This window comes from Leucobacter chromiireducens, assembly GCF_003917135.1.
Lineage (GTDB): Bacteria > Actinomycetota > Actinomycetes > Actinomycetales > Microbacteriaceae > Leucobacter > Leucobacter chromiireducens_A.
Map to the genome: position 1 here is coordinate 1 of NZ_RPDI01000018.1, position 57,671 is coordinate 57,671.

48 protein-coding genes (1 of these 48 running past the window's edge) are annotated in these 57,671 nt (G+C 71.7%); 32 read left to right on the forward strand and 16 right to left on the reverse strand.

The features are described 5' to 3' along the window. The 9 genes from EGM46_RS09590 to EGM46_RS09630 form a co-directional block, all read left to right on the forward strand. On the forward strand, positions 1 to 1,558 hold a 1,558-nt coding region (locus tag EGM46_RS09590), incomplete at its 5' end, for an HtaA domain-containing protein (RefSeq protein ID WP_206427547.1). Then, positions 1,555 to 3,132: a hypothetical protein gene (locus EGM46_RS09595; protein ID WP_125099935.1), complete on the forward strand. Its 1,578-nt coding sequence runs from the start codon at positions 1,555 to 1,557 to the stop codon at positions 3,130 to 3,132. The genes EGM46_RS09590 and EGM46_RS09595, both read left to right, overlap by 4 nt. A gap of 114 nt (positions 3,133 to 3,246) precedes the next feature. Further along, the gene (locus tag EGM46_RS09600; protein WP_241156274.1) at positions 3,247 to 7,788 is read left to right on the forward strand and encodes an Ig-like domain repeat protein; all 4,542 of its coding nucleotides are present in this window, start codon (positions 3,247 to 3,249) and stop codon (positions 7,786 to 7,788) included. Between the two features lie 84 nt (positions 7,789 to 7,872). After that, positions 7,873 to 8,595 carry a heme oxygenase (biliverdin-producing) gene (locus EGM46_RS09605; protein WP_125099937.1) on the forward strand — a complete coding sequence of 241 codons (723 nt, stop codon included), beginning with the start codon at positions 7,873 to 7,875 and terminating at the stop codon, positions 8,593 to 8,595. Continuing rightward, a complete protein-coding gene (locus EGM46_RS09610; protein ID WP_125099938.1) occupies positions 8,592 to 9,059 on the forward strand; it encodes a hypothetical protein in 468 nt (155 codons plus the stop codon). The genes EGM46_RS09605 and EGM46_RS09610 overlap by 4 nt, the downstream gene beginning before the upstream one ends. Beyond that, entirely contained in the window at positions 9,056 to 10,618 is a 1,563-nt protein-coding gene (locus EGM46_RS09615) for a hypothetical protein (RefSeq protein ID WP_125099939.1), read from the forward strand. The genes EGM46_RS09610 and EGM46_RS09615 overlap by 4 nt, the downstream gene beginning before the upstream one ends. Then, positions 10,611 to 11,552 carry a hypothetical protein gene (locus tag EGM46_RS09620; RefSeq protein ID WP_125099940.1) on the forward strand — a complete coding sequence of 314 codons (942 nt, stop codon included), beginning with the start codon at positions 10,611 to 10,613 and terminating at the stop codon, positions 11,550 to 11,552. The genes EGM46_RS09615 and EGM46_RS09620 overlap by 8 nt, the downstream gene beginning before the upstream one ends. A 113-nt stretch (positions 11,553 to 11,665) precedes the next feature. Then, positions 11,666 to 12,100, forward strand: coding sequence for a thioredoxin family protein (locus EGM46_RS09625; protein WP_125099941.1), 435 nt, complete (start codon positions 11,666 to 11,668; stop codon positions 12,098 to 12,100). After that, positions 12,097 to 12,648: a DUF4395 domain-containing protein gene (locus EGM46_RS09630; RefSeq protein ID WP_125099942.1), complete on the forward strand. Its 552-nt coding sequence runs from the start codon at positions 12,097 to 12,099 to the stop codon at positions 12,646 to 12,648. The genes EGM46_RS09625 and EGM46_RS09630 overlap by 4 nt, the downstream gene beginning before the upstream one ends. Before the next feature lie 181 nt (positions 12,649 to 12,829). Here the strand turns inward: EGM46_RS09630 and EGM46_RS09635 are convergent, their stop codons facing one another. The 5 genes from EGM46_RS09635 to EGM46_RS09655 all read right to left on the reverse strand — a co-directional run bounded on the left by EGM46_RS09635 (position 12,830) and on the right by EGM46_RS09655 (position 19,599). Further along, positions 12,830 to 14,251 carry an amidase gene (locus EGM46_RS09635; protein WP_125099943.1) on the reverse strand — a complete coding sequence of 474 codons (1,422 nt, stop codon included), beginning with the start codon at positions 14,249 to 14,251 and terminating at the stop codon, positions 12,830 to 12,832. A 61-nt stretch (positions 14,252 to 14,312) separates the two neighbouring features. Further along, positions 14,313 to 16,139 (reverse strand): ABC transporter ATP-binding protein, encoded by a 1,827-nt coding sequence (locus EGM46_RS09640; protein WP_125099944.1) that lies wholly within the window; start codon positions 16,137 to 16,139, stop codon positions 14,313 to 14,315. After that, a complete protein-coding gene (locus tag EGM46_RS09645; protein ID WP_125099945.1) occupies positions 16,139 to 17,041 on the reverse strand; it encodes an ABC transporter permease in 903 nt (300 codons plus the stop codon). The genes EGM46_RS09640 and EGM46_RS09645 overlap by 1 nt, the downstream gene beginning before the upstream one ends. A 2-nt stretch (positions 17,042 to 17,043) precedes the next feature. Beyond that, the gene (locus tag EGM46_RS09650) at positions 17,044 to 17,991 is read right to left on the reverse strand and encodes an ABC transporter permease (protein ID WP_125099946.1); all 948 of its coding nucleotides are present in this window, start codon (positions 17,989 to 17,991) and stop codon (positions 17,044 to 17,046) included. Between the two features lie 87 nt (positions 17,992 to 18,078). After that, positions 18,079 to 19,599 (reverse strand): ABC transporter substrate-binding protein, encoded by a 1,521-nt coding sequence (locus EGM46_RS09655; RefSeq protein ID WP_125099947.1) that lies wholly within the window; start codon positions 19,597 to 19,599, stop codon positions 18,079 to 18,081. 316 nt (positions 19,600 to 19,915) lie between these two features. Here EGM46_RS09655 and EGM46_RS09660 point away from each other — a divergent pair, with 316 nt between their 5' ends. Continuing rightward, the gene (locus EGM46_RS09660; protein ID WP_241156275.1) at positions 19,916 to 20,641 is read left to right on the forward strand and encodes a FadR/GntR family transcriptional regulator; all 726 of its coding nucleotides are present in this window, start codon (positions 19,916 to 19,918) and stop codon (positions 20,639 to 20,641) included. 319 nt (positions 20,642 to 20,960) lie between these two features. On the opposite strand, the gene EGM46_RS09665 is transcribed toward EGM46_RS09660, so the two are convergent. Continuing rightward, entirely contained in the window at positions 20,961 to 22,244 is a 1,284-nt protein-coding gene (locus EGM46_RS09665; RefSeq protein WP_125099949.1) for an MFS transporter, read from the reverse strand. A 209-nt stretch (positions 22,245 to 22,453) separates the two neighbouring features. Between EGM46_RS09665 and EGM46_RS09670 the strand changes: the two genes are divergently transcribed. Then, positions 22,454 to 22,918, forward strand: a complete 465-nt coding sequence (locus tag EGM46_RS09670; RefSeq protein ID WP_125099950.1) for an Lrp/AsnC family transcriptional regulator — start codon at positions 22,454 to 22,456, stop codon at positions 22,916 to 22,918. A gap of 4 nt (positions 22,919 to 22,922) precedes the next feature. Here the strand turns inward: EGM46_RS09670 and EGM46_RS09675 are convergent, their stop codons facing one another. After that, positions 22,923 to 23,975, reverse strand: a complete 1,053-nt coding sequence (locus tag EGM46_RS09675; protein ID WP_125099951.1) for a glycosyltransferase family 2 protein — start codon at positions 23,973 to 23,975, stop codon at positions 22,923 to 22,925. 92 nt (positions 23,976 to 24,067) lie between these two features. Here EGM46_RS09675 and EGM46_RS09680 point away from each other — a divergent pair, with 92 nt between their 5' ends. Beyond that, entirely contained in the window at positions 24,068 to 25,300 is a 1,233-nt protein-coding gene (locus tag EGM46_RS09680; protein WP_125099952.1) for a CDP-glycerol glycerophosphotransferase family protein, read from the forward strand. A 66-nt stretch (positions 25,301 to 25,366) separates the two neighbouring features. On the opposite strand, the gene EGM46_RS09685 is transcribed toward EGM46_RS09680, so the two are convergent. Together EGM46_RS09685 and EGM46_RS09690 are read right to left on the reverse strand one after the other, a co-directional pair. Next, positions 25,367 to 26,095 (reverse strand): ABC transporter ATP-binding protein, encoded by a 729-nt coding sequence (locus EGM46_RS09685; protein WP_125099981.1) that lies wholly within the window; start codon positions 26,093 to 26,095, stop codon positions 25,367 to 25,369. 46 nt (positions 26,096 to 26,141) lie between these two features. Beyond that, on the reverse strand, positions 26,142 to 26,963 hold the full coding sequence (locus EGM46_RS09690) for an ABC transporter permease (RefSeq protein WP_125099953.1): 822 nt from the start codon (positions 26,961 to 26,963) through the stop codon (positions 26,142 to 26,144). A 36-nt stretch (positions 26,964 to 26,999) separates the two neighbouring features. Between EGM46_RS09690 and EGM46_RS09695 the strand changes: the two genes are divergently transcribed. The 3 genes from EGM46_RS09695 to EGM46_RS09705 are packed head-to-tail and all read left to right on the forward strand — an operon-like array spanning position 27,000 to position 29,976. After that, positions 27,000 to 28,115 (forward strand): ABC transporter ATP-binding protein, encoded by a 1,116-nt coding sequence (locus EGM46_RS09695; protein ID WP_241156277.1) that lies wholly within the window; start codon positions 27,000 to 27,002, stop codon positions 28,113 to 28,115. Beyond that, the gene (locus EGM46_RS09700) at positions 28,085 to 29,650 is read left to right on the forward strand and encodes a hypothetical protein (protein WP_125099954.1); all 1,566 of its coding nucleotides are present in this window, start codon (positions 28,085 to 28,087) and stop codon (positions 29,648 to 29,650) included. The genes EGM46_RS09695 and EGM46_RS09700 overlap by 31 nt, the downstream gene beginning before the upstream one ends. Before the next feature lie 41 nt (positions 29,651 to 29,691). Further along, positions 29,692 to 29,976, forward strand: a complete 285-nt coding sequence (locus tag EGM46_RS09705) for a DUF3039 domain-containing protein (RefSeq protein WP_125099955.1) — start codon at positions 29,692 to 29,694, stop codon at positions 29,974 to 29,976. Between the two features lie 254 nt (positions 29,977 to 30,230). Here the strand turns inward: EGM46_RS09705 and EGM46_RS09710 are convergent, their stop codons facing one another. From EGM46_RS09710 to EGM46_RS09725, 4 genes are read right to left on the reverse strand one after another with little or no spacing between them, the layout of a single operon-like run. Then, positions 30,231 to 31,547, reverse strand: coding sequence for a nicotinate phosphoribosyltransferase (locus EGM46_RS09710; RefSeq protein ID WP_125099956.1), 1,317 nt, complete (start codon positions 31,545 to 31,547; stop codon positions 30,231 to 30,233). A gap of 39 nt (positions 31,548 to 31,586) precedes the next feature. Further along, positions 31,587 to 35,138, reverse strand: a complete 3,552-nt coding sequence (locus EGM46_RS09715; protein ID WP_125099957.1) for an error-prone DNA polymerase — start codon at positions 35,136 to 35,138, stop codon at positions 31,587 to 31,589. 45 nt (positions 35,139 to 35,183) lie between these two features. After that, positions 35,184 to 36,851, reverse strand: coding sequence for a DNA polymerase Y family protein (locus EGM46_RS09720; protein WP_125099958.1), 1,668 nt, complete (start codon positions 36,849 to 36,851; stop codon positions 35,184 to 35,186). Further along, positions 36,838 to 37,581: a hypothetical protein gene (locus tag EGM46_RS09725; RefSeq protein WP_206427549.1), complete on the reverse strand. Its 744-nt coding sequence runs from the start codon at positions 37,579 to 37,581 to the stop codon at positions 36,838 to 36,840. The genes EGM46_RS09720 and EGM46_RS09725 overlap by 14 nt, the downstream gene beginning before the upstream one ends. Before the next feature lie 111 nt (positions 37,582 to 37,692). Here EGM46_RS09725 and EGM46_RS09730 point away from each other — a divergent pair, with 111 nt between their 5' ends. The 5 genes from EGM46_RS09730 to EGM46_RS09750 all read left to right on the forward strand — a co-directional run bounded on the left by EGM46_RS09730 (position 37,693) and on the right by EGM46_RS09750 (position 42,366). Next, complete coding sequence (locus EGM46_RS09730; protein WP_125099959.1) at positions 37,693 to 38,016, forward strand: DUF2469 domain-containing protein; 324 nt, start codon at positions 37,693 to 37,695, stop codon at positions 38,014 to 38,016. A gap of 166 nt (positions 38,017 to 38,182) precedes the next feature. Further along, a complete protein-coding gene (locus EGM46_RS09735; protein WP_125099960.1) occupies positions 38,183 to 38,590 on the forward strand; it encodes a YraN family protein in 408 nt (135 codons plus the stop codon). After that, a complete protein-coding gene (locus EGM46_RS09740) occupies positions 38,587 to 40,137 on the forward strand; it encodes a YifB family Mg chelatase-like AAA ATPase (protein WP_125099961.1) in 1,551 nt (516 codons plus the stop codon). Before EGM46_RS09735 ends, EGM46_RS09740 begins: the two co-directional genes overlap by 4 nt. After that, the gene (gene dprA / locus EGM46_RS09745; protein WP_241156278.1) at positions 40,134 to 41,444 is read left to right on the forward strand and encodes a DNA-processing protein DprA; all 1,311 of its coding nucleotides are present in this window, start codon (positions 40,134 to 40,136) and stop codon (positions 41,442 to 41,444) included. The genes EGM46_RS09740 and dprA overlap by 4 nt, the downstream gene beginning before the upstream one ends. Before the next feature lie 4 nt (positions 41,445 to 41,448). Next, a complete protein-coding gene (locus EGM46_RS09750) occupies positions 41,449 to 42,366 on the forward strand; it encodes a tyrosine recombinase XerC (protein WP_125099962.1) in 918 nt (305 codons plus the stop codon). 164 nt (positions 42,367 to 42,530) lie between these two features. Here the strand turns inward: EGM46_RS09750 and EGM46_RS09755 are convergent, their stop codons facing one another. Next, complete coding sequence (locus EGM46_RS09755) at positions 42,531 to 43,124, reverse strand: M23 family metallopeptidase (RefSeq protein WP_125099963.1); 594 nt, start codon at positions 43,122 to 43,124, stop codon at positions 42,531 to 42,533. A 381-nt stretch (positions 43,125 to 43,505) separates the two neighbouring features. On the opposite strand from EGM46_RS09755, the gene rpsB reads away from it, so the two are divergent. The 8 genes from rpsB (at position 43,506) to EGM46_RS09795 (ending at position 49,242) form a co-directional block, all read left to right on the forward strand. After that, on the forward strand, positions 43,506 to 44,360 hold the full coding sequence (gene rpsB / locus EGM46_RS09760) for a 30S ribosomal protein S2 (RefSeq protein ID WP_125099964.1): 855 nt from the start codon (positions 43,506 to 43,508) through the stop codon (positions 44,358 to 44,360). Positions 44,361 to 44,405: 45 nt separating this feature from the next. After that, positions 44,406 to 45,236: a translation elongation factor Ts gene (gene tsf / locus EGM46_RS09765; RefSeq protein ID WP_125099965.1), complete on the forward strand. Its 831-nt coding sequence runs from the start codon at positions 44,406 to 44,408 to the stop codon at positions 45,234 to 45,236. Positions 45,237 to 45,359: 123 nt separating this feature from the next. Then, positions 45,360 to 46,079 (forward strand): UMP kinase, encoded by a 720-nt coding sequence (gene pyrH / locus EGM46_RS09770; protein ID WP_125099966.1) that lies wholly within the window; start codon positions 45,360 to 45,362, stop codon positions 46,077 to 46,079. 36 nt (positions 46,080 to 46,115) lie between these two features. Continuing rightward, on the forward strand, positions 46,116 to 46,670 hold the full coding sequence (gene frr / locus EGM46_RS09775) for a ribosome recycling factor (RefSeq protein ID WP_125099967.1): 555 nt from the start codon (positions 46,116 to 46,118) through the stop codon (positions 46,668 to 46,670). Between the two features lie 5 nt (positions 46,671 to 46,675). Continuing rightward, a complete protein-coding gene (locus EGM46_RS09780; RefSeq protein ID WP_125099968.1) occupies positions 46,676 to 47,593 on the forward strand; it encodes a phosphatidate cytidylyltransferase in 918 nt (305 codons plus the stop codon). 50 nt (positions 47,594 to 47,643) lie between these two features. Next, complete coding sequence (locus EGM46_RS09785) at positions 47,644 to 48,195, forward strand: DivIVA domain-containing protein (protein WP_241156279.1); 552 nt, start codon at positions 47,644 to 47,646, stop codon at positions 48,193 to 48,195. 78 nt (positions 48,196 to 48,273) lie between these two features. Continuing rightward, positions 48,274 to 48,948, forward strand: a complete 675-nt coding sequence (locus EGM46_RS09790; protein ID WP_241156280.1) for a transglycosylase SLT domain-containing protein — start codon at positions 48,274 to 48,276, stop codon at positions 48,946 to 48,948. A gap of 12 nt (positions 48,949 to 48,960) precedes the next feature. Beyond that, a complete protein-coding gene (locus tag EGM46_RS09795) occupies positions 48,961 to 49,242 on the forward strand; it encodes an ATP/GTP-binding protein (RefSeq protein WP_125099970.1) in 282 nt (93 codons plus the stop codon). A gap of 20 nt (positions 49,243 to 49,262) precedes the next feature. Here EGM46_RS09795 and EGM46_RS09800 read toward each other — a convergent pair whose 3' ends face one another. After that, positions 49,263 to 49,793: a ribonuclease H family protein gene (locus EGM46_RS09800; protein ID WP_125099971.1), complete on the reverse strand. Its 531-nt coding sequence runs from the start codon at positions 49,791 to 49,793 to the stop codon at positions 49,263 to 49,265. Positions 49,794 to 49,829: 36 nt separating this feature from the next. Continuing rightward, positions 49,830 to 52,682 carry a hypothetical protein gene (locus EGM46_RS09805; RefSeq protein ID WP_125099972.1) on the reverse strand — a complete coding sequence of 951 codons (2,853 nt, stop codon included), beginning with the start codon at positions 52,680 to 52,682 and terminating at the stop codon, positions 49,830 to 49,832. Between the two features lie 275 nt (positions 52,683 to 52,957). Here EGM46_RS09805 and EGM46_RS09810 point away from each other — a divergent pair, with 275 nt between their 5' ends. The 4 genes in view from EGM46_RS09810 to mnmA are tightly spaced (at most 16 nt apart) and all read left to right on the forward strand, a layout consistent with a single transcriptional unit that may run on beyond the window. Continuing rightward, entirely contained in the window at positions 52,958 to 54,943 is a 1,986-nt protein-coding gene (locus EGM46_RS09810) for a glycosyltransferase (RefSeq protein ID WP_125099973.1), read from the forward strand. A gap of 2 nt (positions 54,944 to 54,945) precedes the next feature. Then, positions 54,946 to 55,932, forward strand: a complete 987-nt coding sequence (locus EGM46_RS09815; protein WP_125099974.1) for a tetratricopeptide repeat protein — start codon at positions 54,946 to 54,948, stop codon at positions 55,930 to 55,932. Positions 55,933 to 55,948: 16 nt separating this feature from the next. Continuing rightward, positions 55,949 to 57,130 carry a cysteine desulfurase family protein gene (locus tag EGM46_RS09820; RefSeq protein WP_125099975.1) on the forward strand — a complete coding sequence of 394 codons (1,182 nt, stop codon included), beginning with the start codon at positions 55,949 to 55,951 and terminating at the stop codon, positions 57,128 to 57,130. A 9-nt stretch (positions 57,131 to 57,139) separates the two neighbouring features. Then, positions 57,140 to 57,671, forward strand: partial view of a tRNA 2-thiouridine(34) synthase MnmA gene (mnmA, locus tag EGM46_RS09825; protein WP_241156281.1) — the 5' portion only. The gene runs 653 nt beyond the window's last position; only the first 532 of its 1,185 coding nucleotides appear in the window; the start codon lies at positions 57,140 to 57,142; the stop codon falls past the right edge of the window.

The window sequence follows — 57,671 nt, forward strand, 5'->3', positions numbered from 1 at the left end:
CGCGCTCGGCATCGCGGCGGCCCTCCTCGCCCCGCTGGCGATCTTCGCGCCCGCGAGCGCGGCCTCGGCGCTCGACACCCCGGCCGCCCCGCAGGAGCGCGCGGCGACCGACGCCCAGGCCCAGAGCATCCCGGCCGGAGCGACCGCGGTCACGGGCGGCGAACTCGAGTGGGGCGTGCGCACCTCGATCCGCAACTACCTCGAGAACTTCGGTCACACCGAGGGCTACGTCGCGGCCTACGACGGCGCGCGCTACCGGAAGGGGCAGCCGGCCGCCGCGTTCCCCGTGGCCTCCGGGTGGGTCGATGCGGCGAAGGACACGGCGAGCCTGAGCTTCTCCGGGCGGCTCCACATGCACGGCTTCTCCCAGGCCTGGCTGCACTTCGAGGCGCTCCGCCTCGACATCGCCTCGGGCGTGGCGACGCTCACCGTCGATATGCGCGAGAGCTTCGGCACGCCGGGCCGCACCGACGGCCTCGTGCTCGCCACGTTCCCGCTCGAGGGCAGCGACCCCGTGCGCGTGGTCGACGGCGCGGCGGAGATCATGAGCGGCGAGGGCGCCTTCCCCGAGGAGATCGGCGCCAACCACCTGCCCCGGATGGACGGCCAGGCGACCTACGGCGGCGAGAACGCCTACACGGACCCCTTCGCGCTCGCCCTCACCGTGGCGCAGCCAGGCACCCCAGACCCCGAGCCGGGAACCCCCCAGCCGGGCACCGAACCAGGCACCGATCCCGGCACCTCCCCGAAGCCCACCCCGGTCGACCCCGGTGCCGGCGGCACGGGCGCCCCGCACGGGGCCAGCTCCGCGCGGAACGCGTTCGGTGCCGAGCTCACCGTGAGCCCCGCCTACGGGCTGGGCGACCGGGATCAGCGGGTCACGCTCCGCGGCACCGGGTTCCCCACCCGCGGCGCCGACGGCACGAACTTCGGCGGCCTCTACGTGCTCTTCGGCTGGGTCGACCCCGCCGCGGGCGCCAACTGGGGCCCGGGGAGCGGCGGCGTGTCGGGGCGCACCTTCACCTACTCGCAGGACATCGAGCCGCAGGGCACCTACCAGAGCATGGTGAGCTACCCGGGCAACACGACCGTCCCCGGGTTCCCCACCCTCGCTGCGGATGGCTCCTTCGAGATGGAGCTGCCGATCCTTGCGTCGCGCTTCGAGAGCCAGCAGGGCATGGACGTCGACTGCTACACGATGCAGTGCGGCGTGCTCCTCATCGGCGCGCACGGGAAGACGAACGCGCAGGGCGAGATCTTCGTCCCCGTGTACTTCACGGATACCGCCGAGGAGACGGGCGGCGCGAAGCCCGAGCTCCCCGTTGCCGCACCCGTGAGCGCGAACCCGAACGCGGTTCCCGCGGCCGGCAGCGCGGGCGGCGGTCTCGGCGTGAACGGCGGGCTGCTCGCAGCGGGGGAACCCGGTCTCGCGCGGCTCGCCCTCTTCGGCGGCGCGCTCCTGCTCAGCGCGGGCGCGCTCGGCGGCGCACTCATCTTCCGCACTTCCCGCCGCGTGGCCGCGCGGCCCGCACCCGCTCAGAACGGAGCCTCCGCATGACGACGCCACTCCTCACTCCGCCCCGGCCCGGATCCCGCACCGCGCTCCGGGTCGCCGCCGGGATCGTGCTCGCGGGGATCCTGACCGCCGGCGGCGCCGGGATCGCCTCGGCCGCGCCGGTCGCGCCGAGCGGCTCCTCCTCCGGGCTCGGGGTGAACCAGAAGGCCGGGCAGCCCCAGCCCCGGCTCACGGTGACCCCCGCGGTCGACCTCGATCCCGACGCCCCGAGCACCGTGAGCCTCAGGGGCGAGCACTACGCGACGACCTCCGGCTCCGGCGGGACGGTGGGCGGCGCCTACACGCTCTTCGGCGCGATCACGCTGAAGGATCCGGGCGATCCCGGCAGCTGGGCGCCGACGAAGCGCGGCGTGAGCGGCACGCACTACGACTACGCCGGCGAGGCCGGGCTCTACCAGCTGATGGTGAACTACCCGGGCAATACCACCGAGCCCGGCATGCCCTACATGGACGCCGCGGGGAACTGGACGCTCCCGGAGCACGCGATCCCGGGCGCGAGGTTCACCTCGCAGGCGGGGCACCCGATCGACTGCCTCGCCGAGGGCACGCAGTGCGGCTTCATGACGATCGGCGCGCACGGCCAGCGCTCGGGCGGCGTCGAGGTGTTCACCCCCGTGTACTTCGCCGGTCAGACTCCCGACCCCGGAACCGATCCGGGCACCGAACCGGGGACGGATCCCGGCACCGAGCCCGGGACGGACCCCGGGACCGAACCGGGAACGGACCCCGGCACGGGGCCGGGAACGGGAGATCCCTGCCTCGTCACCGAGGTGCCCGCCGGCGCGGAGCGCACCGTGACGGGCACCGCGCTCTCCGGCACCTCCGCCGTGCTGACCGTCTCGCCAGGGCGGTACCTGCCCTGCGCCGACGCGAGCGAGATCGTCATCTCGGGCACGGGGTACGATCCGGCGAAGCCGATCTACGTCGGGGTCGGGGCGCTCGCCAACCACGGCGCCCCCGAGGAGTGGCGACGCAGCGCGGGCGGCCAGAGCGGGCCGGACGCCGACTACGACTACGGCGTGCCGCGCCTCGTTGTGGCGAACGGCTCCGCCGACGCGGACGTCGCCGACGCGGAGATCGGCGCCGACGGCACCTGGCGGCTGACCGTCACGATCCCAGGCAAGGACATCACGAGCTTCTTCGGCGGGACGATCGACTGCGCGACGGCGTACTGCGGCATCTTCTCGTTCGGAGCCCACGGCAAGGTCGCGGCGGCGAACGAGGCGTACGTGCCGATCTTCTTCGGCGGGCAGGACGCCGCTGGCACCCCGCCCACCGGCCCAGGCACTCCGGGCACGAGCGGACCGGGCACCACCCCGCCCGTCGTCCCCGGAACGGCCACGCCGACCACGCCCAGTGCGACCGGCACCCCGGCCCCCGCGGCGAACGCGCAGCGCGCCGCCGGGCTCGGCGTGAACGGTGGCCTCGCGGCGACCGGCGCGGACGACACGGCACGGACGGCGCTGATCGGCGGCGTACTGCTGCTGAGCGTCGGCCTGTTCGGCGGCGCGCTGCTCCTGCGCACCCGCCGCGGCGACGGACCGTCGCCCATCTAGCTCGGTCCCGGAGCCCCGGGACCGCCTCCGGGCCGGGAACGCACCCCGACCCCTCATCCGGCGCCACGCGCCACCACCCACGGAGAGGAACACCACACCATGAGAGACACGCGGATGAGAGCCCCTGGCTCTCGGCGCGCCGGCGCCACGGGAGTCGTGCTCGGCGCGACCGCCGCACTGGTGCTGTCGAGCTTCGGCGTGACGCCGGCGCTCGCAGCGCCAGGCGAGCCCGTCACCGGCACCCCGTACTCGGACACCACGGCATACATGACCGTGACGCCCGGCACCGAGCTCGACCCGAGCGGTGCGAGCACCCTGACGGTGCGCGGCTTCAACTACGACCCCACAAAGCCGATCTACGTCGGCCTGGGGGAGAACCTCTCGCCCGAGACGCCTGAACAGTGGCGCCGGAGCCAGGGCGGGTTCAGCGGACACGACGGGGACTACGTCTACGGCGTCCCCCGCCTGGTCGTCGCGAACGGCTCAGCCGACGGCGAGGTCGCCGACTCCGAGATGGACGCGCAGGGCAACTGGACGATAACGGTCTCCGTGCCGGGCAGCCAGTTCCCGAGCTTCTTCGGCGGCACCGTCGACTGCCTCGCCGGCAACGGCTGCGGCTTCTTCTCGTTTGGCGCGCACGGTCGCGTACACGCGGGCAGCGAAGCATACGTCGGGATCGGCTTCGCCGAGCCCGTCGCGACCGTCGCCCCCGCCATCACGGCGCAGCCAGCGGACGTCGCGGTCACGGCCGGCGCGGAGGCCAGCTTCACGGTCACCGCGAGCGGCACGCCCGCACCGACCGTGCAGTGGCAGCGCGCCGCCGCGGGATCCGACGCCTTCGCCGACATCGCCGACGCGACCGACGCGACCCTCGTCGTCGCGGAGACCGCGGTCGCGGACTCGGGCGCGCGCTTCCGTGCCGTCGTGACGAACTCCGCGGGGGAGGCGATCTCCTCCACGGCCGTGCTCACGGTCACGGCGGACGCCGGCGGGGAGAACCCAGGCACCCCCGGCACGCCAGGCGCGACGACCGGCTACGGCGTCAACCAGGCCGCCGGGCAGCCGCAGCCGAGCCTCACGGTGACCCCGGGCGAGGGCCTCGCGGCCGATGGCTCGCAGACGGTCACCCTCACGGGCACGAACTACGCGACCACCTCGGACGCCGGCGCGAGCTTCGGCGGCGCGTACACGCTCTTCGGCGCGATCACGCTGAAGGACGCGGCGGACCCGGGCAGCTGGGCGCCGACGAAGCGCGGCGTGAGCGGCGTGAACTACGACTACGCCGGCGAAGCCGGGGTGTACCAGCTGATGGTGAACTACCCGGGCAGCACGACCGAGCCAGGCATGCCGTTCATGGACGCCGACGGCAACTGGACGCTGACGGAGCACGCGATCCCCGGGGCGAAGTTCACCTCGCAGGCGGGGCGCACGATCGACTGCCTCGCCGAGGGCACGCAGTGTGGCTTCATGACGATCGGCGCGCACGGCCAGCGCTCGGGCGGCGTCGAGGTGTTCACCCCGGTGCAGTTCGCCGAGCAGACCGCGGGCATCGCGCCCGTGTTCGCCGGGCAGCCGGAGAGCGTGACGGTCGACGAGGGCGCCGAGGCGCGTTTCACGGCCACGGTCTCGGGGACCCCCGAGCCCGAGCTCCAGTGGCAGCGCGCCGCGGCGGGCAGCGAGGACTTCGCCGACATCGCAGGTGCGACCTCCGCGACCCTCACGATCGCCGACGCCGAGGCCGCCCAGAGCGGCGACCGCTTCCGGCTCGTCGCGACGAACACCGCGGGCACCGCGACCTCCGCGGTTGCCACGCTCACGGTGACCGTCGCCGCGGCGACCACGACCGTGACGGCCGTCGACGCGCAGCCCGCGGCCGACTACCCGCGCCACTTCGCCGGTGAGGACGTCGCGCTGCGCGCGACCGTCGTTCCCGCGGCGGCTGGAACGATCGAGTTCTTCGCCGATGGCGCCTCGCTCGGTTCCGCCACGGTCGCCGACGGCGCCGCGGAGCTCGTGACGCAGGCCCTCGCGGGTGGCGCGCGCAGCATCACCGCGGGCTTCACGCCAGCGGACGCCGCCGAGTTCGCACCGTCCACCTCGGGCGCCCGCGTCTTCCGGATCGTGGACCTCGCCCCAGCGGTGAGCGAGATCGCGGTGGGCGACACGGCCCGCGAGATCTCCGATGCCGAGCTGCGCTGGTCGGTCGCGAACTACGTGAGCTTCGGCTCCGGTCCCGGCAAGGAGGTGCTCGAGGGTGACGTCGAGCTCGCCCCCGTCGACGATGCGGCCACGGCCGTCGAGCGCGCCAAGCGCGCGTTCGTCTTCTCGAACGGCACGGGCCGTGAGGACGCCGCGGGCAACCGCGTCATCGACTTCGACGGTGCGGTGCGCCTCACCTCGGGCACGCTGCCGCAGTGGAACTTCCGCGATCCCCAGCTCGTGATGAACGCCGCGGGCAACGGATACCTCACGGCGACGGTCGACGGCATGTGGTTCGGCAGCGCCTTCGATGGCGAGGACGAGCCATACGGCCCCGAGCGCATCGTCGTGCAGACGTTCGTCGGCGCCGAGCCCGCCGAGAGCGACGGGGTGACCGGTTTCTCGGTCGCGCCGATCTTCGAGGGCCAGGTCGCCGCTGGGACCTGGAACGGCGCATACACGGGCACCACGCTCACGAACCAGTTCCTGCGCTTCGTGAACACGAACGTGCGCTCCTACTTCGTGCAGTCGGGCAGCTCGTCCGACAGCACGAAGGCGGGCGCGCCGATCGGCGTGAGCTACGTCTCGGCCGCGATCCCCGCGACCGAGACCGCGATCGCGGTTGACGCCCAGCCGACGGGGTCCCTCCCCGTGCACTTCGCGGGTGAGGGTGTCGCGCTCCGCGCTGCGGTGACCCCCGCGGCCGCGGGCACGGTCGAGTTCTTCGCCGACGGCGCCTCCCTCGGGACCGCGGCCGTTGCCGACGGTGCGGCCGAGCTCACCACCCGCGCGCTCGCGGGCGGCGCGCGCAGCATCACGGCGAGCTTCACACCAGCTGACGACGCCGCGTTCACGCCCTCGACCTCGGCGGCGCGGACCTTCCGCATCGTCGACCTCGCTCCCGCCGTCGGCGAGATCGCGGTGGGCGAGACCGCCCGCACGGTCGCCGGCGCCGAGCTGCGCTGGTCGGTCGCGAACTACGTGAGCTTCGGATCCGGCCCGGGCAAGGAGGTGCTCGAAGGTGATGTCGAGCTCGCTCCGCTGCCCGAGCAGCCGAGCGTGACCGATCGCGCGAACCGCGCGTTCGTGTTCTCGAACGGTTCGGGTCGTGAGGATGCCGCGGGCAACCGCGTCATCGACTTCGACGGTGCGGTGCGCCTCACCTCGGGGACGCTGCCGCAGTGGAACTTCCGCGATCCCCAGCTCGTGATGAACGCTGCGGGCGACGGATACCTCACGGCGACCGTCGACGGCATGTGGTTCGGCAGCGCCTTCGACGGCGAGGACGAGCCATACGGCCCGGAGCGGGTGGTCGTGCAGACCTTCCGCGGCGCGCAGCCGAGCACCTCGGGGGCCGCGACGGAGTTCACCGTCGCGCCGCTCTTTGAGGGCCAGGTTGCCGCGGGCACCTGGAACGGCGCGTACACGGGCGCGACGCTCACGAACCAGTTCCTGCGTTTCGTGAACAGTAACGTCCGCGCGTACTTCCTGCAGTCGGGCAGCTCGTCCGATGGCACGAAGGCGGGCGCCCCGATCGGCGTCAGCTTCGTCTCGGGCCTCGCACCCACCGTCGAGGTGGGCGCCGGATCCCGGGTGCTCGAGGGCGAGGACGTCGTGCTGAACGCCGCCGTCGGCGGCGATCCCGCGCCCGCGCTCCAGTGGCAGCGGCTCGTCGACGGCGAGTGGACCGCGATCCCCGGCCAGACCGGTGCGACGCTCACCATTCCCGCAGCGCACCCCGCCGCCTCCGGCAGCTACCGCGCCGTCGCCACGAACGAGCTCGGCTCAACCGAGTCCGAGCCGGTCGAGGTCGAGGTGCGCGAGAAGCGCGCCGCGCAGGTCGATGCGGCGCCGACCGCGCAGCGCGTGGTCGAGGGCGCGGACGCGACCTTCAGCGTCACCGCGAGCGGTACGCCCGAGCCCACCTTCCAGTGGCAGACGCGCCAGCCCGTCGCGGCCGTGCCGGAGCAGGACGGTGCCGCGCAGGACGGTGCCGCGCAGCGCGCTGCGTTGCTCGCGGCTCCCGCCGCTGCCGCCGACGGCTGGGTCGACGTGCCGGGCGCGACCGGCGCGAGCTTCGTGCTCGCGCAGGTCTCGCTCGCGCAGAGCGGCACCGAGGTGCGCGTCGTCGTCTCGAACGGCGTGGGCGATCCCGTCGTCACTGAGCCGGTCGCGCTCACGGTGACCGAGCGCACCCCGACGGAGCCAGGCACCGAGCCGGGAACCGAGCCAGGCACGGAGCCAGGCACCGAGCCAGGCACGGGCGGCCCAGGCACGACGCCGGGAACGGGGACGGAGCCCGCCGGCGGCTCCGCACAGCCCGGCGCGAAGCCCGCGAACGGGCTCGCCACCACCGGTGCGGCGCTGCCCTTCGCGGCGACCGCCGGCGCCGCGCTGCTGATTGCTGCGGGGGCGACGCTCCTCGTCCGCCACCGTCGATCCGCGCACGCCGAGTAACACCCCAGGGGTGGGGCGCCGCTACCGGCGCCCCACCCCGCACGGACCACACGCCCCGCTCGGGGCCCGAAGAGAAGAGCACCCATGACCCAACTCGTGGACAGCCCCGTCGACGCCGTGATCTCCGAGACGGAGGGGCAGCCCCTCTCCGTCCGACTCCGCGCGCTCTCCCGCATCGGCCACATCGAGGGCGAGAGCGAGCCGCGCTTCGCGATCGCGTTCCTCCGCGGCGGGCTGAGCCGCGACGGCATCGCCGCCCAAGCCGCCCAGCACTACCTCATGTACGAGGCGCTCGAGCGGGCTGCGGCCGCGCAGCGCGCACGCCTCGGCGACGACTTCGCGTTCTGGCTGCCCGAGCTCCACCGCCTGCCCTCCCTCGCCGCGGACCTTGAGCACTGGCTCGGCGCCGACTGGCAGAACCAGGTGTACGACCGCTTCGCGACCACCGGCATCATGAGCTACGCCGCTCGCATCGCCGAGGTCGCGGGAGACTCCCTCCCGCACTTCGTCGCGCACCACTACACGCGCTACCTCGCCGATCTGTCCGGCGGGCAGATGATCGCGCGCATGTTCCGCGACAGCTACGACACGGACGGCGACCTCGGCTCGACGTTCTACTCCTTCGCGGAGATCCCGGATCCCGCGGCGTACAAGGAGGGGTACCGCGCGCTCGTCGACGGCGCAGGCTTCTCGGCCGACGAGGAGCGCGTCGTGCTGCGCGAAGTGGCCTCCGCGTACTGGCTGAACGGCGTCGCCGGGCAGGATCTCGAAGACCGCTTCGCCGAGTACTCCGAGGCCGCGGCGTGAGCGCCGCAGCGAGCGGGGTGGGCCGCGCCCGCGTGCAGCGCGTCGCGCGCGGCGGTGCATTCGCCGCAGTGATCCTCACGATCTGCCTCGGGGCGAGCGGCTGCGCGGGCTCCGGCTCGGACGCCCCAGGCTCGGCGCATGGCGCCGCGTCGGGCAGCGCCGAGGTGATCGCCACGGTCCCCGTCAGCGAGCTCTCGGGGGTCGACGGCGCGCTCGAGCCGGGCGAGGAGATCCGCGTGCTCATCGACACCCCCGGCGTCGACTGGGAGGTCGTGAGCGCCGCCGAGGAGGTCGCCCGCGTCGTCGAGGACGACCCCGAGGCGAACCCCAGGATCGTGCGCGTGGTCGCCGAGCAGGCGGGCTCGGCACTCATCTCGTTCACGCCGCAGGCCGGATCCGACGCAGACGCGCCGAGCGATCCCGAGCAGCTCGCGGTCACCGTGGGTGCGGAGCCCGCAGCGTGAGCCCCCGGCTCACGGCGGCCCCTTCCGCGGCGCTCGTCTGCGCGCTCGGCGCTGGCCTGCTCCTCGCGCCGAGCCCGGCGTTCGCGGCCCCGGAGGGGACGCCGATGGCACCCGCGGTGCCCTCCGCCCCCACCGCCTCCGCCGTCTCCGCGGCGGAGTCGCTCGCCCCGACCGTGGTGACTGTCGCGGTCCCCGAGGTCTCCGAACGCGCGCGCTACATCCTCGGACAGCCCGGCCCGATCAGCGCGACCGTTCGGCTCGCCGAGGCGGACTCCGCCGAGCTACGCGGCTCCGCCGAGCTGCGCGGCTCCGTCGAGCTGCGCGGCTCCGTCGCGTTCTTCGACGGAGACGTGCTCCTCGGTTCGGCGCCCGTTGCCGCGGACGCCGCTGCCGAGTCCGTCACGGTGCGGATCGACACCGACCGCTGGCCCGCGGGCGGAGCGCGCGAGGTCGTCGCGGTCTTCACTCCCGAGGAGGGGACGGGCAGCGCTCCTGCGCGCAGCGCCCCGCGCACGTACCGCGTGGTGGACACCCGCCGCACCGTGCCCGACATCGCGCTCTCCGGAGCCACCGCCGCCGTGATCGATGGCGCTGAGCTCGAGTGGACGATCGGCAACATCTGGTTCAGCAACTTTCGGGTCGGCTTCGAACGCACGGTGATCGCGGGCGACGTGACGCTCCCCGAGATTCCGAACCCGGGGCAGGGGGCGAGCGATGCGGCCCTGCAGGCGCACTACTTCCGGCCGTTCACGTTCGGCGGCGGCACGGGCTCCCGCGACGCCGCTGGCAACCGCGTGATCGACTTCACGGGAACCGCCCGCCTGAGCTCGGGCAGCGGCAATCAGTGGGACTTCGCCGCGCCCCGGCTGCACATCGGCGCGGACGGCGCCGGGTACCTCACCGCCGAGTTCTCGGGCTTCTACGCGGCGGGGGCAAGCCGCCAGGACTACCCGGCGACCCGCGTCACGATCGCGACGTTCACCGGCGCGGAGCTGTCCGAGCAGGATCCAAACGGGCACGTGTCCGCCACGATCCCGCTCGGCTGGGCCGGGCAGGCCGCAGGCGCCGGGACGTGGTTCTACGACTACGAGGACTCCTTCCCGAACGAGTTCGTGTCGCTGCTGAACCCGCTCGTCGCGCCGTTCTTCGCGCGCAGCGCGGTCGCCACCGACGACTCCAAACGCCCGCACCCGATCGTGATCCGGTTCGCGGAGCACGAGCCCGACACCGGCACGGAGCCGGGGACGGAGCCGGGCACGGAACCGGGGGCCGAGCCGGGGACGGAGCCGGGAACCACGCCGGATCCCGATCTGGGGAGCGGCCCCGATCCGACGCCAGGGACCGTGCCCGGCGAGAGCTCGGGCGGCGGGCGGCCCAGTGCGTCAGGCGCGGGATCCACCCCGGCCGCGGACCGCGCCCGGCCGGTAGCCGGACCGCAGCTCCTCGCGCACACCGGCGCCGCGGACCGGGCTGCCTGGTTCGCCTCCGCCGCTCTCGCTCTCGCGGCCGGCGGGCTGGCGCTTGCTGGTGGGCGACGCGCGCGGCGGCGGCGTGGCTGATCCCGCGCACCGCGAGGGCACCCTGGCTTGGCTGCTCAGGGAGCTGGAGGAGACCGAGGGGCGCGCAGCGTACGATACTGGGGTGCCCCATTCCTCGCGCCTCGACTCAGGGGCGCCAGACGTCCCGCGGCGCGGCCGGCGCGGTGTCGTCGCGGTGGGACTCGGCGCGATCGCGCTCGCCGGCATCGGCGTCGTTGGACTCGGCGCCGCTGTCGTCACGGGGCAGCTCAGCTCGGCCGCGGCGCCAGCGGATCGCGCAGAAGTCGCGGCGCACGGCGCTGCACCCGCGACGGCCGGCGCGGCACCCGACGGCGGAGCCGGCGTCCCTGGGCCCGCCGCCGATGCCGCGGAGCCCGGGCCGGACGGCGCACCGCGTCCCACGGTGGATCCCGCGTGGCTCGCCGAGACCGCAGCGGCCGCGGAGATCCCCGAGCCGGCGCTTCGCGCATACGCGAACGCTGCGCTGACACTCGGACGCGAGCAGCCCGGCTGCGGGATTGGCTGGAACACCCTCGCCGCGATCGGGCAGGTGGAGACCCACCACGGCACGATCGGCGCCGCGGAGCTGCTGCCCGACGGCCGCGCCGTGCCGCGCATCGTCGGGGTCGCGCTCGACGGAATCGAGTTCGCGGCGATCCCCGACACCGACGGCGGGAGCGTCGACGGGGATACGCGCTGGGATCGCGCGGTCGGACCGATGCAGTTCATCCCGCAGACGTGGGCGGAGTACGGTCGAAGCGCCGCGGGGAGCGGGAGTCCGAACATCGACCTGGTGGACGACGCGGCCCTGTCCGCTGCCGACATGCTCTGCACGATCGGCGGCGATCTGCGTGTCGCCGAGAACTGGATCGCCGCGGTCAACGCCTATAACCCGAGCGTCGCATACAACAACGACGTGGCTGATGCCGCCGACCGCTACGCTGCGTTCGGCTGACCGGCCCCGGAGGTCGGTGGGACGCGCGTCGATGCTGGTTTGGTAATGGGAGGTATTGCGAAATGTGACGATTGGGGTGTGATCAGGCGCGCACGCCGCATACGATTCCTCGCATGACCCTCACTCTCGCGCTCGCGGTGATCGCCGCGCTCCTGCTCGGCGGCGTGGCGCTCGGCCTGCTGTCGTGCCGCACGGCGACGCGGGTGCGCGCAGCGCGCAGCACCGATCCCGCCGTCGATCTCGCGGCGCTCGGGCTCCCGGATTCCGCTCAGCGCACGGGCACCGTTGTGCAGTTCAGCACGGCATTCTGCGCGCGCTGCCCCGGCACGCGCAGAATCATCGAGGAGCTCACAACCGAGCGCCAGCTCACCGCCCTGCACGTCGACGTGACCGAGCGGCAGGACCTGGCCGAGGCGTTCCGTCTAACGCAGACGCCGACGGTGCTCATTCTCGACGCGGCTGGCCAGTTGCGCACCCGGCTCTCGGGGACACTCTCGCGGGGCACACTCGCCCGCGAGATCGACGCAGCGATGGGGGTCACCGCATGAGTTCCGCACCGGAGGCACGTGCGTCGCACACGCCACAGTCGCCAGCCCACCCGCGAGGCGTGGTCGACCCTCGCGCGCCGCGCGTTGCTGCGGCGCTCACCGCCGCGCTGCTGCTGATCGGGGTGTTCGTCGCGCTCCTCGGACCGTCGGCCTCGCCGAGCGCGTTCGCGGCCGGCGGGTTTGCGGCACGCGTCGGAGACCCGGGGTTCTGGATCCTCGCGGCGGTCGCCCTCCTGTTCGCGTGGTCGCTCGTTTCGCCGCGCAGTCACCCGTTCGCGACGCTCTACCGCGTGCTGCTCGCGCCGCGCCTCGCGCCGCCGGCTGAGTGGGAGGACGCGCGGCCCCCGCGATTCGCGCAGGGCGTCGGCCTCGCGGTTGTGGGCGCTGGGCTCGCGCTGCACCTGCTCGGCGTGCCGTTTGCCTTGGTGGTGGGCGGCGCGGCGGCGTTTCTCGCGGCGTTCCTGAACGCGGCGTTCGGGTTCTGCCTCGGCTGTGAGCTGTACCTCCTGCTCGTGCGCGCGGGCGTGCTGCAGCGCGGCCGCGCCTGACCCCGCCCGGTGCCCCGCCCACGTCGCCCTGCCGCGATCGGGGTCACTTGGGCAGGGTGTCGTGTCCGCGAGCCGGGCAACACCCTGCCCAAGTGACCCCGATCCGGGTGGGCCGGGTGGGCCGGTGGGGTCGTGCGGGGCAGTGGGGTGGGGTGGGCCGGCGGGGCAGGGGCGCGCCGCGCTACGCCAGCCGCGCCCAGTCCACCTCGGCGGCCGCGCCGCGCACCGCCTCGAACCAGGCCGCGACGCGCAGCAGGCGGTCATCGCTCCCGATGGGGCCAGCGATCTGCAGGCCGACCGTGCGGCCGTCCGCCAGCACCCCCGCGCCGATCGACAGCGCCGGCTGCCCCGACATGTTGTAGGGCACGGTGAACGAGATGTGCCCCATCGTCACACGCGGATCGGTGATCGGCATCGGATCCTCCGCCGCGAACGCCGCAACAGGGGACACGGGCGACAGTACGAGGTCGAACGGCTCGGTGGCGGCGCGGGTGAGGCGCGCCATCTCGTCGATCTGGTTGCGGTTGCGCACCGTCTGCGCCGCCGAGATGTCGGCGCCCGCCGCGCACCACTCGGCGATGAACGGCAGCACCGCAGCCCGCTCCGCCTCGGAGAGTAGCTCGTAGTCGGCGTAGGAGCGGCTGCGCCAGAAGTCGACGAGCCCGTCGAGCACCTCAGGGCCGACGAACGGCGCGAGCTCCACGACCTCGGCCCCCGCCGCGGCGAAGCGCTCGGCTGCCGCCTCGATCACGGCTCGCGTCTCCGGTTCGACGGGCAGCCCCGATCCGGCATCGAGCTGCAGCGCGACCCGCATGCCGGCGGGGTCGAGCGGCTCGGTCGACCACGCCATCTCGGGGTAGGCCCTGGTCAGGTAGTCGCGCGCGTCCGGCCGCGCGACGATCGACATCAGCCGCACGCTGTCGGCGACGGTCCGGGTGAGCGGGCCCGCCGCGCGCCCGTCGTACGGCACGTCGAGCGGGATGAGCCCCTCGCTCGGCTTCAGCGCGGTGAGGCCCTGCCAGGTGCCGGGCAGCCGGATCGAGCCGCCGATGTCGGTGCCGATGTGGAACGGACCGTACCCGGCAGCGGCCGCGGTGCCGGCACCGGCGGAGGAGCCCCCGGAGGTGAGCCGCGGATCCAGCCCGTTGCGGGTGATCCCGTGCAGGCTCGAGACGCCGGAGGAGAGCATGCCCCAGTCGGGCATCGTGGTCGAGCCGACGATCACGACGCCGGCCTCGACGAGCCGGTCCGTCGTCGGCGCGTTGGCTGCGGCGATCGGCGGGTTCGGGATCGCGGTGCCCGACGGCTTCGGCTGCCCGGCGCGCGCGATGTTCTCCTTCACCGTCGCCGGCACGCCGTCGAACGCGCTGAGCGGCGCGCCAGCGGCCCAGCGCGCGGTCGAGGCCGCGGCGTCGGCGCGCACCTGCTCGGGATCGTGGAGGTAGAGCGCGTTCAGCTCGGGTTCGCGCGCGGCGATGCGCTCCAGCACGTCCTCGGCGACCGCGCTCGGGGTGAGCGTCCCCGCGGCGAACGCCGCGGCGAGCGCGCCGGCGTCGAGGTCGGCGAGTCGGGGGGAGACTGGGGCGGTGCCGGAGGCGGTCACTGGGGTGTCCTTTCGAGCGGAGACGGGGGAGCGGCCGCCCGGCGCGGCGGCCGCTCGGGGATCAGAACGCGTGCTGCAGTTCCTGGCGCAGCGTCAGCGACGAGTCGATGAGGCGCTGCGTGTACGGGTGTTGCGGGGCACGGTACACCGTTTCGGTGGGCCCGGCCTCCACGATCTCGCCCGACTGCATCACGATCACGGAGTCGCAGAGGTGCCGCACCACGTTCAGGTCGTGCGACACGAACACGAGCGTGAGCCCGTACTCGTCGACGAGGTCGGCGAGCAGGTTGAGCACCTGCGCGCGCACGGACACGTCGAGCGCGCTCACCGGCTCGTCGGCGACGACGACCTGCGGGCGGCAGATGAGCGCGCGCGCGATCGAGATGCGCTGGCGCTGCCCGCCCGAGAACTGGTGCGGGTAGCGCTCGGCCGCCGACGCCGGCAGGCCAACCGCCTCGAGCATCTCGGCCACCATGCGCGTGCGCTCGGCCGCCGTCTCGTTCCTGCCGCGCACGAGGAGCGGCTCGGAGATGATCTGCTCGACCGTCATGCGCGGATCAAGCGAGCCCATCGGATCCTGGAACACGATCTGCAGCTGCTGGCGGAGCTCGCGCAGCTGCGCCTCCTTCGCGCCGGCGACCTCGTTGCCCGCGACGACCGCGCTGCCCGAGGTGGGCTGGTCGAGGCCGGCGAGGATGCGCAGGAGGGTGGACTTGCCCGAGCCGGACTCGCCGACGACACCGAGCCTGCCGCCGCGCGGCACCTCGAATGAGATGCCCTTCAGCGCGCGCACCTCGGGTGCCGGCTTGAAGAGGCTCGTCTTGCCGCGCGTGTAGGTGCGAACGAGGTCGGTGACGCGCATCACGGGCTCGGCACTCGCGGGCGCCGAATCGCCGGCAGTCGCAGCCGCAGATCCGGCACGGCCAGGATCCCGATCTGGATCCTGCGTGCCCGCGGCCGCAGCCGCAGCCGCAGCCTCAGCGGCGAGCTCCTCGCGCGTTGGCGGCACGTACTCCTTCGCGCTCGCGACGGTGAAGAGCCGGCCCTCCGCGTCGGTCGCGTCGAGGTCGCTCGCGGCGAGCAGGCCGCGCGTGTACGCGTGCTGCGGCCGGAGGAACACGTCCTCGGTGCTGCCCTCCTCGACGACCACGCCCTGGTTCATGACGAGCACGCGCGTGCACATGTTCGCCACGACGGCGAGATCGTGCGTGATGAAGAGGAGGCCGGTGCCCCGCTTCTTGACGAGCTCGAGGATGAGATCGAGCACCTGGCGCTGCACCGTGACATCGAGCGCCGTCGTTGGCTCGTCGCAGAGGAGCAGCGCGGGATCGTTGGCGAGCGCCATGGCCAGCATGACGCGCTGCCGCTGGCCGCCCGAGAGCTGGTGCGGGTACGCGCGAGCCGCCTGCGCGGGATCGGGCAGGTGCACCGCGTCGAGCATCTCGACGGCGCGGCGGTTCGCCTCCGCCTTTGTCGGTGCGAGCTTGTGGAGCAGCATGATCTCGGCGACCTGCGCGCCGACGCGCATGAGCGGGTTGAGCGCCGTGAGCGGCTCCTGGAACACCATGGCCATGTCGCGGCCGCGGATCTGCATGAGCTCCGACTCGGGGGCCTCGAGCAGGTTGCGCTCGGCGCTGCCCGGGCGCTCGGCGACGTCGAGCCGCACGGAGCCGTCGGCCGTGACCCCAGCGGGGAGGAGGCCGAGCAGCGCGGTCGTGGTCATCGACTTGCCCGATCCGGACTCGCCGATCAGGCCGATGCGCTCGCCGTGCGCCATGTGCAGCGAGAAGTCGTGCACGAGGGTGCGGTGCGGGGTGCGGACGTTCAGCCCGTCGACGGCGAGCAGCGGCGTCGCGCCGGCCTGCGGTTCGGAGGAAGAGGTGGTCATCAGCCGCGGCTCCCGTTCAGCTTCGGATCGAATCGGTCACGGAGCCCATCGCCCAGCAGGTTGAAGCCCATCACGGCGATCGCGATCGCGACGCCGGGGATGATGGCGAGCAGGGGGTGGGTGCCGAGGAACTGCTGCGACTCCTGCAGCATGCGCCCCCACGATGGCGTGGGCGGCGGGGTGCCGAGGCCGAGGAAGCTGAGGCCAGCCTCCGCGAGCACGGCGAGCGCGAACGATACCGAGCACTGCACGACGACGATCCCGATGATGTTGGGCAGCACGTGGCGGAGCGCGATGCGGAACCGCGACTGGCTCGCCGCGCGCGCGGCGAGCACGTACTCCGTGCTCATCACCTGCAGGGTGCCGGAGCGTGCGACGCGCGCGAAGCCCGGGATCGTTGCGATGCCGATCGCGATCATCGCGGTGAGCGTCGACGCGCCGAACACGGCGCTGAACATGATCGCGAGCAGCAGCGCGGGGAAGGCGAGCGCGATGTCGGAGGTGCGCATGATGACCTCCTCGATCCAGCCGCCGCGGATGCCGGCGAGGATCCCGAGCGGGGTGCCGATGAGCAGCGCGATGCCGACGGAGATGATGCCGACGAAGAGGGTGATCCGCGCGCCGTACAGCATGGCGGAGAACACGTCGCGCCCGTACTTGTCGGTGCCGAACCAGTGCGAGCCGCTCGGGCCCTGCAGCCGGTCGGCGGCGATCGCCTGCACCGGGTCGTACGGGGTCCACACGAAGGAGACGAGCGCCGCGACCGTCACGATGGCGACGAGCACGAGGCCGACGAGGAGCGTGGGGGAGAGCCCTGCGCGCTTCTTCGGCGGGCGCGGGGCGGCGATCGCCGAGGTGCGCGGGGCTTGCACCGGGGGCGTGGGGAGATTCTGCGTCGTCATGGTTATGCGCTCTTTCGCATCCGGGGGTCGACGATCGTGTACAGCACGTCGACGACGAGGTTCAGGACGAGCGTGATCGCGACGAGCACCATCACGACCGACTGCACGGTGAGGAGATCACGGTTGCCGACGGCGTCGAGCAGCATCGATCCGAGGCCGGGGATCACGAACACGCGCTCGATGACCACCGCGCCGATGATGAGGGCCGCGATCTGCACGCCCGTGACGGTGATGACTGGGATCGCCGCGTTGCGGAGCCCGTGCTTCACGAGTGCGCCCATCTTGCTGAGGCCCTTCGCGCGCGCGGTGCGGAGGTAGTCCTCGCTCATGATCTCGAGCACGGCCGAGCGCACGTAGCGGGTGAGGATCGCGCCCTGCACCGAGGCGAGCGCGAGCACGGGGAGAATGAGGCGGCGGAGGAAGTCGCCGAAGTCTTCGCCTGGCGGCGTCCACCCGCTCGCGGGGAGCCAGCCGAGGCCCACCGCGAACACGAGCACGAGCAGGATGGCCGCGAGGAAGCCAGGCACCGCGACGCCGAGCTGCGATCCCGCGCCGATGAGCACGCCGGACAGGTTGCGGTGCTTCACCGCGGCCCAGGTGCCGAGCGGGATCGCGACCGCGAGCGCGACGATCATCGCCGCGATGACGAGGATCAGGCTGACCTGGAGGCGGTCGTTCACGAGCGGGCTGATGTCGGTGCGGGTGACGTAGGAGACCCCGAAGTCGCCGCGGAGGAGGCCGCCGGCCCAGTCGAAGTACTGGACGATGAGCGGGCGGTCAGTGCCGAACTCCTTGCGGGTCTGTTCGAGCAGCTCGGGGGTGGCGTTCACGCCGAGCGCGATCTGCGCGGGATCCCCCGGGATCAGCCGCATGAACAGGAACACGACGACCGTCGCGACGAGGTAGGTCACCGCAAATCGGGCGAGGTTGATCAGAATCCGTATGGCCATGCGCGGTCCTCGGGTGAAGGGGGTGGTGAGTGCGGGCGCGGGCCGTTGTGCGGCCCGCGCCCGCTGGGGTGCGGAGCTTCGGCTCCGTTACTTCCAGCTGAGGTCGGTCAGATCGAGCGCCTCGATGATGGCGTTCTCGGGCAGACCCTGCAGCTCGGCCTTCGCGACCGTGATGTTCGGGAAGAGGAACAGTACGCCGGATGCTGCGTCGTCGACGATCTGCTCGGCGACCTGCTTCATGCCGGAGACGTAGCCGGCCTCGTCAGCCTCGTCGGCCTTCGCGGCGATCGGGGCGATCTTCGTGTTGTCGTAGCCGATGTAGTAGTTCGGGTCGTTGAACACGGTGAGCAGATCCCGCGCCTCCGTGGCGAGCACGGTGGTCATCTGGTAGTCGTGCTTCGTGAAGACCTCGTCGAGCCACACCGCGGGGAACTCGGAGCTCTCGATCGTCGCGGTGATGCCCACGTCCTTGAGCTGGGAGACCACGATCTCGGACACGGCCTGCGCGTAGGGGCGCGTCGGCACGGTGTACGTGATGCTGAGGTTCTCCTGGCCGGCCTCCTTCAGGAGCTCCTTGGCCTTCTCGGGATCGTACGGGTAGCGATCGTTCAGATCCTCGTAGTAGGGATCGGTGGGCGTCGCGTAGGTGGCGACGAGCGAGCCGTAGCCGTTCCACGCGGTGTCGATGATGGCCTGCTTGTCCAGTGCGTAGAGCACCGCCTGGCGCACGCGCACATCATCGAACGGGGCCGCCTTGTTGTTCAGCGAGAGCGAGATCTCGCCGCTCGAGGTGCCCGTGGTGACCGTGTACTTGTCGTCGCTCTCGAAGGTGTCGAGCAGCTCGGGAGCCTGGAGGTTGACGATCGCGTCGATGTCGCCCGTGCGGAGCGCGTTCGTGGTCGCGGTCGCGTCCGCGAAGTACTTCAGGGTGACCGACTCGACCGCGGGTGCGTCGCCCCAGTAGTCGTCGCGGGTGTCGAGCACGATCTTGTCGTTCGCCGTGAACGTCTCGACGGCGTAGGGGCCGGTGCCGACGGGCGCGTTCGCGAGATCCGCGACGCCGTCCGAGGAGAAGATGGCGCCGACGGGGGTGGCGAGGCTGAAGAGCCACGCGTTCGACGGCTTCGAGAGGTGGACGGCCACCTCGGTGTCGGAGATGACCTCGACGCTCTCGACGACGTCCATCTTCGCCTTGAGGCTCGAGACCCAGTCGGTCTTCACACGATCGAAGCTGAACTTCACGTCGTCGGCGGTGAACGCGTCGCCGTTCGAGAACGTGACGCCCTCCTCCAGCGTGAAGGTGTAGGTCTTGCGGTCGTCGCTGATCTCCCACGACGTCGCGAGCAGGGGCTGGATCTCACCGGCCTGGTCGAGCTGCACGAGCCCCTCGTACACGTTCGACATCATCGCCTGCGGGATCGCGGATCCCGCAGTGGTCGTGAAGTCGAGGTTCACCGGTGCGCCGGTGAGCGCGATCGTCGCGGTGGTCGGGGCGTCGCCCGATCCGGATCCGCCGCTGCCGGCGGAGCCAGCCGAGCACCCGGCGAGCGCGAGCGCGCCTGCGGTGATCAGCGTCGCGGTGAGGGTCAGGGAGTTCCTGCGTCGCATCGTTGCTTCCTATCGAGAAGAGGGGTGAGCTGTGGCGCGGTGGCCGCTGCTCGTTTCTTGTGTGTGACGTGCGGGGGTGTGCGCGTCGTCGTGGCCGGGGCGGTGCGGTGGCACCTGTGTTCACTCACAATCATCCTTGATTTCCGGGTACTGGCCACGGGGTTCGAACCAGGATACATGGTAAGGCCACTGCGCGGGGGCTAGACTGGGGCAAAATTTCGAAACAGCGCACATCGACCAAGCGCAGCGCGGCGCGAGCGCGATCCCCAGCCACAGGAGAGACACGCAGTTGACGACCCACAGCTTTTCTCCGGCGGTGCCTGTGCACACGTACCAGCGCATCGTCGAACAGATCGAGGAGGCCATCCTCTCCGGCGAGATCCCCATCGGATCGCAGCTGGCCAGCGAGCGCGACCTCATGGTGCAGTTCAGTGTGAGCCGCCCCACCGTGCGCGAGGCGTTGCGCGTGCTGCAGTCGATGGGGCTGATTGAGTCGAAGCCGGGCACGCGCGGCGGGCCGCAGGTGCTCGCGCCGTCCTCACAGACCCTTGGTCGCTCGTTTCGCACCATGATCGGCACCGACGCGCTGAGCGTGTCCGAGCTCGTGCAGTTCCGCGTGATCCTCGAGGGATCGGCGTCGAAGCTCGCGGCGCAGCGCCACACGCCGGCGCAGCTCGAGCGCATGCGGGCCGCGGTGGTGCGCATGCAGGAGGCCGCCGACACGAACGCCGCGGACTTCGCCTCGGCCGACCTCGAGTTCCATGAGGCCGTGTGGGCCGCGAGCGGCAACCAGATTCTTGAGATGAGCGGGCAGGCGGTGTCCGGCGTGCTGCGCGGCATGATGGCGCGCGACGCCGAGGGGGAGCACCACGACAACCGCGTGAAGCTGGCCTCGGCGGCGATCGACCGCGGCCTGTTCGACGCGATCGAGCGCCGCGACGCGCAGGCCGCTGGCCGGATCGCGCGCGGCGCGGTCGCGGAGCGTTTCGGCCCGCTGCTCGACGAGGCGGATCGCGCGGCGCTCGACCTCCTGGCGGAGTAGGGGCCGGGCCCCGGCCCGGCCTGCCCGCCCTCCGCCCCACCCGCCCTCCAGCCCCGCCACCCGTCCCTGCAATTTAGTGTGACTACGGGCCGCCTGGCCCTCCGGATACCGGCTCAAACCCTCACCAGTTTGGCGAGCTCGAACGCCCAGTCCGTCGCCCCCGCAGATTGCCTCGAGTATGAGCCGCTTGCGGGCCCGATAGCGGTCCGAACTCTCAGCAATTTGGGGACGTTCCGTCGGTGCCGGTCGGCCGCCCGTGCCGAGCAAACTCGCGCGAGTGTGAGGTAGCTCGAAGCCCCGCGAGCGGATCGGAGTCCAACTAAATGCGGGGTGGCAGGGGGTTGGGGTGGGGTGGGCGGAGCGCCGCGCACGCGAGCGCCACGCACGCCGCCGCCGTCGCAAGCGCGAACACCGTCACCGCCGAGCCGAGCCCGATCCGCTCGGCCAGGAGGCCCAGCCCGATCACTGGGAGGGCGCTACCCAGGTACGTCACCGTGTAGATCGCGCTGACCGTTGACGCGTGGTGGCGCGGGTCAACGGCGGCCGTCGCGCCGGTGAACGCCGCCTGGAACGCGACACCCTGGCTCACGCCTGCGCCGACGGCGGCGCACACGAGCAGCGCGGGGCTGCCGAGCGGACCAGCTGCCGCGAGACCCCCGAGCGCAGCGGCGAGCGCCGCGAGCCCGACGGGCAACCGCCACGCGCCGCGCAGCGGCACGAGCTGCGAGAGCGCCGACGCGCCGAGCGTCAGCGCGGCGAGCACCCCGATCGCCGGCCGGGAGCTCGTGCCGACGATCGTGGCGAAGTGGGAGGGCGCGAGCGACAGGCAGAACCCGAACACCGTGAAGCTCAGGAACCCGGTGGCCGCGGCCAGCCGGAACGCGCGGAGCGCCGCGGGGGACTGGCGGCCGGCGCGGCGCTCCGAGCGCGCGACCCGCGGCGGCGCGTCGGCGAGCGCGATCGGCACCGGCCCGGTGTCCGGGCGGCAGAGCTCGTGCGGCGCGGTGACGAGGATCGCGGGGATCAGCGCGGCCAGCGCGAGCGCGAGCGTGAGAAACGGCGTGACGAGTGGCGCATCGCCCTGGGACAGCGCGCCGCCGATGATCGGCCCGCAGGCCACCCCGCCGGAGCTCGCGAGCAGCGTGAGCCTGCCGACGAGGGCCGGGCGGCCGGGCAGGAGTACGCGCAGCGCGCCGGACGCGGTGCCCGTCGCGCAGGCGATCGCGGCCCCCTGCGCGGCGCGGGCGACGGCGAACCAGCCGAGGTTCGGCGCGAGCGCGAGCCCCGCCGTGCCGAGCGCAGTGACGGCGAGCGCGACAACGAGCACGGTGCGACGATTCACGGTGTCGGCGAAGCGCCGGAAGACGAGCAGCCCGACGATGAGGCTGAGCACGTAGCTCGAGAACGCGAGCGTCGTGCCGAGTGGGCCGAAGTCGAGCGTGCGCTCGAGCAGCGGGAAGAGCGGCGTGGTGAGATTCGCGCTGACGAGGAGCGTGAACAGGGTCAGGGCGGTCAGTGCGGCCCGCGTGCGTGGGCGGACCTGCTGCGGGCTGGGGTGTGCCGCGTGCGGGAGGGGGCGTACGTGGGTGGGTGTCGCGCTCATGGCGTGCTCCTCGAATGGGCTGCCCTTGTGGGGCGTGTCCTGCCGCCCGCGCCGGGTGTGGCGCCAGCGGGTGGGGTGAAGCGTGGGGCGCACTGACCGCGTCCTGAGCACGAGTAGAGCAAGAACTGCTCGTTCCGCGCAAGCGAATGATCTAAGATTGAGCAATCTGATCAATTGCCCGGCGTGTTGTCGAGCGGAAAGCGAGCAAAATGAGCGACCTCGACGCGACGGATCGGCGCATCCTGCGCGAGCTCGATCGGGACGCGCGCATGCCGACCGCGATGATCGCGCAGCGGCTCGAACTCGCGCGCGGCACGGTGCAGGCGCGGCTCGAGAAGCTCGCTGCAGCGGGCGCGCTCCGCGCACACAGCGCCAGGATCTCGCCGGCCGCGCTCGGCCGCCCGGTCGGGGCGAGCCTGCAGGTCGAGTTGGATCAGCACTTCATCGTCGAGGCGATCGCCGCGCTCGCGAACATTCCCGAGGTGCTCGAGTGCTTTGCGCCGGCGGGCAACACCGACCTGCTGCTGCGCGTCGTCGCGAAGAGCCCGGACGACCTCTACCGCGTGAGCGAGGAGATCCGGCTCTGCCCGGGCATCAAGCGCACGTCAACGAGCCTGTTCCTCCGCGAGGTGATCCCGTACCGCGTCACCGGGCTGCTCGCCGAGGGCGTCTAGCGCGCTAGCCGATGCGCGAGCGGTCGACGACGCGGCCGCCGCCGAACAGGATCCCGCGGACGAACCCCGCACCCCAGCTCAGGTGCATGGTGACGAGCGTGCGCGCCGTGAGCCACCGATCGCGCGCCCCGCGCTGCTCGGGGATGCGGAGCGCGGCGAATGCGATCCCGATCAGGTAGCACGCGAGCGGTGCGAGCAGGATCGGCCAGCCCGAAGCCCACGGCAGCGCGCCGAGCGTGAGGAGGAGTAGCGTGACGAGGCTCACCGCGAGACCGAAGACGAGCGCGGCCGGGGCGAAGAAGCGCCACGGATTCGCGCGGCCGTAGCGGCGCACGAGGACGGCCCGCCACGTGCCGGTCGCGAAGAACTGGCGCGCGAGGTCGCCGAAGCTGGCGCGCGGCCAGTACGTCACCGCGAGCGCTGGATCGAACCACACGGTGAACCCGGCGCGGCGGATTCGGAGGTTCAGCTCCCAGTCCTCGCCGCGCAGGATCTCGGGGTCGTAGCCGCCCACCGCGTCGACCGCCTCCCGGCGGAAGATGCCGAGGTACGCGGATTCAGCTGGGCCTGGCGTGCCGTCGCCGTGATAGGCCCCGCCGCCGAGGCCGAATGGGCTGTTGTATGCGCGCGCGATGGCGCGCTGCACGTCGCCGCGGCCCGCCGCGCGCATGATGCCGCCGACGTTCGCCACCCCGGCAGCCGCGTGCTCGCGCAGCGCGGCGATCCCGCGGCTCGTGTAGTCGGGCGTGAGCTCCGAGTGCGCGTCGACGCGCACGATCACCGGGTGGTGGGAGGCCGCGATCGCGTGGTTGAGCCCAGCGGGAATGTCGCGCTCGGGGTTCGCGATGAGCTGCACGCGCGGATCCTCGGCAGCGAGCCGCTCCGCGATCGCCGTGCTCGCGTCGGTCGAAGGGCCGAGCGCAAGCACGATCTCCTTCTCGCCGGTGTACTCCTGCGCGAGGATCGTGCGCACCGCGGACTCGAGGAAATCCTCCTCGTTGAGCACGGGCATGACGAAGCTCACGGCGGGGGAGTCGGGGAGAGGAGGCAGCTGCACCCCCTGATCCTCCCACAGCGGCCGGCTGGCGGGCTGGAAGCCGGGACGCCGGGGAAGCCGGGACGCCGGGGAAGCCGGGCTATCCTGGAACGATGCAGCTGGCGAAGGATATGAAGCGCGCGGTCCGTCTGGGGCAGCGAGTGTTGAAGGGCCGGCGCGCCTACTTCGAGGTGCGCGAGATGATTGCGAAGCGCGGACCGCTCCAGGCGGAGCACTTCCGCATCGCCGTGTACTTCGCCGACAGCGACGTGAACATCTATCAGATGCGCCAGTGGTACGCGCCGCTGCAGGAGCTCTCTCGCGAGTGGCCCGTGCTCGTGCTCGCGCGAAACGCCGCGGGTGCGCGGCAGCTCATGCGCGAGAGCGGACTCGACGTCGCCTTCGTGCAGAAGGTGACGGACCTCGAACGCGTCATCGAGTCGCAGCAGCTCGACGTGGTGCTCTACGTGAACCAGAACACGCGCAACTTCCAGATGATGCGCTACGGCCAGCGCTGGCACGTGTTCATCAATCACGGTGAGAGCGACAAGATGTACATGACGAGCAACCAGCACAAGGCGTACGACTACGCGCTCGTTGCCGGCGATGCGGCACGCGCCAGGCTGTCGGCGGCGCTCTGGGACTACGACGTCGAGACGCGCACGATCCCGATCGGGCGGCCGCAGACGGATCACCTGAGCGGCGAGCCGCCGTTCACCCCCGATGATCGCACCGTCGTGTTCTACGCGCCCACCTGGGAGGGGGATCGCCCTGCTGCGAGCTACGGCTCCGTCGCGTCCCACGGCGAGCGGCTCGTCGCCGAGCTCATCGGCTCGGGGCGGCACCGCGTTGTGTACCGCCCGCACCCGCGCAGCGGCGTCGTCGATCCCGAGTTCGGGGCGGCGAACGAGCGCATCATCGCGATGATCGCCGCGGCGAATCAGGCCGACCCGACCGCCCAGCACGTCTACGATCAGTCGCCAGTGCTGGGCTGGCAGCTCAGTCTCCCCGACCTCGCGATCTGCGACATCTCCGCGATGGTCTACGACCGCCTGGCCACGGGCAAGCCGCTCATGGTCACGCGGCCCGTCGCGCCGGACGCTGCGGTCGACGAGGGCGGCTACCTGAGCGTGTGCGAGTGGCTCGACGCCGGGGAGCTGGACCGCGCCGTCGCAGTGACCGATCGCGTGATCCAGGACGAGGCGGCGATCGAGCGGCTCGGCACGTGGTCCGGACGCTACTTCGGGGACACGGCGCCCGGCGCGCCCACCCGCCGCTTTCACGCCGCGATCGCGGATCTGCTGGCGCGCGCCGAGTCCTGGCGGAGCCGCGGCGGGGCCGCCTAGCTGGGAGCGCTCCGCGCCGGCCGTGCGGGCCGCGCTGGCCGTGCCCGTCTCGGCTGGCCCGCGCTGCTAGCCGGCTGGGTGATCCGCGTTGTAGCGCGCGACGACGTCGGCGATCGGCCCGTCGAGCACGAGCTTGCCGCCGTTCAGGTAGAGCCCGCGGGAGCAGAACCGCAGCAGGTCCCGCTCGTTGTGCGAGACGAGGAACAGCGTCTTCCCGTCGGCGAGGAGCTCCTCGATGCGCCGGTAGCACTTCGCGCGGAATGCCTTGTCGCCCACCGCGAGCACCTCGTCGACGAGCAACACCGGCTCGTCGAGCTGCGAGATCACGGAGAACGCCACGCGCACCTTCATCCCGCTCGACAGGTGCTTGAAGGGGGTGTCGATGACGTCCTCGGCGCCCGCGAACTCGATGATCGAGTCGAAGCGCTCGGCGATCTGCTTCTTGCTGAGCCCGTGGAGGCCGCCCGTGAGCTGCACGTTGTCGCGCACGGTGAGATCGCCGACGAAACCGCCCGTGATCTCGATGAGCGGCGCGACACCGCCGCGCACGCGGACGCCGCCCTCGTCGGGGAACAGCACCCGCGCGACGAGCTTCAGCAGCGTCGACTTCCCCTGCCCGTTGCGCCCAACGACGCCGATCGCCTCGCCGCGGGTGACCGTGAAGGACACGTCGCGCAGCGCCCAGAACTCGCCGCTGCGGCTGCGCCGTGAGCGGCCGGCGAACAGGTCCTTGAAGCTGCGCCGCGAGCCCCGGTTCCTGCGAAAGCGCACGCCGAGGCCCTCGGCCGTGATGATGGTCTCCTCGGCCTGGCCTGCGCCGACCGTGTGGTGCTCGGTCACGTCACAGCTCCTTCAGAACGCCGCCGATGGTGCGGCGGAAGACGAGAATTCCGACGAGCAGCAGCAGCACGCTGATGCCAGCCGAGGCCGCGACGAGCGGCCAGTTCAGCTGATCGGGGAAGAACCCGGCCCGGAACAGCGCGAAGATGCCCGACAGCGGGTTCAGCCAGGCGAGCGGCCGCGCAAACTCGGGGAGATCCGCCGCCCCGTAGATGATGGGCGACGCGTAGAACAGCACGCGCAGGATCAGCTTTGCGGCGCGCTCCAGGTCGCGGAAGAACACCACGAGTGGGGCGATGATCAGGCCGAGCCCGAGCGTGAGCGCCGCGTGCAGCACCACCCCGAGCGGGAAGAACAGGAGCCCCCAGCCCACCTCGGCGCCGGAGAAGACCGCGAACACCACGAGCACGGGGATACTGAGCAGAAACTCGATCCCCTTCGAGCACACGATGCGCCCCACCCAGATCCAGTGCGGGAGCGCGACCGAGCGCACGAGCTTCACATCGCGCAGGAACGCGCGCGTCGAATCGGAGATCGCGCCGTTGAACCACACCCAGGGCAGCAGCGCGGTGAGGAGGAACACGATGTACGGCTCCTCGCCGACGGAGCGCTGGAACACCTGCGTGAACACGAACCAGTAGATCAGGCTCATGAGGAGCGGATCGAGGATCGACCAGAGGTACCCGAGGAGCGAGGTGGAGTACCGCACTTTCAGGTCTCGCCTGGTCAGCAACCAGAGCGACGACCAGGCGTTCGCGCGCGGCGGGCGGAGGGCAGAGTTCACAGAACTATTGTGCCGCTTTTCGGGAATCACGGCGCGCATGCCTCGCGGCGCTCCAGATTTGATAAATTGGTGGACGTGCCGCCCGTAACTCCAGAAAACCCGTCCTCAGCCGAGCCCGCAGAGAACTCGGCGTCGAGCGCTCCGGTTTTTGAGGGAGATGCAGCGGCGACGCCCGCAAGCGCGGCGCGCGTGCGCCCCAGCCGCGCCGCCGGCAGCCCCGTGCCTCCCGCGGCAACGCCCGAGCCGGCGGTTGCCGATCCCGCCCCGGTCGCACCCGTCGCCGATCCCGCGCCGGTTCGCCCGCGCGCCGCGGCTCCCTCCACCGAGGAACGCGCCGCAGAGTCGGCGCCGCGCACCGGCCGGATCCAGGTCCCGGTGCCCTCCGTCGTGCGCGCACGCGAGCGCGGCCGCCTCGCCGAGCAGAACCCGGTCGTGCTGAGCACCGAAATGCTCACGAAAACGTACGGCTCCGTCGTCGCTGCGAACGAGGTCTCGCTGCAGGTGCACGCCGGATCCTTCACGGGCGTCGTCGGCCCCAACGGTGCGGGCAAGACGACGACGCTCTCGATGATCAGCGGCCTGCTGCGCCCCACCTCCGGTCGCGTGACCGTGAGCGGCGTCGACGTCTGGACCGACGGCCCCGCGGCGAAGCGCCTGATCGGCTCACTGCCTGACCGCCTCCGCCTGTTCGACCGGCTCACTGGTGCGCAGCTCCTCTACTACTCCGGGGTGCTCGCCGGCGTGGACGAGGCGGCCGTCGCGAAGCGCTCGGCGGAGCTCGCCGAGGCGTTCGGCCTCGAGTCAGCGCTCGGCCGCCTGGTCTCCGACTACTCGGCTGGCATGCAGAAGAAGATTGCGCTCGCCTGCGCGATGATCCACGCCCCCGAGGTGCTCGTGCTCGACGAGCCGTTCGAGACCATCGACCCGGTGTCGGCCGCGAACGTGACGGAGATTCTCGAGAAGTACGTTGCCGGCGGCGGCAGCGTCGTGATGTCGAGCCACAGCCTCGACCTCATCCAGCGCGTGTGCGACCACGTCTCGATCATCGTGGACGGCAGCGTGATCGCGCAGGGCACGGTCGACGCGGTGCGCGACGGCCTGAGCCTTGAGGAGCGCTTCACGCAGCTCACCGGCATGAGCGACACGCAGAAGGGGCTCGAATGGCTGCACGGCTCTTCCGACTCCGTCTAGCGCTGCTCGGTGGTGCACTCCGCGGTCCGTTCGGTCGAGTCGCTCGCACCGTCGCCGTCTGGGTGCTGCTCGCTGCGCTCGCGGTGCTCGCCGCGGCGGCTCCCGCGTGGTTCATCCCGGCGCAGCCGGACCGCGCGGCGGTCGACATCGCGTTCGGCGCGACCGTGCTCGGCGCGATCCTCGTCGTCCCGTTCTTCGCGAACCGCGGCCACCTGGAGCCCCGCCAGTTCGGCGGTCTCCCGGCAAGCCCGGCGGGGATCGGCGGGGCGCTGCTCGCCACCACGGTGGTGAGCTGGCCGTTTGTCCTGTTCGCGATCTGGCTCGTGGCGCTCGGCGTGCTCCGGCCCGAGTGGCGCGATCCCGCATGGCTCGCGCCGCTCGCGCTCGTGCTCGCCGCACTGCTTGGGATCGTGAGCGCCCGGGTCAGCTCCGCGCTCGCGAAGCTCCTCGTCGGCGACCGCTACGAGGGGCTCGTGCGCACGATCGGCGCGGTGCTGCTCGTCGCGGCGCTGCCCGTTGCCGTGTTCGCGATCGCCTCGACCACGCGTGACGGCGGCTTCGACTCCGCGGGCGATCTCGCGGAGGTGCTCGGTTGGACGCCGTTCGGCGCCCCGTTCGCGGCGCTCGCGCTCGGCAGCGATCCGGCGGCAGCGCTGATCCGCCTGGCCATCGTCGTGGCCGCGATCCTCGTGCTCGGTGTCGTCTGGTTCGCCGTCGTCCGTGCGTCGCTCACGCGGACCGAGCGCCCCATCGATCCCGATGTTGCCCGGAGCGGGCTCGGCTGGTTCGAGCGGTTCCCCGCGCGTCCCGCGCCGGCGATTGCCGCGAGGCTGCTGACCTACTGGGCGCGGGATCCGCGCTATCGCGTCGCGCTCTTCGCGATCCCGATCGCCCCGATCTTCATCCTGCTCGCGCTCTGGGTGGCCGGCGTGCCGCTCGCCGGGCTCGCGCTCGTGCCGCTGCCCGTCGTGCTGCTCCTGCTCGGCTGGTCGCAGCACAACGATGTTGCGATGGACTCCACCGCGATCTGGGAGCACGTCGCGAGCGGCACGCGCGGCGCCGCCGATCGCGCCGGGCGTCTCGCCCCCGTGCTGCTCCTCGGCGTGCCGCTCGCGCTCATCGGCTCGAGCATCACGGTGACCGTGATCGGCGACTGGCGCGTGCTGCCGGCGGTGGTCGGCATGAACCTCGGTGTGCTGTTCGTGTCGGCCGGTGTGTCGAGCATCTTCTCCGTGATGATGCCGTACCCCACCACCCGCCCAGGCGACAGCCCGTTCGTGCAGCCGCAGTGGTCGGGATCCGGTTCCGGGCTCGCGCAGACCCTGTCAATGATCGCCGCGATCCTGCTGTCGGTGCCGGCGGTGTGGTTCTCGGTGACCGCGATCGCGGATGTCGCACTCGGCGAGAACCTGTGGGCGGTGTTCTTCGGTTCGGGCTACGGCCTGCTGATCCTCGTCGCCGGCATTCTGATCGGTGGCCGCATCTTCGATCGCAGCGGCCCCGAGCTGATCGGCGTCACGCAGGTTTACGACTAAACCGGCTGTCGCCGTTCGGTCGGCGGGTTTACAATCGAGGCATGGGTTTCTTTACGCGCAGTGATTCAGATTCTTCCGGGAGCCCCGCCGGCGGCACCGACGTGCTCGACCGCGAGCTCGAGAAGCTGCTTGAAGACGCGCAGATCGAGGACGGCGATCACGAGCGGTTCTCCCACTATGTGCCGAAGGACAAGATCCTGGAGTCCGCGATGACGGGCAAGCCGGTGCGCGCTCTTTGCGGAAAGAAGTGGACCCCCTCGCGGGATCCGGAGAAGTTCCCGGTTTGCCCGGACTGCAAGCGGGTGTACGAGCGCATGCGCAAGTAGAGGCCGGTCGGCCCCGTCGGGGCTCCGCGCCCTCCGGCACCCCTGCACCCTGCCCCCCCCGGCAATTTAGTAAGAGAAAGCGCCGGTATCCGATCGGATACCGGCGCTTTCTCGCACCAATCTGCCGGGCCGGGCGGGCCGGCCCCCGGGCCAGGCCCGGGCCCGGCCCGGCCACCCGGCGCAAACTCAAACTTAGTAAGGGTTGGCCCCGGTATCGGCTCGGAGAGCGGTCGTTACTCGCATCGATTCGCTGGCTAGCGGTACTCGGTGGGGATGGCGGGGTCGCCGCGCGTGAGGCTCATCGCGACGGGAGGCAACTCGGAGACGCGCAGCGTGTGCCGCTCGCGCGCCGCAGCGATTCCCTCGGCCCCCGTGTGGCCGGGCTGCAGCTCGCCGTCCACAACGAACGGCGCGAGCACCTCGCGGCCCTCAACGTCCTCGCCCTCGGTGCTGCCCGCCGGGCCATCGCCCAGGTAGATGAGCTCAGCGCGCGCCACGCCGCGGGGGGTGTGCGCGCGGCGCACGCTCTTGCGCCCACCGACGGAGGCCTTGTCTGCCGACTTCTTCGCGACCGGGATCCACTCGCCGGCGTCGTTCTGATGCGCGACGAGTTTGTAGACCATTCCCATCGTTGGGGTGCCCGAGCCGACCACGACCGAGGTGCCGACCCCGAAGCTGTCAACCGGCGACGCCGCCAGTGCAGCAACCGTGTACTCATCGAGGTCGTTCGTGACGGTGATTCGGGTCTGCGTGGCGCCGAGCTCGTCGAGGAGCTCACGCACGCGGGCGACCACGACGGGGAGGTCGCCCGAGTCGATCCGCACGGCACCGAGTCCGGTGCCCGCGACCTCGACGGCGGTGCGGACGCCCTGCTCGATGTCGTAGGTGTCGACGAGCAGCGTGGTGTCGGTGCCGAGCGTCGCCACCTGCGCCTCGAACGCTGCGCGTTCGCTGTCGTGGAGGAGCGTGAAACTGTGCGCCGCGGTGCCCATCGTCGGGATGCCGTGGCTGCGGCCGGCTTCGAGGTTCGAGGTCGCGCTGAAGCCGGCAATGTATGCGGCACGCGCGGCGGCGACCGCGCTGTACTCGCCGGTGCGCCGCGATCCCATTTCGGCGAGGGGCTTCCCCGCCGCGGCGTGGCGCATGCGCGAAGCTGCGGTGGCGACCGCAGAGTCCGCGTTCAGGATGCTGAGCGCGAGCGTCTCGAGGAGCACGCCCTCCGCGAAGCTCGCCTCGACGGTGAGGAGGGGGGATCCGGGGAAGAACACTTCGCCCTCTGGGTAACCCCAGATGTCGCCGCTGAACCGGTAATTGGCGAGCCACTCGAGCGTGCGGTCGGTGACCACCCGATGCTCGCGCAGGTACTCGAGCTCCTCGTCGCCGAAGCGGAAGTGCTGGATCGCCTCGAGCAGGCGGCCGGTACCCGCGACGACGCCGTAGCGGCGTGCGCCGGAGAGGCGGCGTGCGAAGAGCTCGAACATGCTGCGGCGCTCGGCCGTGCCGGCGTGGAGCGCAGCGTCCACCATGGTGAGCTCGTAGTGGTCTGTGAGCAGTGCCGTTGAAGGGTTCACGTCGCCAGCATAGCCGGAGAATGGCCCTCACCAGGGGGTTCAATGGAAGTCTCGCGAGCGGACGCTGGCGGGCGCCGCGAGTGGTTCGAAGCGCTCGGCGATGACGTTGACCACCCCCTCTGGCGAGCGCTCGAGTATGCCCCGCACGATGAGCGCCGGCGCGGAGCGCGCGACGAGTCTGTTGCGCTGCCACACCTGCGCGAACGTGACGATGTTGACCGTGCCGACCTCGTCCTCGACCGTGAGGAACGTGATCCCCCCAGCGGTGCTGGGGCGCTGCCGATGGGTGACGAGCCCGGCGACGCTCACCTGGGATCCTGGCGGTGTGTGCCGCGTGCGGTCCGAACGGGTGATGCCGCGGGTGTCCAGCTCGTCGCGGAGCAGCGCGAGTGGGTGATCACCCGTGGCGATCCCGGTGCTCCACAGATCGAGTGTGGTCTGCTCTTCGCGGCTCAGCACGGGCAGCAGCGGAGGTTGCACGTGCACGGCGATGCCCGGGAGGAAACGCTCGCGGTTGTCGGCTGCTGGCCCGGCTGACCAGAGCGCCTCGCGGCGACTCACCCCGAGGCTGTCGCAGGCGCCAGCGGCCGCGAGTGCCTCGATGCGTGCGCGGTCGAGATCGGCGCGCCTGGCGAGGTCGGCGAGGTCGAGGAACGGGCCGGCCTCGCGCGCCCGGACGATGCGTTCAGCGGTGGCAACTTCGATTCCGCGGATCTCTGAGAGCCCAAGCCGCACGGCGAACGCGCCGTCTCTGCGGTGCGCCCCGCTGGTGTCCGGGAGGCTCGGATCGAACGGCGGGACCGCCGCCTCGGCCTCGTGCGGCGCGAGCGCGCGCACCGGCTCGTCGGCGGTGCAGCCTGCGTGCGTTGCGTGCGCCGCGCTGCGCCCCGATCCCGATCGGGATCCTGGCCCGGATCCGGATCTCTGCCCTGATCCGGATCCCGTGTCCGTGGTGTCCGCGTCGCGGGCTTCGAGTCCTGAGAGTGCCCCGGAGCGCTGCACGTCGGCCGGGCGCACCTCGACGCCGTGTCGCCGCGCGTCCGCGACGAGCGTGCGCGGCGCGTAGAACCCCATCGGCTGTGACCGCAGCAGGCCGGCGAGGAACGCCCCGGGGTAGTGGAGCTTGAACCAGGAGCTCACGTACACGAGCAGCGCGAAGCTGATGGAGTGGCTCTCTGCGAAGCCGAAGCTCGCGAACGCCTGAATCTGGTCGTAGAGGTGCTGCGCGTCTTCGCCGACGATCCCGTTGCGCGCCATCCCGGCGAACAGGGTGTTGCGCAGCGCGTCGATGCGTTCCTCGCCACGCTTCGACCCCATCGCGCGGCGCAGCAGGTCGGCGTCCTCCGCCGAGCAGTCGCCGACGGCCATCGCCATCTGCATGAGTTGCTCCTGGAACAGCGGGACACCGAGCGTGCGCTTGAGCACCCGCTCGAGCTTGGGATGCGAGTAGGTGACGGGTTCGGCGCCGTTTCGTCGTCGCAGGTAGGGGTGCACGGCCCCGCCCTGGATGGGGCCGGGACGGATCAGTGCGATCTCGATGACCAGATCGTAGAAGCTGCGCGGCCTGAGCCGGGGGAGTGTGTTGAGCTGCGCGCGACTCTCGAGCTGAAACACCCCGATCGCGTCGGCGCGGCACAGCATGTCGTAGACGCCGGGCTCCTCCTTCGGCACGGTCTCGAGGGTCCAGCGCTCGCCGGTCGCGTCGGCGATCAGGTCCATGCTCTTCTGCAGCGCGCTCAGCATGCCGAGGCCGAGCAGGTCAAACTTCACGAGGCCCATGCTCGCGCAGCCCTCTTTGTCCCACTGGAGCACCGTGCGGCGCTCCATACGCGCGTGCTCGATGGGGCAGACTTCGCCGACCGGGCGCTCGGTGAGCACCATGCCGCCGGAGTGGATGCCGAGGTGGCGTGGGGCGGTCAGAAACTGCTGCGCCAACCGCTGCACGGAAAGCGGGATCGGGCTCTCGGGATCCTCGTCGATCTCACGCCACCGCTCCATGGCTTTGGTCCACGCGCGCTGCTGCCCAGGCCCGTAGCCGAGGGCCTTCGCTGCGTCGCGGATTGCTGCCTTCGGGCGATAGCTGATGATGTTTGCCACCTGGGCCGCGTTGCGTCTGCCGTAACTGTCGTAGACGTACTGGATGATCTCCTCGCGCCGCTCAGAGTCGAAGTCAACGTCGATGTCCGGCTCCTCGTCGCGCATGCTGGAGAGGAATCGCTCGAAGGGGAGGTCGTAGCGGATCGAGTCGACGGCGGTGATGCCGAGCACAAAGCACACCGCGGAGTTCGCCGCGGAGCCGCGGCCCTGGCAGAGGATGCCACGGCGGCGTGCCTCCTGCACGATGTCGTGGACGATGAGGAAGTAGCCGGGGAAATCCTTCTCCGCGATCACTTCGAGCTCACGCTCCAGCCTCGTGTGCACCGACGGGGCGATGCCACCGTAGCGGCGCTCTGCGCCCTCCCAGACGAGGCGCCGAAGCCAGCTCATCTGCGTCTCGCCGCTCGGGAGGGGGAGCTGCGGGAGCCGTGGCCGCGCGGCGCGGAGTGAGAACGCGAGCGTCCGCGCGAGCGGCACGGTGCGGGTAACCGCGTCTGGGGTGCTCGCGAAGCGGCGGAGCTGCGCCGCGCCGGAGCGGAGGCGTGCGGCGCCGGATGCCGGGAGGTACGCGTCGAGCTCGTCGAGGCTGCGCCGCGCCCGCACCGCGGCCATCGCCTCGGCGAGCGGCGCCTGGGCCGCGCTCGCGTAGTGCACATTCCCCGTCGCGATGGTGGGCAGCCCGAGCTCCGCCGCGAGGGCGCTGAGGCGCGCGTTGGTGACGTCGTTGCCGGGATGCCCGAGGTTGGTGAGCTCAACAAACACCTGATCGCTGCCGAACAGCTCGATAAGCGTGCGCAGCTCGGCCCGTGCACGCTCCTCGCCGTCCGCGCGCGTACTGCCTGCCGCGAGCGCCTGGCGCACGGCACCTTTCCTGCACCCCGTAAGGATCGCCCACTCACCGCCGGCCTGTGCGGCGAGCTCGTCGAGCGCGTAGACCGGGCGACCTTTCTCGCCGCCGCCGAGCTGGGCCTCGGTGATCGCTCCGGCGAGCCGGTGGTAGCCGCTTGCCCCCTGCGCGAGCACGAGCAGGTGTGTGCCCATCGGATCGGTCGCGCCGAACTGCGGTGCGTCGAGACCGACCGAGAGCTCAGCGCCGTACACGGTGAGGGGCGGCGTGGCTCCGGTGTCGGCTCCGCGCCGCGCGGCAAGCTCGGCGGCGTCGGCGAAGGCGGCAGCGCCGTAGAGCCCATCGTGATCAGTGAGCGCGATGCCGTCGAGGCCGAGCGCCGCGGCCTCAGTGATGAGTTCCTCGGGGGAGGACGCACCGTCGAGGAAACTGAAGTGCGAGTGCGCGTGGAGCTCCGCGTACGGTACGCGCGGAGTGTCTGGCTGTGCGTGCGGGGAAGCGTCACTCGGCGGGGGCGGTGTGGCTGGCGCGCTCGGGCGCGCACCCCGCGCATCAGTGCCGTCCCGACTCCCGGCCGCCGGCCGCGAGCGACCCGACAGCGTGCGCTCGAGTTCCGCCCAGGGGAGCGGCGGATTGTTCCACCCCATGTGCGTGTCCTTCCCTGAAGTGTTTCCTGCCGTGGCGGGAGGCGGTTAGTCGTAGCGGCCCTCGGCGAACCACCCCCCTCCCTCGGTGTAGAGCAGCCAGGCGTCGCCGTTGCTCAGCTGCACCTGGAGTCGCGTGCGCGGCGGCGCCCCTTCCCACCAGTGCTCGCGGAGCGGCCACGGGGGTGACCACGCGTGCACCGGGGCCGGGAGCGGTGCGCGCGCGACGGTCAGCTGCGCGGGATCTGCGGTGAGCAGGTCCTCCGCGTCGACGCGTACGAGTTCGCCTGCGTGGTCGCGGAGCTCGGCGGGCAGCGGGGCCGGGAACACGAGACTGGGCGGCGGGCCAGTGAGCGCGCCGGGCCACGGGCCGGCAGCTGACGCGCGTCCGGCTGGCTCGGTCTGTTTCGTGCCCCACGGAACGCGGTGCTGACGGTCGCGGAGCAGTCGCCCGCCGCCCAGCTGCATGGTGCCAACCGCGGTGTGCCCGAGCCGGCTCTGCGCGCGGCTGAGTTGGTGGTGCACGCGCTCGTCCGGCTCCGTGTTCCAGAGCCCAGGTTCGTGCGCCGCGGCGCGATCGGTGTGCGTCGGGGTGAGGCGGACGTGCGCGATGCCTGCACCGCCGCGCTCGCTGTGTGCGGGAAGGCCAGCAGCCTGCCAGCGGATGCGGCCGAGCACGTCTGTGGCGACGAAGTGACGCGGGTGCGCCCATTCTCGCTCGTGGTGCACCCCGATGTCGTCGGTGAGCTCGACGCGCAGCGCGGTGCAGACGAGCCGTTCAGTCGTGAACCCGGAGACGAACTGCTCGGCGAGCGCTGCGCACGCGAACGCGAGCTGCTCGGCGGTCGCGATCGGTGGCTCGAACGCGATTTCCACCGCGAACTCGCGGGCTGGGGCGCGTGGGCGGAGCTCGGTGCCGTGGCCGGGGCCCGCGGCGGTGGCGCGGCGGTGCACGGCGATCCCGTTCGCGCCGAAGCGCTGCCGCACGGCGTCTTCTGGGAGCGCCGCGAATGCGCCGAGCGTGTGGATCCCGAGGCCGTGGAGTACCTCGGCGAAATCGCGCGGCGCGGCGCGCGAGACCGGCAAGCCGCTGAGAAACGCTGGGGCGTGGCCGGGCGGCACGATCCTGATCCCCTGCCCGGCTGGAGTAAGTCCGGGGGCGGCTTCGCCCGAGCGCGCCGCCTGCTCTGCCGCGAACACGCCGTCTGCGATGCCAACGCGCGCGTCGGGGAAGCCGAGCTCCCCGGCGAGGCGCAGGAGCGCGGCTGCGGCCGGTTCTTCCCCGCCGTAGTAGCGCGCTGGTCCCCGCACACGCATCGCGCTGAGCCCCGGTCGGCGCGGTTCGACACCCGGCACGAGTTGCTCGATCGCGGCGAGCACCGGCGCGAACTCACGTGTGTCGGCCTCGGGGTTGTGCGCGTGGATCTCGAGTGCAGGGCACCGCGCCTGCGCCTCACGCTCGCGGAGCCCTGCGCGTACGCCCTCGGCGCGCGCCGCTGGGGAGCACGCCACCACGCGGTGGTTCGCCACGAGCGCGAGGGCGGGCCACTGCTGTGCGCCGAGTTCCGGGGGAGCGGTGTCGGTCCCAACGCCGCCCGATACCGCGTCATGCCCCTGTGCCGCTGCGCTGCGCGCCCGTGCCGCACGGTCGAGGAGATGCGCGTGGATCGGCCAGTCTGGGATCCACAGCATGATGACCCGCTCAGCCGTTGACATGCTGCCCCTTGGTGTCGTCCGGCACTGAGCGCAGACCAGGAACCGCGCCGAGATCAGGCACCGCGCGCAGATCAGGCACCACACGGGGGCTGGCCGCCCCGGCCTGCTCTGCCTGCGCAGCGGCGACTGCGCCGTCGGTGAACCGGACACGGTGCTGTCGGATCCCGCGCCGATCTTGCGACTGGACGGCGAGCTCGCGTGTCGCCAGGATGCCGGAGCCATGCCCGAGCCCGCTCCAGCGCGAGGCGGTCACGCTGAGCGCGCTCTCGGGACCAGGCCACTCGCCGGTGACCAGGAGCGCCGAGCCGTGCTCGCGCATGCGCGCGGCAATGCGTTCGGCATCCCCGGACCCCGGGCGCGTTGGCGTGTGCACGAGCACCACGGTGAGCGCTTCGCTGAGCGCCCCGGCGAGTCCGATGGCTTCTGCGCCCGGATCGGGGATGACGATGCAGCGATCGAGTGCGATGCCGAGCGCGGCCGCGGCCTCCGCGCCGAACGCCGGCAGCCCGATCACCCCGCACCAGGCACCGGCCGCTGAGGCTGCGGCGAGGAATGCCAGCGCGAGCTGCTGGGAGCCGCGCACCGTGTAGCTCGCCCCGGCCCGGAGTGCCCCGCCTGGGAGGAGTGCGCGGAGTCCTGGCGCGGTCGGAATGGTGCGCTCGTCCAGTCTCAGCGGCTGCATCTCGGCGATGCGCTGCTGGAGCGAGTGGACGGTCGCGGTCGAATTCATGCAGCAATATTCGAACATATGTTCGAATAAGTCAATCCCGATTTTGCCGCGTGTGTTGCGCGAAAAGGAGTGGCGGAGCGAGGTCAGCCGCGACGGCGTAGGATGGGCTGGATGAACGAGGACGAGCTGGACGATTACGAGCGCGAGGCCGAGCTGTCGCTGTTTCGCGAGTACCGCGATATTGCGAGCCAGTTCCGCTATGTTGTCGAAACTGAGCGCCGATTTTATCTGGCGAACGAGGTTGATCTGCAGCGGCAGGACGCCGGCAGCGACTTCTACTTTGAGTTGTCGATGAGCGACGTGTGGGTGTGGGATGTGTATCGCGCAGACCGCTTTGTGAAGTCGGTGCGCGTGCTGACGTTTAAGGATGTCAACGTTGAGGAGCTCTCGGCCCGCGAGTTCTCGCTGCCCCAGGAGCTCGCACTCGACGAGTAGCATCCTCGCGCGGGTGGCGTCCCGGCTGCGCGGTATCGCGCCAGTGCCGCCCGGCACTCGCTCACAGGCGCCCGCTTCCTGCGACTTCGACTGAGTTTTCCACCAGATCGGGATCAGGCCGCCCGCCGAGCACCGCACCGCCGAGGATAGCGGCAGGAGGTGCTCCATGACACCCGCACTGCACACCCACTCAGGGGCCGCCGCGCGAGCCGAGCGCGCGGCGCGAAACCAGGCACTCGGCGCGTACGGGGAAGCGCTCGCCGCAGCGTACCTCGTTGAGCGCGGCTGCACGATTCTCGACCGCAACTGGCGCAGTCGCAGCGGAGAGCTCGACCTCGTCGTGCGCGCCGGCGAGACGCTCGTCGCAGTGGAGGTGAAAACGCGGCGCGGCACGGGGTACGGCACCCCGCTCTCAGCGGTGACGCCCAGGAAGACGGCTCGGCTGCGGCTCCTGCTCGGCGAGTGGCTTCGCCTGCACAGCGAGCCGGCGGACACGCTGCGCATCGACGCGATCGGGATCGTGCTGCGCACGCACGCGGCGCCGCAGATTGAGCATCTGCGAGGCATCGGATGAGCGCCAGCGTGTGCCGGGCCTCCTCCATTGCGCTCACCGGCGTGCGTGGCACCGCCATCACGGTCGAGGCCGCAGTGTCGCAGCAGCTCCCCGGCATGGCGATCATCGGGCTGCCCGACACGGCGCTCGCCGAGTCAAAGCTGCGGGTGCGCGCCGCGACCGCGCAGGCCGGCCTCCCGCTCGCCGACCGCTTCGTGACCGTCAACCTTCGTCCCGCTGCGCTTCCGAAACACGGCTCAGGCTTCGACCTGGCCATCGCGCTCGCGGTGCTCGCCGTGTCCGGGCACCTGAACGGCGACCGACTCCCCGAGACCGCGCACCTCGGTGAACTGGGGCTGGGCGGCGATGTGCGGCGGCCAGCCGGACTGCTCTCGCTTACCGTCGCAGCGCAGGTGCTCGGGTTCGCGCGGGTGATGGTTCCCGAGGACGGGGCGAGCGAGGCGGCGCTCGTTCCCGAAATCGAGGTGATCGCGGTTCGCGACCTGCGCGATGCCGTCGGATGGTATCGGGGCACGCCGGGGTGCGGTCGCCTGGTCACCGCCGCTGGCGTCGGCCAGACGCTTCAGCGCGCAGAGGCGCACGCCGACCTGAGCGAGATCCTTGGGCAGGAGGAAGCGGTCGCCGCCCTCACGGTTGCGGCAGCTGGCCGCCACCACGTCTCGCTGCTCGGCCCGCCAGGGGCCGGCAAGACGCTGCTCGCCTCGCGGCTCCCCACGATCTTGCCGGAGCTCACCGACGACGAAGCACTGGAGGTGAGCAGTATCGCCTCGCTCGGGAGCGGCGTCGCGCTCACTCGGCTGATCCGCACGCCGCCGTTTGAGAGTCCGCACCACACCGCGTCGGCCGCTGCGGTGATCGGGGGCGGATCCGGGGCAGCGGTGCGCCCCGGCGCGCTCACCCGTGCCCACCGCGGAGTCCTCTTCCTCGACGAGGCGCCCGAGTTCTCGCGGCAGGTCCTCGAAGCGCTGCGGCAGCCACTCGAATCCGGGCGGGTCGAGATTCACCGCGCGCAGCTCCGCGCGGTACTGCCGGCCAGCGTGCAGCTCGTGCTCGCCGCGAACCCCTGCCCGTGCGGCAACGCGAACTCGCCAGATCCCGCACTGCAGTGTCGCTGCACGCCGAGCACGCGTGTGCGCTACCAGCAGCGCATCTCGGGACCGCTTGCCGACCGGCTCGACCTGCAGCTTGAGCTGCGTCGTGTCTCGCTCGCGCACCGGGCCGCGTCACCGATCGCAGCGCCGACGAGCGAGGTGTTGCGCGCCAGCGTCGTTGAGGCGCGTGCCTGCGCACGCGAGCGTCTCGCGAGGACCGGATGGCGTGTCAACGCCGAGGTGTCTGGCGACTGGCTGCGGAGCTCCACGCTGCGCCTTCCGCCCGCCGACACCGCGGTGCTCGATCGCGCGCTCAGCCGCGGGGCGCTGACGCTACGAGGGTACGACCGCGTCCTCCGCGTCGCGTGGAGCGTCGCTGACCTCGCGGGCCGGAGTCGCCCGCGCCGCGCCGAGATCGCCGAGGCGCTCGCGCTCCGCACCGGGGGTGCACAGTGACGGGCCGGGGGCGAGGGGAGCTGCGCGGACCCGACGCCGCAACGCTCGCGCAGCTCAGACGGCTGTGGGCCGCGCCCGATCGTCAGGCAGGGGACGCGGCGCTCTCCGACGCGGAGTGCGCCGAGTTGTTCGCGCGGATCGTGTGGTCACGACTCACAGAACCCGGCGACGCGACCGCCGGCGAGTTCATTGCGCGACTGGGCGCGTCAGCAGCGCTCGCCCTCCTGGTGAACGACGCACCCGCGCGCAGCTGTCTCGCGGCGCTGCGCGACGCCGAGCACGACGCGGGTGACTCGCTCACGCAGCCGGTCGTGGCCGCGGCGTTGCGTCGATGGCGTCCCCGGCTCGCCGGCACGGAGACCGCGGCCGATATCGAGCGTGCGCTCGCGCTGGGCATGCGCGTCGTGACCCCTGCGCACCCCGCCTGGCCAGGGCAGCTCAGCGACCTGGGGCCGCACGCGCCCCACATGCTCTGGCTTCGGGGCTCCATCGGCTGCCTGAGCGCTCCCTCGCTCGCGGTCGTTGGTGCACGCGCCTGCACGAACTACGGAGCCGACGTCACCGCTGAGCTCACCGCGGCAGCCGTGGCGGGTGGCCGCACCATCGTCTCCGGGGCGGCGTACGGGGTTGACGCGGTGGCGCACCGCACCACGCTCGCCGCAGCGCGGCCGACGGTGGCGGTGCTCGCCGGTGGCGCCGACCGCGTCTACCCGGCCGCGCACGACACTCTGCTCGCACAGGTGCGTGCGCAGGGTGCGGTGTGCTCGGAGCTGGTTCCCGGCACCGCGCCAACCCGGTGGCGCTTTCTGCAGCGCAACCGCCTCATCGCCGCGCTCGCCGACGCAACACTCGTGACCGAAGCCGGGTCCCGCTCCGGGTCACTCAACACGGCCGGGCACGCAGCAACGCTCGGGCGGCCGCTCGGCGCCGTGCCCGGCCCCATCACGAGCGCGGCGTCGGCCGGCTGTCATCGCCTGATCCGTGAGTACGGCGCTGCGCTCGTCGCCGGCGAGCGAGACCTCGCGGAGCTCATCGCCGTTCCCGGCGACGTGTGGCTGGCGAGCCCCGGCTCGCAGCGGGACGACGCGGGCGCCGAGCAGGAACGGCAGCCCGACCTCCATCGGCGCGTTCTCGATGCGCTGCCCCTGCGTGGCAGTCGCACCGTTGACGAGCTCGCGAGGCTCGCGGGTGTCGAAGCGCGCGAGGCGCACGGCGCGCTCGCGGAGCTCGAACTCCTGGGCAGCGTGCAGCGCAGGCAGCCACGGGGGGAGGAACCACAGCGGTGGACGCTGCACCTGCGAGAATAGGAGCATGGAACTCACGACCGCCACCGCAGCGTTTCTTGCGGCGGTGCGGGCGGAGTACGGGTACTCCGAGCACACGGTTCGCGCGTACCGCCGTGACCTGAGTGACTTCACCGACTTTGCGACCAGCGTGGGCGCGACGCAGCTCGCCGAGTGCGACCTTGAACTCATGCGCGCCTGGCTCTGGGATCGGCAGCAGCGCGGCCTCGCGCAGAGCACGCTCGCGCGCAACGTCGCCACCCTGAAATCGTTCGGCGGGTGGCTCGAGACCGCGCGCCACGTCCCCGGCAACCCGGCGTCCCGCCTGCGCACGCCGAAGGCGCCGCGCGCACTCCCGCGTGTGCTCGGGGACGAGCAGATTGCGCGCATCCTCGCGCGCGTTGGGCGGCGGGCCGCGGGCGGCGATCCGAACGCGCAGCGCGATCACGCGGTCCTCGAGCTGCTCTACGCGACCGCGCTGCGGGTCTCCGAGCTGTGCGGGCTCACCCCTGCGGGCCTCGACCAGCGGGAGCGCACCGTCCGTGTGCTCGGCAAAGGGGGGAAGGAACGCGTCGTGCCCTATGGTGGCCCCGCGGACCGCGCCCTCACCGTGTACCTGCGAACCGCCCGCCCGGCGCTCGCTGCGCACAACGTCGCCGCGCAGCCGGATCCGCACCTCTTCCTTGGGGCGGCCGGCACGGGGCTCACGCCGAGCGCGGTCTACCGGCTCGTCGCGAAGGAGCTCGAGCAGGAGCCAGGCGGCGGCCCGAGCGGCCCGCACACGCTCCGGCACACGGCCGCCACCCACCTCCTGAACGGCGGCGCCGACCTCCGCGTTGTCCAGGAGATGCTCGGGCACTCGAGCCTGGCAAGCACCCAGGTGTACACCCACGTTTCGACGGAGCGCCTCGCGGAGCGCTACCGCCAGGCGCACCCGCGGGCATAGCCGCCGCCGGCCGGGCCCGTCACCCCCTCCCGCAGAGTTGCAGCGAGTCTGATCCACGTACCGCTCGTGATTCCGGATCAAACTCGCTGCAATCCGGGGCTCCGCCAGCTCGCTCGATCCGCCAGCTCACTCGCTCCGCCAGCTCGCTTGCTCCGCCAGCTCGCTCACTCCGCCAGGGCCGCCGGCGCGTCCCGCCAGGGCAGCAGCACCGGCCGGCCCAGCAGGAAGCGCATGGGGGAGACGTACTCGTCGTCGACACGCACACCGAGGTGCACGCACTCGGCGGCGCAGTGCCCGCCGCGCGCCGCCTCACCGAGCTGGGCGCCGGCGACGACCCGTTGCCCGGCCGTCACCGTGCTCGATACCGGCTCAAGCGAGTACACCGTCGCGTCGTCCACCCGCACGGAGACCAGTGGACGGTCGACCACCGTGCCGGCGAACGTCACCGTTCCCGCGGCCGGCGCGGAGACGAGTTCGCCAGGCACCGCGGGCAGGTCAACGCCGCGGTGTCCCGAGGTGTACGGCGTCTCCGGTGCGCGAAACGCCCCGGACACGTCGAGCGCCCCGGCGAGCGGGGAGCGCCAGAGCGCCGCGTCGGTGTGCTGCGCGCCCGGCGCGCCCGTGGCACTCGGCGCGAGCGGCGGCGGGCGCGCGCTCGCGCCGGGGGACACCGTGAGGAGAAACGCGCCAAGCGTGCCGAGCACGCCGAGCGACAGCGTGCGCGGCGCTGATCCGGCAGAAAGAGAAGAGGAGCCCATCTCCCGAGTGTCCCCGGAACACGCGGGGCGGGGGCGCGCAGATGCGAGACTGTGGACAGGTCGCACGACGCGGGAGACAGCGGCGGACTGTGAGCGGGGGAGCGCGCGCCATGTACACCCCACCCACCCCCCCACCCACACCCCAACACCGACACGCGAATGGCGGCGCAGCGTGCGGTCTGGTGGGGCGCCGGATGCTACACTGGTCAACGCACCTCGAAAGAGGTGACTTCGCGTGCCCACTCATCGGCGCACCGCCACCGGTCTTCGGTTCTTCTGATCGAAGCGGCGGGGCTCGAGGGCACCAGGATCTGATCGCAGTCGCGGTCGAATAAACCGAAAGCGCGTGCCCAGTGGGGCACGCAGAACAGGAGAACGGCAATGGCCGTCGTTACCATGCGCCAGCTGCTCGACAGCGGCGTCCACTTCGGACACCAGACCCGCCGCTGGAACCCGAAGATGAAGCGCTTCATTTTCACCGAGCGCTCGGGCATCTACATCATCGACCTGCAGCAGTCGCTCGGCTACATCGATGCCGCGTACGAGTTCGTGAAGAACACCGTTGCCCGCGGCGGCAACGTGCTCTTCGTCGGCACGAAGAAGCAGGCCCAGGAGGCCATCGCTGAGCAGGCGACCCGCGTCAACCAGCCCTACGTGAACCAGCGCTGGCTCGGCGGCCTCCTCACGAACTTCCAGACCGTCACCGGTCGCCTCGAGCGCATGAAGGAGCTCGAGCAGCTCGACTTCGAGGGCACCACGAGCGGCTTCACCAAGAAGGAGCTCCTCCTCAAGAAGCGCGAGCTCGAGAAGCTGCAGAAGTCGCTCGGCGGCATCCGCAACATGGGCAAGACCCCCTCGGCGCTCTGGGTGGTTGACACCAAGAAGGAGCACCTCGCGATCGACGAGGCGAAGAAGCTCGGGATCCCCGTGATCGCGATCCTCGACACCAACTGCGATCCCGACGAGGTCACCTACCCGATCCCGGGCAACGACGACGCAATCCGCTCGGTTGCGCTGCTCACCCGCGTGATCGCTGACGCCGTTGCTGAGGGCCTCATGGAGCGCCACCAGAAGCCCGAGGCTGGCGAGGCCGCTGCTGAGCCGCTCGCTGAGTGGGAGGTCGAGCTGCTCGGTGCAGAGACCCCCGCCGCTGAGGCCACCGAGGCACCCGCTGCTGAGGCCGTCGAGGCGCCCGCTGCTGAGGCGACCGAGGCTGCTGCCCCCGCCGCCGAGTAATTCGGTTCCCCCAACACGTTCAGAACCACTCAGAAGGAGTCACACATGGCTGCAGTAAGCATGGCCGCTGTGAAGGAGCTGCGCGAGCGTCTCGGCGCTGGCATGCTCGATAGCAAGAACGCACTCGTCGAGGCTGAGGGCGACATCGAGAAGGCGATTGAGATCCTGCGTCTCAAGGGCCTGAAGGGCGTCGCGAAGCGCGGCGACCGCGAGGCGAGCGAGGGTCTCGTCGCGGTCCGCCAGACCGAGGGCGCTGCCACGATGATCGAGCTCGTGTGCGAGACCGACTTCGTTGCGAAGAACGAGAAGTTCATTGCCCTGGCTGATCGCGTCCTCGACGCGATCACCGCGGCGAACGCTGCCACGGCTGAGGAGGCGCTCGCGGCTCCGGCTGACGGGAAGACCGTTGCCGACGTGATCGCTGACGAGTCGGCCATCATCGGCGAGCGCATCGTGCTCCGCAAGGTCACGCGCGTCGAGGCTCCGGCCACGTCGGTGTACCTGCACCAGACCTCGAAGGATCTGCCCCCGCAGATCGGCGTGGTCGTTGGCTACGAGGGCGACGGCGCAGAGGCTGCACTCAGCATCGCGCGTCACATCTCGTTCGCTGATCCGATGTACGTCACGCGCGACGAGGTTCCCGCGGCTGACGTCGAGAAGGAGCGCGAGATCGTCACCGAGATCTCGAAGAACGAGGGTAAGCCTGAGGCTGCGCTCCCGAAGATCGTTGAGGGGCGTCTGAACGCGTTCTTCAAGCAGGTCGTGCTCGGCGAGCAGGTCCACGCGCTTGACGACGAGAAGCGCGACGTGCAGAAGGTCGCTGAGGCGGCCGGCATCACGGTCACCGGCTTCGCACGCAGCAAGGTCGGCGCCTAACTGGTAGTCACGGGACCCGGGCCATTTTGGCCCGGGTCCCGTGCTATGCCCGCACTAGTATTGGCCTCAGCTGAGGCCCCCCCCACATTTTTCACCCACCGTGCCCCGTGAAGGAGACCACACATGACTGAGACCGCAGACCGTAAGCGTCGAGTGCTGCTGAAGCTTTCTGGCGAGGCCTTTGGTGGGGGAACGCTCGGGGTCAACCCCGACGTCGTGAGCCAGATCGCCCGCGAGATCGCGGCAGCAATGGAGCACGCTGAGGTCGCGGTGGTCGTCGGCGGCGGAAACTTCTTCCGCGGCGCCGAGCTCTCCCAGCGCGGCATGGATCGCGAGCGCGCCGACTACATGGGCATGCTGGGCACCGTGATGAACGCGCTCGCGCTGCAGGACTTCCTCGAGCAGGCTGGCGTTGAGACGCGCGTGCAGTCGGCGATCACGATGACGCAGGTCGCCGAGACCTACATCCCGCTCCGCGCGATCCGGCATCTGGAGAAGGGCCGCGTCGTGATCTTCGGCGCCGGCGCTGGGCTCCCGTACTTCTCGACCGACACGGTGTCGGCGCAGCGCGCGCTGGAGATCCACGCCGAGGAGGTGCTCGTCGCAAAGAACGGCGTCGACGGCGTGTACACGGCCGATCCGGCGAAGGATCCGAGCGCAACGCTCATCGACGACATCACGTACGGTGAGGCGCTCGTGCAGGGCCTCAAGGTCGTCGACTCGACCGCCTTCAGCCTGTGCATGGACAACGGCATGCCGATGCGCGTGTTCGGCATGGAGCCGGCTGGCAATGTCACCGCGGCGATCCGTGGCGAGAAACTCGGCACGCTCGTTCACCGCTAAGCTTGACTCAGTCCGGCAACACAGAAGGAGAGCACCGTGATCGAAGAGGTCTTCGTCGATATTAAGGACCGCATGAACGGCGCGGTCGAGTCCGCGAAGGACGGCTTCGCTTCGGTGCGCACCGGCCGAGCGAACCCCGCGCTGCTGCAGAACCTGCAGGTGGACTACTACGGCACCCCGACCCCGCTGCCCCAGCTGGCGTCGGTGCAGAACCAGGATGCGCGCAGCCTCATCATCACGCCCTACGACAAGGGCGCGATGAAGGACATCGAGCAGGCGATCCGCGACATGCCGAACCTCGGGGCCAGCCCCTCGAACGATGGAACCGTGATCCGCGTCGCGCTCCCCGAACTCACGGAGGAGCGTCGCAAGGAGTTCGTGAAGATCGTGAAGGGGCGTGCCGAGGATGCCCGCGTCGCGATCCGCAACGTCCGCCGTCAGGGCAAGGACGATCTCGAGGCGCTCAAGAGCGAGATCGGTGAGGACGAGGTGACCCGCGCCGAGAAGGAGCTCGAGGTCGTCACGAAGCAGTTCATCGAGCAGATCGATGATGCGCTGAAGCGCAAAGAAGCTGAGCTGCTGGAGGTCTGAGCCGCATGACCGGCTCCGACCGTCGCGACGAGCTGCGCAGCGTCTTCGAGACGAAGCGTGCGCAGCTCGAAGCGACGAACGCGCGCATTGAGGCGCGCGCTGGCCGCAACCTCTTCTTCGCGATCCTGTCGGGACTCGCGTTCGGCGGGATCTTCGTCGCGAGCCTGTTCCTCATGCGTGAGGTCTTTGTCGGGCTGGTCGCCGTGATCGTGTCGGTGGCGCTCGTCGAGCTGGCGAGCGCGTTCCGCGTGTCGGGTCGCCGCGTGCCGCGCGTCGGCGTGGTGCTGGGCGGCCTCGTCGTGGTGAGCGGCGCCTTCTTCTGGGGGGCCGAGGGCATGCTCCTCGGGCTGTTCGCCGGCTCGGCGCTGCTCACGCTGTGGCGCCTCGTCGAGGGGCTGTTCCCCGCGTGGGAGACGCCGCCGCGCACGCTGATCCGCGACGTGTTCTCCGGGCTCTTCACGCTCGTGTACGTCGCGTTCCTCGCGTCCTTTGCCGTGCTGCTGATCGACGGTCAGCGCGGCGAGTGGTGGGTGTTCGCGCTCGTGGCGATCGTCGTGTCCGTCGACGTTGGCGCGTACGCTGCCGGCGTGACGCTCGGGCGAACGAAGATGACGCCGCGTATCAGCCCGAACAAGACCTGGGAGGGCTTCTTTGGCGCCGCGGTGCTCGCGATGGCGGTTGGCGTGTCGGTGGCGATCTTCGCGCTCGAGCAGCCCTGGTGGGTGGGCATCATCCTCGGCGTCGTTGTGCTGTTCACCGCGACGGGGGGCGACCTCACCGAGTCGCTCATCAAGCGCAACCTGGGTGTGAAGGACATGAGCTCCTGGTTCCCCGGCCACGGCGGGTTCCTCGACCGGCTCGACTCGCTGCTCCCGTCCGCCGTCGGCGTGTACGGCGTCGCGCTCGTGCTCGGGGTGGTGTGATGTCCGCGCGTTCTCAGAATTCCCGAGCGTCGTCACGCGACAATGGGGTGGTGCACACAGCGTTTCCTCTCGCAACAGGCTCCCAGCTCGGCTACACGCAGGAGCCCGTCGACGCGTTCTTGGAGCGCGCGCGTGCCGCCTACGAGGGGGCGGCGGACGGTGCACCGCTCACCGCCGAGGCCATTCGCCACACCGCGTTCCCGATGAAGCGCGGGGGGTACTCGTCTCGCTACGTTGACGCTGCGCTGGATCGGCTCGAGGAAGTGTTTTTCGAGCGCGAGCGCCGTGCCAAGGTGCGCGCGGCCGGCGAGGATGCCTGGTGGGACGAGACCAGGGCCCTGCTCTCCGAGGTGCGTGGGAGGATCCAGCGCCCGCGCGGCCGGCGGTTCCGCCGTCGTGGCCTCTTCGCAACCGGCTACCGTCGCTCACAGGTCGACGCGTTCCTGGATCGCGTGTCAGAGATGTTCGAGCGACGCGCGCTCGAGCTGAGCCCCGCCGAGGTGCGCGACGTCGTGTTCCATTCGCAGTGGCGCGGTTACAGCGAGGATCAGGTCGATGCCCTGCTCGACGGGGTCGTCGAGCTGATCCTCTCGACCCGGTAGCACCGCGCGCGCCGCGCGACTGGGAATCCCGTCACCGCCGTTGTCCATCCGTCGATGCTGAGATAGAATCGTTACATTGTGGCTTCCCTGAACTCTTCCTCCGCGTCTCGTCGATCCCGGCTCCGTGCCCCCATCGCCGGGCTTGCCGTCGCCGGGTTCCTTGGCGCGGCAGTGATCGCCCCGTTCGCGCTGCCGAGCGCTCAGGCGAGCGACGAGGCGCTCGCGTACCAGGAGTTCCAGGAGCGGATCCACCAGGAGTTCATCCCGAACGAGTCCCCGGAGGCCGACCTCGTGTACGCCGAGGTGCCCGTGGTGCAGCTTCCTGACCCGGAGGAAGAGCGACGGAAGGCCGAGAAGGCTGCCGCGGAGCAGGCGAAGAAGGACGCTGAGACGGCGAAGAAGGCCGCCGAGGAGGCCGGCCAGTCACCGGACGGCGCCGCTACCGAGGTGGGCGCGCCGCCCAAGTTCACCGGCGGCGGATCGCCGGCCGAGTGGATGGCGGCAGCCGGCATCGCCGAGGGCGACTGGGGCTACGTCGACTTCATCGCCTCGAAGGAGAGCAGCTGGAACCCGAATGCGACGAACGCGAGCTCGGGTGCGTGCGGCCTCATTCAGGCGTACCCCTGCTCGAAGGTGCCGGGGAACGGCTACGATCCCGTCGACAACCTCCGCTGGGCTTCGGGCTACGCAACCGACCGCTACGGGAGCTGGAAGGACGCCTACGCGTTCTGGACCGCCAACCACTGGTGGTGATCCGACACAGCTATGCCGCGGAAGCATCGCCGCGCGCAGCCCACTGAGCTGCGCGACGTCTCTCGCCTCGCGCACGGCGGGGCGCAGCGCGTCTCGCGACGCGGCCGGGAGTGGTTCGTGCGTGACATCAGCGCTGCGCGAGCGGAGAAAGAGTACCGCTGCCCGGACTGCGGCACCGCGATCCCCGCGGGCCAGGCGCACGTTGTCGCCTGGTCAGCGGAGCATCTGTTCGGGGACAGCGCCGCGGTGCAGGATCGCAGGCACTACCACGCGCACTGCTGGCGCCTGGCCTGAGCCGAGGCGGGCCGGCACCGCTAGAACAGCGTTGGCTCGGCCGGTCCCTCCGACACGTCGAGCTGTGGTGACGTGCGCGGTGCGGCGTCGGCGAGCCCCGGGCCCTCCTCCGGTGCACGCCCGGCCTTGAACGCCGTGGCTGCGGCGCGCGCGCGATCGTCCGCCGCCTCGTTGAGCGGGTGGCCGACGTGTCCCTTCACCCACTCGAATCGCACCCTGCGTCCGGTGAGTGCCGCGTCGATGCGCTCGAGCAGTTCGCGGTTGAGCACGGGCTTGCCGTCTGCCTTCCGCCAGCCGCGACGCTTCCACCCGGGCATCCACTGCGTCACCGAGTTGATCACGTACTGGCTGTCGCAGATGATCAGGAGATCCTCGTCTGCGCGGTCGGCGGTCGCGAGCAGCAGATCCAGCACGGCCATGAGCTCGCCCTGGTTGTTCGTCGCCTTCGGCCAGCCACCGGCGCGCCACTGCTGATCGTCCACGACCCACGCCCATCCTGCCGGGCCGGGGTTTCCGAGCGCTGAACCGTCTGCTGCGGCTGTAAGTGTCATGAGTCCAGTCTGTCAGAGGGGGAGCGGGGCGCTCGCCTACGCACGATCATCGGAGCCGGACGTGGCGACGTCCGCCTGCGCGCTCATCGCATCGTCGCTCGTGAGCGCGTCGGCGACGGGGGCGTCGACGAGGCGTCCCGCGACGGTGCTCATCTTCTGCGCGTTCGTGATGACCTCGCCGAGGCTCTCGAAGTAGCGCGCAACCGCGCCCCGTTCGACCTTCAGCTGCGTCATCCGATCCTCGGCCGCCGCGAGCACCTGTGCGGCGCGATCCTCCGCGGCCGCGAAGGTGGTCTGCGCGCGGCGCTCGGCCTCCAGGATGATCTCCGCCGCCTGCCGCTCGGCGGTGGCGCGCGTGTTCCTTGCCTCCTGCGCGGCATCGCGGGTGATGACCTCGTACTCGGCGCGCGCGGTGTCGAGCTGGCCGCGCAGTTCGGCGAGCTCCGCGGAGACGGCCGCGGTCTCGCGCTCCGCCGCCTCCGCTGCGGTGCGCTGGCGCTCGGCGAGATCCTGCTCGAGCCCTTCGCGCTGCTGCGTCGAGCTGAGCGCGAACTCACGCCTGCTCGTGTCGATCTCGGCCTGCAGCTCGCGCAACCGGTCCTCGGTCTCCGCGCGCTGCGCCGCGAGCTGCTCCTCCTCGCTCGCGCGGTACTCGGCGAGCTCGGCGACCGTGTCGGCGCGGAGCAGGTCGGTCTCCTCGGTCACCGCAGCGCGCTGGGCCGCGACCTCGCGCGCGATCGCTGCCTCGTGCGTCTCGCGCGCGACGCGCAGTTCCTCGGTGTGCTGCGCGAGCGCCGCGGCGATGGAGCGGTCGTGCTCCTCGCGCTCCCGCGCGAGGTCGGCGGTGAGCTGCGCGCGCTCGCGCTCCATCCGCAGTTCCAGCTCCTCGCGCTCGAGTCCGAGCGCGGCCGCCGCCTCTTCGCGCAGGATCCTGGCGCGTTCGGTCTCCGCCGCGAGCTCATCGGCCAGCTGCTGCTGGTGCGCGGCGAGCTGCGCCGCGAGTCGTTCCTCCTGCACGGTGGCGGTGTCGGCGAGGTGCGCCTCGTGCGCCGCGCGCTCGCGCTCCGCCAGCTGCGCCGCGCGTTCGCGCTCGGCGTTCAGCTCCTCGGCCTGCGTACTCGCGGCGGCGGCGATCTGCGCTCTGTGCGCGTCCCACTCCGTGATGAGCCGGTCCTGGTGCGCGGCGAGTTCGCCGCCGATGCGCTCCTCGTGGGTCGTACGCTCGGCGGTGATGGTGGCCTCGTGCGCCGCGAGCTCTTCAGCGATGCGGTCGGCCTGCGCCGTCGCCTCGGCGTCGAGCCGCGCCTCGTGTGCGTCGCGCTCGGCGGTGATCCGCTGCTCGTGTTCGGCTCGCTCTGCGGCGAGATGCTGCTCGTGCGCGTCGCGCTCCGCGGCGATCTTCGCGTCGTGCTCGGCGCGCTCCTCGGCGAGTGCGGTGTCGTGCGCCTCACGTTCGCTCGCGATCGCGGTGTCGTGCGCCTCGCGCTCGCTCGCGAGTTGGCGCTGGTGGGTGTCGAGCTCGGCCGCGATGCGCGTGTCGTGCGCGTCGCGCTCGTCCCGGAGCCGTGCCTCGTGTGCGACCCGCGCCGCGCGCACCGACTCCTCGTGGGCCGCGCGCTCCTGCGCGATGGCGGCGTCGTGCTCCGCGCGCTCGGCGCTGATCCGCTCGCGATGCGCGTCGAACTCGCCCGTGAGGAGCTGCTCCTGCGCCTCGCGCGCGCTCGCGAGCTCGGCGTCGAGCGCGCTCCGCTCGTCGCTGCGCTCCTGCGTGGCGAGTGCCGTGAGGCGCTCCTGCTCGCGGCTTGTTTGATCGGTCAGCGTAGCGAGCTCGGCGCGGTGGGCCTCGAGCTCGCGCGCGATGGCCGCCTCGTGCTCCGCGCGCTCCTGCGCGGCGCGATCCTGGTGCGTCTGCTGTTCGAACGCGATGCGCCGGTCGTGCTGCTCGCGCTCGGTCGCGAGCGCGGTGTCGTGCTCCGCTCGCTCCTGGGCGATTCGCCCGCGGAGCGTCTCGATCTCGGTGGTGAGCGCCCGGCGCTCGGCGTCGGCCTCGGCCTCGAGCTGGCGGTTCCGCTCGGTGAAGCGCTCCTCCTGCTCGGCCTCCTCGCGCTGCCGGCTTGCGGCGAACTCCGCGCGTGCGCGCTCGCCCTCGCGTGCGAGTCGCGCGCGCTCGAGCTCGGCCTCGCGGGTGTGCTCCTCGAGCTGGCGCGCGAGCGCCACCGACTTCCGCTCGGTCTCGTCGCGCAGCTCCTCGGCCGCGGCGCGCGCCTCGGCGGTGACGCGTTCGGCCTCGGCCTGCGCCGCGGCGAGCGCGGCCTGGGCGCTGCGGTGAGCGCTCTCCCGCGCGGCCTCGGCCTCGCGCTCGGCCGAGCTGCGTGTGAGCTCGGCCGCTCGCCGCGCCTCGTCGACGAGTCGCTCGCGCTCGGCGTTCGCCGCGGCATCCTGCGCGGCCGTGTCGGTGCGCGCGCCTGTGATGAGCACCTCGGCCTGCTCGGACGCGGAGCGGATGAGCTCGTCGGCGCGCTGCTGCGCGGCGGCGAGCACGCGGGCGCTCTCCTCCTCGGAGGAGCGGCGGAGCTTCTCCGCGTCGAGGTCGGCCTGTGCCATGAGCCGCTGCGCGTGATCCTCAGCGACCTGGAGGCTCTTCTCCACGCGCAGGCCAAGCCCGGAGTACCCGCTCGCGCCCAGCTCAGCGACCTGCTCCTGCAGCTCGGCGATCAGCTGGCGCTGCTCCTGCCCCAGCGTGGTGGCCTGCTGGTGCGCCGCCTGGACGGCCTCGAGGTGCGACTGCAGCGTGGCGACGTGTCCCGTCAGTGCCCCGAGCCGCTCATCGACCTCCTCGCGGTTGTAGCCGCGGAAGGCTGGGGAGAAGGGCTGGGCTGCTTCGGACACGTGTTCTCCGGAATCTGAACCTGGGGGCGTTCCCGCGCGCACGTCAACTAAGGGGGATTTGACCGTGTGGCTGCGCAGGCTTGTAAGGGTTCATGATAGTTCACTTCCGGGGGCGCTGCGCAGCGATCTCCGCAGCTGCAGGGGGAAATATCGAGCGGTTCCGCATGTGCCACACGGAAAGCTCCGGTAGCGTGGAGCGATGAGGGGGCCGTTGTGCGTACCCGAGGCCACCGCCTCAGGGCATGTCCCCGACGAACACATGTGGAGGAGCTCACGTGCGATACGTGCTAGCTATTGCGACGCTCGCGCTCTCGGGCGTGCTGCTGATTCTGGGCCTGGGCCAGCGGACCTTTCTCGCCGGGCCGGCTGAGATCAGCTTCCCGGTCGATACGAAGTCCGAGACCGCGTACGCGGTGATCGACGGCGCGGACTTCGCGAAGGTGCCTGGGCAGGCAAACGTCGTGGTGCAGGGTGAGCACGCATTCGTCGCGACCGGCGCAACGCGCGACGTGCGCGGCTGGGTCGAGCCGTTCTCGCACGCTGAGCTGTCGGTGGACACGAGCGGCAAGAAGCTGCTGAGCGCGCTCATCGCGCCGGCGATCGACACGGCGCCGGCTGATGCCGCCGCGAGCGAGTCGGCCGCGGACGCCGAGGCCCCGAGCGCCGGGCTTGATCCGCGCGGCTCGGATCTGTGGCTCGAGGAGCGCGTCATCGACGAGGCGGGAACCGGGACCGAGACGGAGACGCTGCGCGTTCCGGTGTCGCTCGCCGCCGACCAGTCGGTCCTCATCGCCTCGGACGGCACGCAGCCGGTGCCGAAGGACGTCTCGCTCGTCTGGGCACAGGATCGCAACACCCCGTGGGCCGGGCCGCTGCTTGCGGCCGGCGGCGTGCTCGCGATCGTCGGCGGTCTGCTGTACCTCCTCGCGGTGGACCACGATCGGCGTGGGCTCGGACCGCGCCGCGGCAGGAAGGGCCCGCTGCAGGGCATCCGCAACGCGTTCTCGCGCGGCGGGCGCGGCACGGAGAGCGCGCCGCAGACGCAGACGCCGTCGCAGCCGCAGGATGAACCCGCAGCGCAGGATCAGGGCGCGCCGAAGGACGGGAGCGCCGCACCCGATACGGCGCCAGCGCAGCGCACCGCTCGGCCGAGCGGGCGCACCCCTGCGCTCCGGCGCGCGGCGCTTCCCGCGCTCGGCCTGACTGTCGCGCTCGGCCTCAGCGGGTGTTCCGCGAGCTACTGGCCGCAGTTCGACGCGGCGGCCGAGGTCGATGAGACGCCTGCCCCGACCGCGTCGGCGGTCGCCCCGGTGCCCGTCACCGAGGGCCAGCTGGATCGAATCGTGCAGCGCGTCTCGGAGACCGCTGGGCTGAGCGACGATGAGCTCGACGCCACGCTGCTCGCCGAGCGCTTCACCGGCGACGCGCTCGCGCAGCGCGCCGCCAACTACAAGATCCGCGCGAAGCAGCCGGACTACGCGGTGCTGCCGCCACGGATCACCGACGAGGAACTCGACTACCAGCTCGTGCAGAGCACCGAGGGCTGGCCGCGCACGCTGTTCGTCACCGTCGCCTCGACCGCGGGCGGCGACAGCGCCGACGCGGCCGGCGCCGCGGACGAGGCCAGCGACGCGCCGGCATCGCCGTCGCTCGCGCTCGTGCTCACGCAGCAGACCGCGCACGAGAACTACCTGGTCTCGCGCGTGATCGCGCTGCGCGGTGGCATCTCGATGCCGCAGGCGGCGCCCGCCGAGGACGGGACCGCCCTCCTGTCCAACGACATCGAGACGCTCATGCTCGCGCCGGGCAAGGTAGGGGAAGCGTACGCCGCGCTGCTGCAGAACGGGAAGGACGCCGAGCAGGCGGAGCTCTTCGATCTAGAGACGGACACCCTGCTCGACAGCTACGGCAAGGCACGCGCGGCCGAGGCGCAGGCCGCCTCGGACGACAAGGGGCAGACCATGCGCTTCTCCGTCCAGGCGAAGCAGGGGGACGCGAAGCCGGTCGCGCTGTCCACCGGCGCCGGTGGCGCGCTCGTTGCGACGACCGTCATCGAGGAGCAGATCGTCGACGCCGACGGTGGGCGCTACAAGCCACAGGCGAAGGACGCCGTGACCGCGCTCTCCGGCCTGAGCGGTGAGCAGGACAAGCTCATCCAGGAGGTCGCGCACCAGATGCTGTTCTTCGTGCCAAGCAAGACCGCCGGAACCAAGATTGAGCTGCTCGGAGTCACGAGCGAGCTCGTGGGAGTGAGGAACTAATCATGGCGCAGCAGATGCCAGAACGTATTCCAGGCGGCGGGGTCGACCTCAGCCACCTCGTGTCGCGCACGCAGCAGGGCGCCGCAGGGGCCGCAGGAGCCGCCCCCGGCGCGGCTGGCGCGGGAGCGCCGGCCGGAGGCGGTGCCGACGCGCGCGTGGTCGACGTGCCATCGCTCGTGATGGACGTCACCGATGCCGCGTTTGAGCAGGTCGCGCAGCTGTCGAGCGTCGTGCCCATCGTGTTCGTGATCGGCGCCTCCTGGAGCGAGCCTGCGCAGGCGCTCACCCCCGTGCTGGAGCAGATTACGCGCGAGCTCGAGGGGCGCGTCATGCTCGCGCGCGTCGACGTCGATGCGAGCCCCGGGCTCGCGCAGGCGTTCCAAGCCGAGACCGTGCCGAGCGTTGTCGCGCTCGTCGGCGGTCGCCCGGTCCCGCTCTTCCAAGGGATGCAGCCCGAGCCGCAGCTGCGCGAACTGTTCGTGCAGCTGCTGCAGCTCGCCGAGCAGCACGGCGTCACCGGCCGCGTGTCCGCGCCCGACGCCGGCGAGGCACCCGAGGAGCCGGCCGAGCCGCAGGTCCCCGAGGCGCACCTCGCCGCGGTTGAGGCCGGCGAACGCGGCGACTTCGCGACCGCGATCGCCGAGTGGGAGGCGGTGCTCGCGAAGGCCCCTGCCGACCACGCGGCGCGCGCGGCGCTCGTGCAGATGCGACTGCTCCACCGCCTGAGCGGCCGCTCGGCCGACGACATCCGCTCCGCGGCCGCGGCCGCCCCGCTCGGCGTGGCCGAGCAGCTCGCCGTCGCCGACCTCGACGTGTCCGGTGGGCACATCGAGGACGCCTTCCTCCGCCTGCTCGAGCTGTTCGCGGCGAGCGACGCCGACGGCCGCGCGATCGTGCGCGAGCGCCTGCTCGAACTCTTCGAGGTGGTCGGCGTCACCGATCCGCGCGTGATCGCCGCGCGCGGTCGGCTCGCGAACCTGCTCTACTGATCCCGCACTGAATCCCGTGCGCGCCTACCTCGATCACGCTGCCACCTCGCCCATGTCGGACGGGGTGGCAGCGGCGTATCTTGACGCGCTGCGCACCGTTGGCAACCCGGCGTCCACGCACGCGCACGGGCAGGAGGCGAGCGACCGGCTCGAGACTGCGCGCTCGGAGATCGCCGGTGCGCTCGGCTGCGACCACGCCGAGCTGATCCTCACCGGCGGGGGCACCGAGTCGGTGAACCTCGCGCTGAAGGGGCTGTTCTGGGGACGCCGCCGCGCGGGATCCGGCGCCACGATCCTCGTCGCCGACGGCGAACACCACGCGACGCTCGAGGCCGCGGAGTGGTTGCGCGACACGCAGGGGGCCACGCTCACCTGGCTGCCGCTCGACGCCGCCGGGCGGCTCAGTCCCGACACCCTCCGCGCAGCGATCGCGGAGGCCGGGCCGGGCGAGGTCGCGCTCGTCTCGTTCCTGTGGGCCAACAACGAGGTGGGCACGGTGCAGCCGGTCGCCGAGCTGTGCGCGGTCGCCGCGGCGGCCGGGATCCCGGCGCACGTCGACGCGATCGCGGCGCTTGGCCAGATCCCGATCGATTTCGCGGCATCCGGCGCCGCGGCCGTGAGCGTGTCCGCGCACAAGATCGGCGGCCCGGTCGGCGTCGGCGCGCTGCTGCTGTCCCGGCACGCCCCGATCGAACCGCTGCTCCACGGCGGCACCCAGCAGCGCGGGCGCTCGGGCACCCAGGACGTCGCCGGCGCGGTGGCCTTCGCCGCAGCGCTCGCCGAGTCGCTCACCGCGGACGGCTCACCGCGCCCAGCCGCGGTGGCGCGGCTGCGTCAACTGCGCGACGAGCTGATCGGCGGGATCCGCGCGATCGACCCGAGCGCGGTGCTCCGCGGGCCGGAGCCCGGCCCCGAGCGGCTGCCGGGCAACGCCCACTTCACGTTCCCCGGCTGCCAGGGCGACTCGCTCGTGTTCCTCCTCGACGCCGCAGGAGTCTCGGTGTCTGTCGGCTCGGCCTGCCAGGCCGGGGTCGCCGAACCATCGCACGTCCTCCGTGCGCTCGGCGTCCCCGAAGCGGAGGCGGCTGGCGCGCTGCGCTTCACCCTCGCGCCCAGCACCGAGACCGCAGCCATCGAACAGCTGCTCGCCGCGCTCCCCGACGCGCTTGCGCGGGCACGATCGGCCGGACTGGCCTAGAATACTCTGGTGAAAGTTCTGGCAGCTATGAGCGGAGGCGTCGACTCCGCGGTCGCCGCGGCGCGCGCGGTGGAGGCCGGGCACGAGGTCGTCGGGGTGCATCTCGCCCTCAGCAGGATGCCGGGCACCGTGCGCACCGGCTCGCGCGGCTGCTGCACCATCGAGGACGCGATGGACGCGCGGCGCGCCGCGAACCTGCTCGGGATCCCGTTCTACGTGTGGGATCTTTCCGAGCGGTTCAAGGAGGACGTCGTCGACGATTTCATCGCCGAGTACGCCGCCGGCCGCACCCCGAACCCGTGCATGCGCTGCAACGAGAAGATCAAGTTCGCCGCGCTGCTCGACAAGGCGATCGCGCTCGGCTTCGACGCGGTGGCGACCGGACACTATGCGACGATCATCGACACCGCGGCCGGGCGCGAACTGCACCGCGCGAGCGCGTGGTCGAAGGACCAGTCGTACGTGCTCGGCGTGCTCACCGAGCGCCAGCTCGCGCACTGCTACTTCCCGCTCGGGGACACGCCGTCGAAGGATCTCATCC

Excerpts from the sequence above, each read along its gene's own strand:
- EGM46_RS09800 (WP_125099971.1), bottom strand. The coding sequence starts at position 49,793 with ATGACACTTACAGCCGCAGCAGACGGTTCAGCGCTCGGAAACCCCGGC.
- rpsB (WP_125099964.1), top strand. The coding sequence starts at position 43,506 with ATGGCCGTCGTTACCATGCGCCAGCTGCTCGACAGCGGCGTCCACTTC.
- EGM46_RS09625 (WP_125099941.1), top strand. The coding sequence starts at position 11,666 with ATGACCCTCACTCTCGCGCTCGCGGTGATCGCCGCGCTCCTGCTCGGC.
- EGM46_RS09655 (WP_125099947.1), bottom strand. The coding sequence starts at position 19,599 with ATGCGACGCAGGAACTCCCTGACCCTCACCGCGACGCTGATCACCGCA.
- EGM46_RS09600 (WP_241156274.1), top strand. The coding sequence starts at position 3,247 with ATGAGAGCCCCTGGCTCTCGGCGCGCCGGCGCCACGGGAGTCGTGCTC.
- EGM46_RS09725 (WP_206427549.1), bottom strand. The coding sequence starts at position 37,581 with ATGAATTCGACCGCGACCGTCCACTCGCTCCAGCAGCGCATCGCCGAG.
- EGM46_RS09815 (WP_125099974.1), top strand. The coding sequence starts at position 54,946 with ATGGCGCAGCAGATGCCAGAACGTATTCCAGGCGGCGGGGTCGACCTC.
- EGM46_RS09595 (WP_125099935.1), top strand. The coding sequence starts at position 1,555 with ATGACGACGCCACTCCTCACTCCGCCCCGGCCCGGATCCCGCACCGCG.
- EGM46_RS09705 (WP_125099955.1), top strand. The coding sequence starts at position 29,692 with ATGGGTTTCTTTACGCGCAGTGATTCAGATTCTTCCGGGAGCCCCGCC.
- EGM46_RS09715 (WP_125099957.1), bottom strand. The coding sequence starts at position 35,138 with ATGGGGTGGAACAATCCGCCGCTCCCCTGGGCGGAACTCGAGCGCACG.
- EGM46_RS09780 (WP_125099968.1), top strand. The coding sequence starts at position 46,676 with ATGACCGGCTCCGACCGTCGCGACGAGCTGCGCAGCGTCTTCGAGACG.
- EGM46_RS09605 (WP_125099937.1), top strand. The coding sequence starts at position 7,873 with ATGACCCAACTCGTGGACAGCCCCGTCGACGCCGTGATCTCCGAGACG.
- EGM46_RS09670 (WP_125099950.1), top strand. The coding sequence starts at position 22,454 with ATGAGCGACCTCGACGCGACGGATCGGCGCATCCTGCGCGAGCTCGAT.
- EGM46_RS09795 (WP_125099970.1), top strand. The coding sequence starts at position 48,961 with ATGCCGCGGAAGCATCGCCGCGCGCAGCCCACTGAGCTGCGCGACGTC.
- EGM46_RS09750 (WP_125099962.1), top strand. The coding sequence starts at position 41,449 with ATGGAACTCACGACCGCCACCGCAGCGTTTCTTGCGGCGGTGCGGGCG.
- tsf (WP_125099965.1), top strand. The coding sequence starts at position 44,406 with ATGGCTGCAGTAAGCATGGCCGCTGTGAAGGAGCTGCGCGAGCGTCTC.
- EGM46_RS09740 (WP_125099961.1), top strand. The coding sequence starts at position 38,587 with ATGAGCGCCAGCGTGTGCCGGGCCTCCTCCATTGCGCTCACCGGCGTG.
- EGM46_RS09735 (WP_125099960.1), top strand. The coding sequence starts at position 38,183 with ATGACACCCGCACTGCACACCCACTCAGGGGCCGCCGCGCGAGCCGAG.
- EGM46_RS09720 (WP_125099958.1), bottom strand. The coding sequence starts at position 36,851 with ATGTCAACGGCTGAGCGGGTCATCATGCTGTGGATCCCAGACTGGCCG.
- EGM46_RS09630 (WP_125099942.1), top strand. The coding sequence starts at position 12,097 with ATGAGTTCCGCACCGGAGGCACGTGCGTCGCACACGCCACAGTCGCCA.
- EGM46_RS09640 (WP_125099944.1), bottom strand. The coding sequence starts at position 16,139 with ATGACCACCTCTTCCTCCGAACCGCAGGCCGGCGCGACGCCGCTGCTC.
- EGM46_RS09650 (WP_125099946.1), bottom strand. The coding sequence starts at position 17,991 with ATGGCCATACGGATTCTGATCAACCTCGCCCGATTTGCGGTGACCTAC.
- EGM46_RS09730 (WP_125099959.1), top strand. The coding sequence starts at position 37,693 with ATGAACGAGGACGAGCTGGACGATTACGAGCGCGAGGCCGAGCTGTCG.
- EGM46_RS09665 (WP_125099949.1), bottom strand. The coding sequence starts at position 22,244 with ATGAGCGCGACACCCACCCACGTACGCCCCCTCCCGCACGCGGCACAC.
- EGM46_RS09755 (WP_125099963.1), bottom strand. The coding sequence starts at position 43,124 with ATGGGCTCCTCTTCTCTTTCTGCCGGATCAGCGCCGCGCACGCTGTCG.
- EGM46_RS09645 (WP_125099945.1), bottom strand. The coding sequence starts at position 17,041 with ATGACGACGCAGAATCTCCCCACGCCCCCGGTGCAAGCCCCGCGCACC.
- pyrH (WP_125099966.1), top strand. The coding sequence starts at position 45,360 with ATGACTGAGACCGCAGACCGTAAGCGTCGAGTGCTGCTGAAGCTTTCT.
- EGM46_RS09690 (WP_125099953.1), bottom strand. The coding sequence starts at position 26,963 with ATGCGCGCCGTGATTCCCGAAAAGCGGCACAATAGTTCTGTGAACTCT.
- EGM46_RS09700 (WP_125099954.1), top strand. The coding sequence starts at position 28,085 with ATGGCTGCACGGCTCTTCCGACTCCGTCTAGCGCTGCTCGGTGGTGCA.
- EGM46_RS09680 (WP_125099952.1), top strand. The coding sequence starts at position 24,068 with ATGCAGCTGGCGAAGGATATGAAGCGCGCGGTCCGTCTGGGGCAGCGA.